The sequence below is a fragment of the Agaribacillus sp. DX54 genome, from assembly GCF_056858335.1.
On record NZ_JBXEQE010000002.1, the window covers coordinates 230,686 to 285,786 of the forward strand.

The following is a 55,101-nucleotide window of genomic DNA, read 5'->3' on the forward strand; positions in this document are numbered from 1 at the left end:
AAAATGGTACCGCGGCTTCTCCGGCCACTGCTTTAGCCAGCAAAGTCTTTCCTGTACCGGGAGGGCCTACCAGCAGCGCCCCTTTTGGTATCTTACCCCCTAACTTGGTGAATTTAGAAGGGGTTTTGAGGAACTCTACAATTTCTTTAACTTCTTCTTTGGCTTCATCCAATCCTGCAACATTGTCAAAGGTAATCTTCACCTTGTTTTCAGCATCAAACAATGCTGCCCTGGACTTACCGATATTAAATATTTGACCACCCGGACCGCCGGAACCGGTCATTCTTCTCATCAGAAACCAGAATCCAAACAATATTAGAAACAGTATACCCCAACTGGCAAAGAACTGCCAGAAGTCCTGCCGGTCTTCTATGGCATAGTTGATACGCTCTTCTTCAGGAAGCGTTGCCATAAATTCTTCCCATTTTTCATCGAATTTGTCAGGGGTGGTTATTTTAAAGTAATAATGAGGTCCTTCAGACAATGGAAAATAACTGTTGTTGTCCACTTCACGGTATCGCTCACTTTTAAGGGCTTCTTCCTTCAGTACAATTTCAACTTTATCCTGATTTTTGATGAGTACCACAGTCTTCACATCCCCCTGCTCCATCATCTTTTTAAAGTCGCTGAAGAATATCTTCTCCGCACTGTTTTTATTCAAATAGGTTATTCCAAAGATCAGAGCAATCAGGGTTACTATAATCCAAACCTGATAATTTTGCCTTTGAGGATTCTTAGGAATAATATTTTTCTTTTTTTGGTTATCCGCCATTACAACTTATTTCAGATCTATATTAACTAAATATCTAACGATTTACGACGCACATGGTTCGATGCCGCCCCTGGCTAAGGGGTTATATGATTGACTACCGCATCACCCCACAAATCTTCCAAACTATAAAACTCTCTAATCTCTTTTTTAAAAATATGGGCTACCACGTCTACAAAGTCTATCAAAATCCATTCCTTGTTTTGATACCCTTCTTTGTGCCATGGTTCTTGTTGAAGGTTTTTGTAAACAAGCTCTTCCACCGAATCGGAAATAGAATCAACTTGCGTATCTGAATTGCCCGTGCAGATCACGAAATAAGAAGCCACTGCATTTTTTACCCCATTTAAGTCCAAAACAACTACATTTTCTGCTTTTTTCTCTCTCATCCCCTCAACCACTATTTCGCATAACTTTGTTGAACTCATATAAATTTTTCTTTCTTCCTTCCCTTACTTATATTGCCCACAAATCTACTAAAAAATACTTGCATAAAATTCTAACTGACACATTATTTATTGGCAAAAGGGTAATTTATATGCCAAAATGTCATTCAACCAATGACATAGCTACCGAAACTGCTGAAAAAGATGACTGCCTGGACGGGACTTTGGTCATAACCGATCGGCAGACAAAAGGCAGAGGCCAGCGCGGCAATCAATGGGAGTCCGAACCCAATAAAAACCTTACTTTTTCGGTAATTCTCAAGCCGGGATTTCTAACACTCGATCACCAGTTTTTTCTCAATATTTTTACCTCCCTCGCATTGATTGACACGCTTGTGTCCTATGTCCATACCGGGCTTAAGATTAAGTGGCCTAACGACATTTATTATAAAAACATGAAATTGGGTGGCATTCTCATTGAAAATACCGTAAAAGGATCTTACCTGCATGCCACCGTGATTGGTGTGGGACTAAATATCAACCAGGTGGATTTTAACCATGAAAATGCCATCTCCCTGGCCGGTATTTGCGAACGCTTTTTTGATTTGCAGACATTGCTCGGTGAGCTGGTAATGAATATGGAAAAAAGGTATTTCCAGTTAAAAACAGAAAAATTCCAGGCCTTGCGAAGTGCGTATGTCGAGCGCCTCTTTTGGTACAATCAACTGAAGTGGTTTAAAACGGACAGGAAATTTCAAGCTAAGATTGTCGGGGTTGACGATCTTGGCAGGTTGCAATTGATGGAGAACTTTCGCATACACTCCTATGATTTGAAAGAGGTCACCTATCTGATTAACACAGACCAGGATCCGGGGGGGTATTCTTAAAATGAACCTTACCCCGGCTTCAGTGTTTAATAAGCTATACGATAAGCCATAAGTTTGAAGAATTCCCTGAATTAAATTAAATTTGCGAAAAAAGTAAAAAGAAATGATTGAAACCGATTTAAAGTATAAAGTAAAGGATATTTCCCTGGCCGAATGGGGTCGAAAAGAAATTGAACTGGCCGAAGCAGAAATGCCTGGGCTGATGTCTTTGAGGGAAGAATTTGGTAGCTCAAAGCCATTAAAAGGTGCTCGTATTGCCGGATGTCTGCATATGACCATTCAAACTGCGGTGCTGATTGAAACCCTGGTTGAACTGGGTGCGGAAGTGAGCTGGTCGTCCTGCAACATTTTCTCAACACAGGACCATGCGGCGGCAGCTATAGCCAAGGCCGGTATTCCGGTATATGCCTGGAAGGGTATGAACAATGAGGAATTCGACTGGTGTATTGAGCAAACGCTGTTCGCTTTTGAAGAGGGAAAACCTTTAAATATGATACTTGATGATGGCGGCGATCTTACCAACATGGTTTTGGACCAATATGGTGAACTGGTAAGCGGTATACAAGGTTTGTCAGAAGAGACTACTACCGGTGTGCACCGTCTTCAGCAAAGGGAAGAGCATGGACTGCTGCCACTACCGGCTATTAACGTGAATGATTCGGTTACAAAATCAAAATTCGATAATAAATACGGCTGTAAAGAGTCATTGGTAGATGCCATTAGACGGGCTACCGATGTGATGATGGCCGGCAAGGTCGCTGTGGTTGCAGGTTACGGTGATGTCGGAAAAGGCTCAGCAGCTTCTCTGAGAGGGGCAGGGGCCAGGGTCATTGTAACAGAGATAGACCCTATCTGTGCACTGCAGGCCGCCATGGATGGGTTTGAGGTTAAAAAAATGGACAATGCCGTTGAGGAAGTCGACATTGTTGTTACCGCTACAGGCAATAAGGATATTGTCGCAGGCAGACATTTCACAAAAATGAAAGATAAAACCATCGTTTGCAATATCGGTCATTTCGATAATGAAATCGATGTTAATTGGTTAAATGAAAATGCTGTGAAAGATGAAATCAAACCCCAGGTCGACAAATATACGTTGTCAAATGGGAATGACATTATTCTTTTGGCTGAAGGAAGGTTGGTAAACCTCGGTTGTGCTACCGGTCATCCCTCGTTTGTGATGTCGAATTCCTTTACCAATCAAACGCTGGCACAGATCGAACTTTGGGCTAACTCAGATAAATATGAAAATAAAGTTTATACCCTGCCTAAACACCTCGATGAAAAAGTAGCCAGACTTCACCTGGCCAAGATAGGCGTAGAACTGGATGAGATGACCCAGGAACAGGCTGATTATATTGGCGTCAAAAAAGAAGGGCCTTACAAACCCGAATATTACAGATACTAATTAGATTCGATTTATATGACAAAAGCCTCTGAATGAGGCTTTTTTTTGTAACTTAGCCTTGCTAATCATGTATTTTTTAAGATGTCACTCATTGAAAAAATAACCTATTTTGTGCTATTGGCAGTAATTGTAGTAGGTATCTATCTTGACTATAACAACCAGGAATTTTTGACTAATGCCTATGCAAAGGAGGACGGTATATTGGAAAACACCACCGCATTAATGCTATTTGCGGATGGGATATTGATGTTTTACAGGTTTCTGAAGCTAGGCAGAAAAAAAAACGGGTGGTTTAAACTCACTACCCTGGGTATTGCCCTCGCCTTTTTATTTGGTGCCGGTGAGGAAATCTCATGGGGACAAAGAATATTCAGTGTAGAGTCTTCGACCTTTTTCCTTGAAAATAATGTTCAGAGCGAAACTAATTTTCACAACCTGGAAGTAGGTGGTGTAAAACTTAACAAGCTCATATTCGGTCAAATACTGACTGCCTTCATACTAATATATCTGATTGTTTTTCCCATTCTTTATAAGAGATGGAATACCTTTAAACTATTGATAAATAAATTCGCCATTCCCCTTCCCCAGGTACATCATGCTGTGGCATATCTTACCTGTTTGGCTTTGCTGCTTTTTATGTCATCAGGAAAAAAATGGGAAATTCAGGAACTGGCATTAAGTTTAATCTTCTTTTTCATACTCTGGAAGCCCCGGAATAATATTTATGAGATAAAAAGGGAAATCAATTCATAGTTATTTAACCGGTGCTGCCAGGATTGAATTCCGAAATTATTGATTTTACATAATGATTAGATAAATATCTGTCTTGGAGAAGACAAACCGATTACTTTTTTGGATTTTCCAGGCCAAAAATGGAACGTTGTGAGGTAATTATCGTCCTGTAGGAAAAACCTAATTTAATTAAACCAATGTTGTCGCCTATTTCAGGTTTATATCCCGTAACAGGTAATTCCTAACTATCATTTAATTTTTGGATCATGGCAGATATGAGAATTCAAGATTATTCCAAAAAGCAAAAAGAAGAGGTTTTTGAGCAAGAATTTTTACCTCATATCAATTCAATGTATAATTTTGCCTACAGGCTTACCTTTGAGGAAGACGATGCCAAGGACCTGGTACAGGATACTTATTTGAAAGCTTTCAGGTTCATAGATTCCTTTGAAAGAGGAACTAATGCAAAAGCCTGGTTGTTTCGAATACTGAAAAACAGTTTTATCAATGACTTCAGAAAAAAGAGTAAGCAACCGGCAAAGGTCGATTACAACGAGGTGGAGTCTTATTATAATTCTGAGGATGTAGATGAAACCATTACTACCGATCTGAGAGTAGAAACGGTGCAACATATGATTGGTGATGAGGTAACCAATGCCTTAAACGCTCTGGATGTCGATTTTAGAACGGTGATTATCTTGTGTGATCTGGAAGGATTTACCTATGAGGAAATGGCCAAAATACTGAATATTCCTATTGGGACAGTGCGGTCCAGACTTCACAGAGCAAGAAATTTGCTGAAAGATCGGTTAAAGCTTTATGCCAATACGATGGGATATAAATAATTAAAATAGGTTAAGATATATGGTTAAATTTTCCGGAGCGTGGCTTAAGAGCAGGTTAAAGTTCTTAAAAAACATGCATTGCCCAGACCAGGCAAATTGTTTTAAGATTTTGCAACTAATGCTTGACAATGAAGCAGATGAAGCACAAAAAGCGCAATTTGAATGGCAAATAAAAAATTGCATGCCATGTTATAAAATGTATCGTTTGGATGCAGCCATAAAAGAAGTTCTGCAAACTAAAATTGAAGTGAAATCTGTACCTGACGATCTGGTAGATACTATTAAACTAAAAATTAAAAACGCTGTTTAATTTGCATGGCTAAAGGTAAGGTTATTATTTTTTCAGCCCCTTCAGGTTCAGGAAAAACCACCATCGTACAACATTTAGTAAAAAGGAACCCCTGCCTGGGTTTTTCTATTTCCGCATGTACCAGGGATAAAAGGGGAAGAACGGAGGAAAACGGAAAAGATTATTATTTTCTAAGTCCTGAGGAATTCAAAAATAAAATTGACAAAGATGAATTTGTCGAATGGGAAGAAGTGTATCCCGGAAATTTTTATGGCACACTTAAATCAGAGGTACAAAGAATCTGGGATGAGGGAAAACATGTTGTTTTCGATGTGGATGTAAAAGGCGGTATAAACCTGAAAAAGTATTTTAAAGAAAGGGCACTTGCGGTCTTTGTGAAAGTCCCCTCCCTGGAAATTCTTAAACACAGACTGAATGACAGAAAAACAGATTCGGAGAGTAGTATATCCCAAAGACTGTTTAAAGCCAAATTTGAGATGACCTTTGAAAGTGAATTTGACGTTACCTTATTAAATGAGGATCTCCGGGAATCCTGCGAAGAGGCACAAAGGCTCGTGATGAATTTTATTAATGAAAAATAATTTATTTATTTAGGGAACCTCAAAGGTTAACCGAACATGAAGATTGGACTTTTCTTTGGGTCTTTTAATCCCGTTCATACCGGCCATATGATCATTGCCAATATCATGGCCGAACACACTGACCTGCAGCAGGTTTGGTTTGTAGTATCTCCCCAAAACCCGCTCAAGAGCAGCAAGTCACTACTCCATGAGCATGATCGTTATGCTATGGTAGAGCAGGCCATCATCGATAATTACCGTTTGAGGGTCTCAGACATCGAATTCCGTATGCCCAGACCCAGTTATACCATCGATACTTTAGCCTATCTTACAGATAAATATCCTGATCATGATTTTAAGTTGATAATTGGTGAAGACAATCTAAAAAGCTTTCCAAGGTGGAAAAACCATCAGGTTATACTGGATGCGTATGGCCTGTATATTTATCCCCGGCCAGGATCAGTATCTTCCGAAATCAGTCATCACCCCAATGTTAAATGGGTGGAGGCCCCGCTATTGGATATCTCAGCTACTTTTATAAGACGTTGCCTGAAGGCTAATAAGTCGATCAAATACCTGGTGCCTGAGCCGGTGGAAGTATTTATTAAATCAAAAAAGCTGTTTGTCTGATTTTAAATGGTCATGATGTCTTCTTCTTTTTTGTTTAACAGCTCCTCTATTTTATGTGTATAGTTATCCGTTAGTTTTTGGACTTCACCCTCGGCTTTTTTAATGAGATCTTCGGAAGCGCCTTCCTTTTGCAGTTTTTTGAGGTGGTCGTTTGCATCTTTACGGGCGTTGCGGATGCTTATTTTACCGTTTTCAGCCTCGTTTCGGGCATGTTTTACCAGTATCTTCCTCCTGTCCTCAGTCAGAGGGGGTATGTTAATACGAATTAATTCACCATCATTTTGAGGATTCAGGCCCAGGTCACTGTTGATAATGGACCTTTCAATTTCCGGGATCATATTTTTTTCCCAGGGTTTGACAACAATGGTTCTGGCATCAGGCGTATTGATAGAAGCGACCTGACCGATAGGGGTCGATGCTCCGTAATAGTCTACCCTTAGGTCATCTAACATATTGGGCATCGCTTTACCTGCCCTTAACTTTTGAAGTTCAATCCTTGTATGATCGATAGACTTCTCCATTAATTCTTTGGCATGGTCTAAGTAAAATTGAATATCCTCTTCCATGATTGTAAAATTTTAATTAATTAAAGTTCCAGCCTCCCTTCCCTGAACTATATTTAATAAATTTCCATTTTTGTTCATGTCAAATACAATGATCGGCAACTTGTTTTCCTGACAAAGCGTAAAGGCAGTCATGTCCATGATGTTTAACCCCTTCTCATAAGCTTCCTGAAAGGTTAAGGTCGAGTATCTGATAGCGTCCGGATCTTTTTCAGGATCGGCCGAATATACACCATCTACTCTTGTCCCTTTTAACACCACATCTGCATTGATTTCAATGGCCCTTAAACTGGCTGCAGAGTCGGTAGTAAAATAAGGATTTCCTGTCCCGGCCCCGAATATTACAATCCGGCCCTTTTCCAGGTGTCTTACCGCCCTTCTCTTAATGAATGGCTCACACACCTGCTCCATGTTAATACCTGACATTAACCTGGTAAATAAGCCTGCTTTTTCCAAGGCACTTTGCAGCGCCATACCATTTATCACAGTTGCCAACATGCCCATATAATCACCCTGCACTCTGTCAATGCCTGATTCTTCGGCCTGTACACCCCTGAATATATTACCCCCTCCTATAACAATCGCAATTTCAATACCTAATTCTCTGGTGGCTTTGATTTCGTGTGTGTATTGTTCTAATCTTTTTGGGTCGATGCCGAATTGCTGGTTGCCCATCAATGCCTCGCCACTGAGTTTAAGTAATATGCGCTTGTACATTATCAAATTTTCTGTCCCGGCAAATATACTTGCTTTAATATAATATTAAAATAAAATACATCAACTGTTTCCAACGCTTAAAACTGAACAAGAAGGCTGTTCTTGTCAACACTTTCGCCAATGCCCACATTAATTTTTTTTACCACACCTTCTCCTGGTGATTTGATAATGTTTTCCATTTTCATGGCTTCGAGAATCATGATAGCCTCGCCTTTTTTGACCTCCTGACCTTCTTCAATATTAATGTTCAAAATTAAACCTGGCATTGGTGCCCTGATTTCCTGTAGTTGCCTGGAACTGTTTTTTGACATCCCCAATCGCTCCAGCAGTAAATCAAAACGGTCTTTTACCTTTAATTGGAATTTATGCCCATTGATTTTAAGTGATACCTGCTTACTTTCACTATCTATATGAACCACTTCGGCGGTATAGGATTGATTGTCTCTGATGATATGAAAATAGTGCTTCCTGATTTTTACAAGATCCCACTCAAATGGCTGATCATCTACCAATATTGAGTTATCTCCCGATTTAATGGTGAAAATTCCGTCACTTTTTTTAGATTCGGGGCTTTTAATAATGTTTACCTGGTACATACGGTTTATTTAAAAGCGTAAATATAGTTTAAATTGTGACAAATTATTTTAAACTTTAATAGGATTTACCGGATTGGTGATCTGGCTGATTAGGTCGAGTGACAATCCCGAATTATTATACATGTTGATGAAAAACCATTTTCTTTTACCATTGATCATTGCCACCGGGTTTGGAGCCTGTAAAAGCGTGGAGCATACGGCCGTAAATGATATGGAACCGGTGAAATCCACAGACACGGTGCAAGCTGAAGTTTTACCGGAAACAGACAGTACGGAAGAAATAATTTACAGTGATATAGTTACCTATCGTGGTTCAAATGATCGTTTACATGACCTGATCCATACAAAGCTGGAGGTGAAGCTTAATTGGGCCAGACAGGAACTGGAGGGCATTGCCACACTTGAATTGAAACCTTATTTCTATGAACAGGAAGCACTGACCCTGGATGCAAAAGGATTTGCGATAGACTCGATATTGCTCGTTGAAGGTACAGCTAAAAAGCCACTGAAATTTATGTATGACGGCCGGCAGATAACCATTGATCTGGAGCGCGCATATGAAGCAAAAGAGCACTTTTTTGTAGAGATCCATTACGTAGCCAGGCCAGAGGAAATCCCTGATGAGGGGTCAGCAGCCATTACATCTAATAAAGGTCTGTACTTTATCAATCCCACCGGAACGTTGAAAGGGAAACCGCAACAAGTCTGGACGCAGGGACAGACCGAGGCCAACTCTGTATGGTTTCCAACGATCGATTCCCCCAATGAAAAGACAACCCAGGAATTGTTCATCACGGTGGATAATAAATTTACGACCCTTTCAAACGGCAGCCTGATTTATTCGCTGATGAACGATGATGAAACCAGGACCGACTACTGGAAGTTAGATCAACCTCACGCACCTTATCTCGCCATGATTGCGGTAGGTGAGTTCAGTAAGGTTCAAGACCTCTGGCAGGTTCCCGGAGGGGAAGAGATTGAAGTGGATTATTATGTAGAAGATGAATACGCAGCGTATGCAAAGGACATATTTGGGAACACTCCTGAGATGCTGGATCATTTCAGCAAACTGTTGAATTATCCTTATCCATGGCCCAAATATGCCCAAATTGTGGTTAGGGATTTTGTGTCTGGTGCTATGGAAAATACCACTGCCTCTGTTTTTATGGAAGATTTGCAGGTAACTAATAAAGAATTGTTGGACTATCGTTGGGATGATATCATTGCCCATGAACTTTTTCACCATTGGTTTGGAAATCTGGTGACTTGTGAATCGTGGTCCAATTTACCACTGAATGAGGCCTTTGCCACCTATGGGGAATATTTGTGGTATGAGTACAAGTACGGTGAAGAAGAGGCAGATTATCATCGATGGGAGTCATTACAGACCTATCTGGAAGAAGCTAAGGAAAAGCAGGAGGAGCTGATAAGGTTTGCTTATGAAGACAAAGAAGATATGTTTGATCATCACTCCTATGACAAAGGCGGACTGGTTTTACATATGCTTAGAAATTATGTCGGAGACAAGGCCTTTTTCAAAGCATTGGAATTTTATCTGAAAGCACATGCCTTTGGAACTGCTGAAATTCACGATCTCAGAATGGCTTTTGAGAAAGTCACGGGAGAGGATTTAAACTGGTTTTTTAACCAATGGTTTTTGGCTTCCGGCCATCCGGTGCTGGAAGTGGCACATTATCAAAATGGCAATGTACTAACGGTGGAAGTAAAGCAAACGCAGGATCTATCCCCAACGCCTGTCTTCAACCTTCCCGTGGTGTTAGGTATCTGGGTTGATGAAGAAACGGCCTGGGAGTATCCTGTGGAAATAAATGCAAGCTTTGAGAAATTTGAATTTGAGATAGAGGATAGCGTACAACTGGTATTGTTCGATACAGAGCAACAGTTGCTGGCTGAGGTGGATCACCGGAAAGACATTAATGAATTGATATTCCAGTATTATAATGGAGGCAAATTGCTGGCCAGGTACAAGGCATTGGAAAAACTGGGTAAGATAGCTTTTGAAAACCGTGAAGACCATGATGTGATCAGTGATGTTTTTCTGAGCACCTTAAACGACCCTTTCCGGGGATTGCGGGAACTGGCTATAGATTTTTTTGATGCGTATGATGGAAAATATTTAAAGGATGTTGAAGAGCGGCTGATCAGTCTGGGGCAAAATGACCCAAAACCGCAAGTGCGGGCCAGTGCTATTACTACATTGGCTTCCATTAATGCCGATAAACACAAATTGGTGATTCAAAAAGCCCTGAATGATCCATCCTATACTGTTAAAGGTGCTGCAATACTGGGTTTTGCATTAACAGATGACCCTAATAAATCCAGAATTTTGACCAGTTACAAGGACTCGCTCAATACCCATATCATACTTGCCCTGGCCGACTATTTTATTACTGATTCATTGTACGGTCATAATGACTGGTTTCTTGAGCGCCTGAATGATTCCGAGACAGAGGATTTGTTTTATCTGGTGCAATACTATGGATTATTCATCAGTAAGGCCCCTGATTCTGTGGTTGAAAGGGGTATTCCGGTGTTAAAAGAGATCGCAAAAAATAATAAAAATGAATACATCCGCCTGGCAGCATTTCAATCTCTGAGTTTGCTTCCCGAGAGTGAGACTTTGACCGAAATTAAAGATGATATTAAGGCAGCGGAACAAAGTGAGGAGTTGCTAAATTTTTATCGGCAAATGGGTAATTAAAAACAAAATTTTTGTGGTTATTTGTAATAAATTCAGGTAAAAATAGCCAAGTGAAAAATATTGTATCTTTTTAAGGCAAAAGTTTGAATAAAATAAAAAAGCATATAATTTTGCACTTCCCAAAATAAAGAGGGTTTAAAGCCTGTACTTTTGAAAGGGAAAAGTTCTCAAATATTGCCTGGGGGGATACCAAAGCGGCCAACTGGGACGGACTGTAAATCCGTTGTCGTAAGACTTCGCAGGTTCGAATCCTGCTCCCCCCACATCTTTGGGGTAAATGGCCCGGGATAAAGGATAATATTTTGCTTGATGAAATGAATAAGCGGGAGTAGCTCAGTTGGTAGAGCGACAGCCTTCCAAGCTGTAGGTCGCGGGTTCGAGCCTCGTCTCCCGCTCTGCTAATGTAATAAGCCTTTGGCATCATTAGTAAAGTCCGGTAACCATCATTTGCTAACAACTGCCAGGAGTCAGGGTTAAGGCTCCGGACTCTTTCAGCCGATGTAGCTCAGGGGTAGAGTGCTTCCTTGGTAAGGAAGAGGTCACGGGTTCAAATCCCGTCATTGGCTCCATGCAAGCCTGCCGGATAGCAGCAGGGATATTATGATATTCTGCTATTGAAAATGTGTATGAACACATTGCCGGTGGACTGACAATGAAGTGGTAACACTTTAATATTTAGAATTAGAATTAAAATTTAACTAAACTTAGGATTTTCAAACATGGCTAAAGAAACCTTTGATCGTTCGAAACCACACGTTAATATTGGTACAATCGGTCACGTTGACCATGGTAAAACAACGTTGACTGCCGCTATTTCCAAGGTGTTGTCGGAAAAAGGTCTTGCCCAGGCAAGGGATTTCTCTTCAATTGACAATGCACCGGAGGAAAAAGAGAGAGGTATAACCATTAATACCTCGCACGTTGAGTATGAGACAGCTAACCGGCACTACGCTCACGTTGACTGCCCTGGTCACGCTGACTATGTCAAAAACATGGTGACTGGTGCTGCGCAAATGGATGGGGCGATTATTGTTGTTGCTGCCACTGACGGACCCATGCCTCAAACCAGGGAGCACATATTATTGTCACGCCAGGTAGGTGTTCCCGCTCTGGTAGTATTTATGAACAAAGTGGATTTGGTTGACGATCCGGAATTGCTGGAATTAGTGGAAATGGAAATCAGGGAATTGCTTTCTGCTTATGATTTTCCCGGTGATGATATTCCTGTTATTCAGGGCTCTGCCCTGGGTGCCTTGAACGGAGAAGCCCAGTGGGTTGAAAAGGTCGAGGAATTGATGGAGGCAGTCGATAATTATATTCCATTACCCGAGCGATTGGTAGATCTGGATTTCTTAATGCCTGTCGAGGATGTATTTTCGATTACCGGTCGTGGTACTGTGGCCACAGGCAGAATCGAAAGAGGGGTTATTAACTCCGGTGATCCTGTGGATATCCTTGGTATGGGAGCAGAAAACCTGAAGTCTACTGTTACAGGTGTTGAGATGTTCAGGAAAATCCTTGACAGGGGTGAAGCCGGCGACAACGTAGGATTGTTGTTGAGGGGTATTGAAAAAACAGAAATTAAAAGGGGCATGGTGATTTGCAAGCCTGGTTCCGTAACCCCTCACCACAAGTTCAAAGCAGAGGTCTATGTATTGTCAAAAGAAGAAGGGGGCCGACACACACCTTTCTTCAATAAATACAGACCCCAGTTCTATTTCAGAACAACTGACGTTACCGGAGAAATAAAATTACCGGAAAACGTTGAAATGGTAATGCCTGGTGACAATGTTTCTATCGAGGTGGAATTGATCAACAAAATTGCGATGGAAAAAGGATTAAGATTTGCTATCAGGGAAGGTGGCAGAACAGTAGGCTCCGGTCAGGTAACTGAGATCATCGAATAACACCATTGAGTTACATAAAAACACAATACGCGTTTCCGAAAAAAGTCTGAAACGCGTTTGTGTTATATCATAAAATGTAATACCTTTGCACACCCATTTGGGTGATGGGTATACGGGTGTAGCTCAATTGGTAGAGTAGCGGTCTCCAAAACCGTTGGTTGTGGGTTCGAGTCCTACCACCCGTGCAATTTGAAAAATCGTTATAGAACCAATGTCTAAATTATTATCATTTGTGAAAGACTCATATGTGGAAATGACCACCAAAGTTTCCTGGCCAAAATTTGGCGAACTTCAAAACAGTTCGATCCTGGTCTTGGTAGCTTCGGTCATATTTGCGTTGATTATTGCGGCCATGGACTATGTGTTTCAGAATGTATTAGAGTGGTTTTATGAGTCATTTTAATTATATAGACTAGTATCGAGCATGAGTGAGTTAAACTGGTATGTTGTGAGGGTGGTAAGTGGCCAGGAAAAAAAGGCCAAAACTTACCTTGAATCTGAAATAGCCAGGCAAAAACTGCAAGACTATGTTCCTCAGATATTGATACCCTCTGAAAAGGTTTATGAAATGAGAAACGGAAAAAAACGGGTAAGGGAAAGAAACTTTTTTCCGGGCTATATGATCATATCTGCAGACCTGACTCACGGTGAGGCTTCTCATATTATTACCAGTATCCCGGGGATTATTGGCTTCCTCGGATCAAACGATGCGGGTGGTGGTGCTTCAAAAGTGCCGGTACCCTTGCGCCAATCCGAAATAAACCGGATACTCGGCAAGGTAGATGAGGTAGAAGAATTCGACGAAAAACTTGATACACCATATATAGTAGGAGAATCTGTCAAAGTAATGGACGGTCCTTTCAGCGGATTTACCGGAACTGTTGAAGAGGTATTTGAAGAGCGAAAGAAACTGAATGTGATGGTCAAGATATTTGGCAGAAATACTCCGGTTGAATTGAATTATATGCAGGTAGAAAAACAAGAATAGCAAAATGGCTAAAGAAATAGACGGTTATCTGAAGTTACAAATCAGAGGTGGTGCGGCAAACCCTTCGCCTCCTGTGGGCCCTGCTCTCGGTAGTAAGGGGCTTAATATCATGGAGTTTTGCAAGCAGTTTAATGCGAGGACCCAGGAAAAGAAGGGGCAGTTATTGCCGGTATTAGTTACCATTTATAAAGATAAATCATTTGACTTTGTCGTAAAAACACCACCGGCTCCTGTGTTGTTGATGGAGGCTGCCAAACTTAAGAAAGGATCGGCAGAATCTAACCGGGTTAAGGTCGGTACGGTTACCTGGGATCAGATAAAACAAATTGCAGAAACTAAAATGCCGGATTTAAATGCGTTTAAACTGGAGTCAGCCATGAAAATGGTAGCAGGTACGGCAAGAAGTATGGGAATTAAAGTATCTGGCAGGGCGCCCTGGAACAATTAAAATTTTGAAGATGGCTAAGTTAACGAAAAAGCAAAAAGAGGTTGCCGCCAAATACGATGCGGCACAAGAATATTCCCTGGATGAGGCATCCAAATTGGTCAAGGATATAACTTTCACCAAGTTTGATGCCTCTGTCGATATTGACGTCCGTCTGGGTGTCGACCCCAGGAAAGCCGATCAAATGGTAAGGGGTGTGGTAGCTTTGCCTCATGGAACGGGTAAGGAAACCCGTGTTTTGGTGCTTTGCTCACCAGATAGGGAACAGGAAGCCAAAGATGCCGGTGCCGATCATGTTGGATTAGATGATTATATTAGTAAGATTGAAGGTGGGTGGACAGATGTGGATGTGATCATCACCATGCCCACGGTAATGGCCAAGGTCGGTAAACTGGGTAGGGTGTTGGGGCCACGTGGATTGATGCCTAACCCCAAATCAGGCACGGTGACCATGGAAGTTGGAAAAGCGGTAAAGGAAGTAAAATCAGGGAAAATTGATTTTAAAGTCGATAAATTCGGTATCATTCACGCCAGTATTGGAAAAGCTTCTTTCGACGCGCAAAAAATTGTAGATAATGCTACCGAAGTCATCCAGACCATTGCCAAGCTGAAGCCAGCTTCCGCAAAGGGTACTTATTTCAAAAGCATTAACCTTTCCAGTACCATGAGCCCTGGAGTAAAAGTTGACAAAAACACTATAGCGGGTATATAATCATGACTAAAGAAGAAAAAATAAATGTTGTTGCCGAGTTAACTGAAAAGCTCAAAGCCAACAATAATTTTTATTTAACTGACGCCTCCGGGTTTACCGTGGCTCAGGTAAATAATTTTAGAAGGTTGTGTTTCGAGAAAGGGATTGAATATAAGGTATATAAAAATACCATGATTAAAAAAGCCCTTGAAAGTCTTGACGCCGACTATTCGTCTTTGGATGAGGCGCTAAAGGGATTTTCCGGAGTTATCTTTTCTGAGGAAATAGCAAATTTGCCGGCTAAGGTTATTAAAGAATTTCGCAAAAAACAAGGCGGGGAAAAACCTGTCCTAAAGGCTGCTTCCATAGATACTGATGTTTTTATCGGTGAAGAACACCTCACTACTTTAAGTGACCTGAAATCCAAACAGGAACTTATCGGTGACGTGATAGCGCTGTTACAATCTCCGGCTAAAAATGTGATTTCTGCCCTGAAAAGCGGAGGAAACACTTTGGCCGGATTGGTAAAAACATTATCTGAAAAAGAAAATTAATTTCGAATTAAAATTTTGAACTACTTAAAATAATTATAAAAATGGCAGACGTTAAAGCACTAGGAGATCAGCTTGTTGAGCTAACAGTAAAAGAAGTTAACGAATTGGCTGAATATCTGAAAGAAACCCACGGTATAGAGCCCGCGGCAGCAGCGGCAGTGGCCGTAGCTGCACCTACTAGTGGCGAGGATGGCGCAGCAGCGGAGGAAAAATCAGAATTTGATGTGGTATTGAAATCACCGGGTGGCGCTAAACTGGCAGTGGTAAAACTGGTAAAAGAATTGACAGGACTGGGGCTTAAAGAGGCTAAAGAAATAGTTGACGCCTCACCCAAGGCTGTGAAGGAAGGTGTAGCAAAAGATGAGGCTGAAGCCCTTAAAAAGCAATTAGAAGAGGCAGGCGCTGAGGTAGAACTGAAGTAAAATTTTGAGCCATTCGATGCGTCTAAATGGCTAAGAAATAACAGGCCCCGATGTGTGTCGGGGTCTTTTCCTGTTTGTACGTGGTCATAACTCTTTCAGGCAAAATATCCGAAAAAGGTGACTTTCCTACTTACTACATAAGTTAATACATATTACAATTTTAAATCTATCAAGCTTTGGCTAAGATTAATCAAACCGAAAGAATCAACTTCGCACGAATCAAAACAGTCAGGGATTATCCGGATTTTCTCGATGTTCAATTAAAATCGTTTGTCGATTTTTTTCAATTGGACACACCTGCTCAAAAAAGAACCCAGGAAGGATTATTCAAGGTGTTTTCAGAAAACTTCCCCATCTCTGACTCGCGGGAAAATTTCATTCTTGAATTTGTAGATTATCTGGTCGATCCTCCAAAGTATTCTGTTGATGAATGCATTGACCGGGGCTTGACCTATTCGGTCCCGTTGAAGGCTAAGCTTAGGCTATCCTGCAACGATGAGGATAACGAAGATTTTGAAACCATAGAACAGGAAGTCTTCCTGGGTAATATACCCTATATGACAGAAAAGGGCTCCTTTATCATTAATGGAGCCGAAAGGGTCATCGTTTCCCAATTGCATAGGTCACCGGGTGTATTTTTTGCCCAAAGCAAACATACCAATGGTACCAAACTTTATTCAGCCAGAATCATCCCTTTTAAAGGTTCATGGATTGAATTTGCTACTGACGTCAACAATGTCATGTATTCTTACATCGACCGGAAGAAAAAATTTCCGGTAACCACCCTGTTAAGAGCCATTGGCTTCGGTTCCGATAAGGATATCCTGGATCTATTCGGGCTTTCAGAGGAGATTCCTGCCGATGAAAAGTCTATCAAAAAAGTTATTGGCCGGAAACTGGCCGCCAGGGTTTTAAGAACCTGGACGGAAGATTTTGTGGACGAGGATACCGGGGAGGTTGTGTCTATTGACAGAAACGAAGTGCTGTTGGAAAGGGATTCCGTGATTTCTGAGGATGATATTGATTTAATCATCGAATCAGGCAGCAAATCTGTTATTCTTCACAGAGAGGATGTAAATATTGCAGATTATGCCATCATTTACAATACTTTACAAAAAGACAACTCAAACTCTGAAAAAGAGGCAGTAGAGCAAATCTATCGCCAATTGAGAAATACTGAAGCCCCTGATGAGCAAACTGCCAGGGACATCATCCAAAGTCTTTTCTTTAGTGACAAAAGATATGACCTCGGTGAGGTTGGAAGATATAGAATAAACAAAAAACTTGGCCTTGAAATAGACTCTGAGATCAGGGTACTTACAACCGAGGACATTATTTCCATAGTTAAATACCTGATCGGACTTATTAACTCGAAGGCAGTAGTTGATGATATTGACCACCTGAGTAACAGAAGAGTCAGGACAGTTGGTGAGCAACTGTATGGACAGTTCGGAGTTGGCCTGGCCAGGATGGCAAGGACCATTAAAGAAAGAATGAATGTCAGGGATAATGAGGATTTTAAGCCGATTGATCTGATCAACGCACGGACACTGTCCTCCGTAATCAATTCATTCTTTGGTACTAACCAGCTTTCGCAGTTTATGGACCAGACTAATCCCCTGGCCGAGATTACGCATAAGAGAAGGATGTCAGCACTGGGGCCGGGAGGCTTGTCAAGGGAGCGGGCCGGTTTTGAGGTACGGGATGTCCATTACACCCACTATGGAAGGTTGTGTACGATTGAAACACCTGAAGGGCCTAACATTGGCCTGATTTCATCGCTGAGTGTTCACGCTAATGTAAATAACATGGGCTTCATTGAGACCCCCTACAGAAAAGTCAATGAAGGCAAAGTGGATATGACAGGAAATGTAGTATATCTTACTGCGGAAGAAGAAGATACCCACAACATAGCCCAGGCCAATGCCCCACTCGACGATGGTGGGAGCTTTGTCAACGACCGGGTAAAAGCAAGGTTTGAAGGCGATTTTCCAGTGGTTGAGCCCAAGGAGATCAGTTACATGGATGTGGCTCCAAACCAGATTGTGTCGGTGGCCGCTTCATTGATCCCATTCCTGGAACACGATGATGCCAACAGGGCCTTAATGGGATCGAACATGCAGCGTCAGGCAGTTCCCCTGCTAAGGCCGGAAGCTCCCATTGTAGGTACCGGCCTGGAAAAGAGGGTAGCTCTGGACTCCAGATCGATTATTGTGGCAGAGCAGGATGGGGAGGTTGAAGCGGTTGACGCTAAAAAGATTGTGCTGCGATACAATTTATCTGAAGACCATTTAATCACCAGCTTTGATGATGAACTGAAAACCTACGAGTTGGTTAAATTCAGAAGAACCAACCAGGATACGTGTGTAAACCTCAGACCCATTGTCTACAAAGGTGAAAAAATAGTCAAAGGCCAGCCACTTTGCGAAGGGTATGCTACCAAGGGGGGAGAACTCGCCTTGGGCAGGAACCTGAAGGTGGCTTTTATGCCGTGGCAGGGTTACAACTTTGAAGATGCCATTGTTATCTCTGAGAGTGTGGTTCGCAACGATATTTTCACCTCGATTCACATCGATGAATTTGAACTGGAAGTAAGGGACACCAAAAGAGGTGAGGAAGAGCTGACCTCGGAAATCCCCAACGTAAGCGAAGAGTCGGTTAAAAACCTGGACGAGAACGGCATTATTCGTATCGGGGCAGAAGTGAAAGAAGGAGATATCCTGATTGGAAAAATAACACCTAAAGGCGAAACCGATCCTACTCCCGAAGAAAAGCTTCTGAGAGCAATATTCGGTGATAAGGCTGGCGACGTAAAAGATGCTTCGTTGAAAGCACCGCCTTCATTGAAGGGTGTCGTGATTGATACAAAACTATTTTCCCGCCCTAAAAAGGACAAAGATTTAAGGGCCAAGGCGAAAAAGGAAGTCGAGCTGTTAAAGAACAAATACAGCAATGATCTTTTGGCGCTGAGATCCAAAATGATTGACAAGCTGTTAACGTTGCTGGATGGAAAAGTCTCTCAAGGCATTAAGCATAAGTTTGGTGATGAAATTATGAGCAAAGGTGTGAAATTTACCGCTGCGAATATTGAAACAAACCTTTTCCCGGAAAAGAATATTTACCGTGATGAAAGCAATTACAATGTGCAGGAGGAAGTAAACTTTATTTCAGACCTTATATTGGATAATTGGACCGATGATGAGAAAATAAATAGTTTAATTACCTATTTGGTAAGAAATTACAACAATAAGCGAAACGAAATCTCCGGAAAATTCAAAAGAGAGCGATTTACTTTGGAAGTAGGAGATGAGCTACCGGCGGGAATTGTGCAATTGGCCAAGGTTTATGTTGCCAAAAAGCGAAAGCTCAAAGTCGGTGATAAAATGGCCGGACGTCATGGTAATAAAGGCGTCGTAGCCAAGATTGTGAGAGAAGAGGACATGCCTTTCCTTGAGGATGGTACTCCGGTAGATATTGTTTTAAATCCCCTGGGCGTGCCGTCAAGGATGAATTTGGGACAGATTTATGAAACTGTTCTCGGCTGGGCAGGATTAAAGCTCGATAAAAAATATGCGACGCCTATTTTCGACGGTGCTGATATGGGAGATGTTTCCACCGAATTGAAACAGGCCAATCTTCCTGCCTATGGAAGGACCGAATTGTATGATGGCCTTACCGGAGATAAATTTGATCAACCGGTAACCGTTGGCGTGATTTATATGTTGAAACTGGGCCACCTTGTGGATGATAAGATGCATGCCAGATCTATTGGCCCATACTCACTGATCACGCAACAGCCTCTCGGTGGTAAAGCACAATTTGGCGGACAAAGGTTTGGTGAAATGGAGGTATGGGCACTTGAAGCATTTGGTGCCTCCCATGTATTGCAGGAAATCCTGACGGTAAAATCAGACGACGTGGTGGGCCGGGCCAAAGCCTACGAAGCTATCGTCAAAGGTGAAAACATGCCCCGCCCCAATATTCCTGAGTCATTCAATGTACTGGTTCATGAACTGAGGGGGCTGGCATTGGAAATTACCATGGATTAATTCTTAAACTAAATTGACCAAAAGGTCTTCTACCTATAAGACATAAACAGAATTATGGCATTTAGAAAAAATAAAAAATTCACCAGTGACTTTTCAAAGGTCACTATTAGCTTAGCCTCTCCCGAATCTATTCTGGAGAGTTCGCACGGAGAGGTCACCCAACCCGAGACTATTAACTACAGAACCTATAAACCGGAGATGGGAGGACTTTTTTGTGAGCGTATTTTCGGCCCGGTGAAGGATTGGGAGTGCCACTGCGGTAAATATAAAAGAATTAGATATAAAGGTATCATATGCGACAGGTGTGGGGTTGAGGTAACAGAAAAGAAGGTGAGAAGGGAGCGTATGGGTCATATTGAGCTGGTAGTTCCGGTGGCCCATATCTGGTATTTTAAGTCCTTACCCAATAAAATTGGCTATTTATTGGGTTTACCCACCAAGAAACTGGATCAGATTATTTATTATGAAAGATATGTGGTTATTCAGCCAGGTATTAAGGAAGAAGATGGGACCAACAAGATGGACTTCCTTACCGAGGATGAATACCTGGATATCCTCGATAAGCTGCCCAGGGAAAACCAAATGATGGATGATGACGACCCGAACAAGTTTATTGCCAAAATGGGAGCAGAGGCGCTTGAGATGCTATTGGCAAGACTGGACTTGGATGACCTGTCATACAGCCTGCGACATCAGGCAGCAACTGATACCTCGCAGCAAAGAAAGGCAGAAGCTTTGAAAAGACTGAAGGTAGTGGAAGCCTTCAGGGACTCGAGGTCGAGGATTGAAAACAGGCCGGAGTGGATGGTCATTAAGATGGTACCTGTTATTCCACCCGAACTACGGCCTTTGGTACCCTTGGATGGCGGCAGGTTTGCTACATCGGATTTAAATGATCTCTACCGAAGGGTAATCATAAGAAACAATCGTCTGAAAAGACTGATCGATATCAAGGCGCCCGAAGTAATATTGAGAAATGAAAAAAGGATGCTTCAGGAAGCCGTGGATTCACTATTCGACAATTCCAGAAAAGTGAATGCAGTAAGGTCTGATGGAAACAGGGCCTTGAAATCTTTGAGTGATATGCTCAAAGGAAAGCAGGGTAGATTCAGACAAAACCTGCTTGGAAAAAGGGTAGACTACTCCGGCCGGTCGGTTATCGTGGTAGGTCCCGAACTAAAGCTTCACGAATGTGGCTTACCCAAAGATATGGCTGCCGAGTTGTTCAAGCCTTTCATTATCAGAAAGCTGATTGAAAGAGGCATTGTAAAAACGGTGAAATCAGCCAAGAAGATTGTAGACAGAAAGGATCCTGTGGTTTGGGATATTCTGGAAAACGTCCTTAAAGGTCACCCTGTCTTACTGAACCGGGCCCCAACACTTCATAGGTTGGGCATTCAGGCCTTCCAGCCAAAGTTGATCGAGGGTAAGGCGATTCAATTGCACCCCCTTGTTTGTACAGCATTTAACGCTGACTTTGACGGTGACCAGATGGCCGTTCATGTACCTCTTGGCCACGAAGCTATTATGGAAGCCTCTACATTAATGCTTTCTTCCCATAATATCCTGAACCCTGCCAATGGGGCGCCTATCACCGTACCTTCACAGGACATGGTATTAGGTCTGTATTATGTAACAAAAGGCCGGAAGGGAACCAAGCAGCGTCCTGTACTCGGTGAGGACATGACATTCTATGGTTCTAAAGAGGTCATCATTGCTATTAATGAAGGAAGGCTTTCCAAAAACGCTTACATCAAAGTAAGGGCGAATGTGAGAAATGAAAGTGACGAGTTAGAAGCCAAAATTATAGAAACGGTGGCAGGCCGTGTCATATTTAATCAGTATATACCTGATGAGGTAGGTTTTGTGAATGAATTGCTTACCAAGAAAAAACTCCAGCAAATTATTTCGTTGGTCTATAAAATTGCCGGTAACTCAAGGACCGCGCAATTCCTGGATGATATCAAGGAACTCGGATTTCAATCCGCGTATAAAGGTGGATTGTCAATGGGCTTGAACGATGTATCTGTTCCCGAAGCCAAAGATAGCCTCGTGGCCCAGGCCAAAGAAGAAGTGGACAGTGTATGGAGTAACTACCTGATGGGGTTGATTACTGACAATGAAAGGTATAACCAGGTCATCGATATCTGGACCAGGATCAATTCACAACTGACCAATACCCTGATGAAGCAACTGGAAGAAGATGATCAGGGATTTAACTCGATTTATATGATGATGCACTCAGGAGCGAGAGGTTCCCGGGAGCAGATCCGTCAGTTAGGTGGTATGAGAGGATTGATGGCCAAGCCGCAGAAAAACCTGACCGGTTCGGTAGGCGCTATTATCGAAAACCCAATCCTTTCGAACTTTAAAGAAGGTCTCGATGTAATTGAGTACTTCATCTCCACGCACGGTGCAAGAAAAGGTTTGGCAGATACTGCCTTGAAAACGGCCGATGCAGGATACCTGACCAGAAGGTTGGTGGATGTTGCCCAGGATAATGTGGTGAACGAAGCTGACTGCGGAACTTTAAGAGGGTTGGTGGTTTCTGCGTTAAAAGACAATGAAGATATTGTGGAGCCTTTGTCAGAGAGAATTTTAGGAAGGGTTTCCGTGCATGACATCTATGATCCGATTTCAGAGGAGTTGATAGTGACCAGTGGAGTAGAAATCACTGAAGATATTGCGAGGAAAATCGAAGCGACCAGTATTGAAGAGGTAGAGATAAGATCGGTGCTGACCTGCGAAACAAAACAAGGGGTTTGTGCCAAATGTTACGGCAGGAACCTAGCGACCGGGTACATGGCCCAGATGGGTGAGGCAGTTGGCGTAATTGCAGCTCAAAGTATTGGTGAACCCGGAACACAGTTGACCCTTAGGACATTCCACGTGGGAGGTACCGCCTCAAACATCGCAGTTGAGGCAACTATTAAATCCAAATTTGCCGGTACAGTCAGATTTGACGGTTTAAGGTCTGTATCTACCATCGGTAGTGAAGGCGAGAAAATGGAGGTCGTGATGGGCCGGTCCGGTGAAATTCAAATTTTTGACCCGAAAACCAAGAAGGTGTTGATCAGCAACCACGTTCCTTACGGAGCCTTCCTGAAAGTCAAAGACGGTGAAAAGGTTGAAAAAGGTCAGGAATTATGTTTCTGGGATCCTTACAACGCTGTCATACTTTCTGAGTTTGACGGCGAAATCCAGTATGAAGCCATTATTGAGGGTATTACTTTCAGGGAGGAATCGGATGAACAGACCGGCCACCGCGAAAAGGTAATCACCGACTCCAAAGATAAAACCAAGAACCCGGCGATTAAGGTAGTTTCCAAAACAAATGAAAAGAACTACAACATTCCGGTTGGCGCCCACCTTGCGGTAAACGAAGGAGACAAAATCAAAGCCGGGCAACCATTGGTTAAAATCCCGAGAACCATGGGTAAATCGAGGGATATCACAGGAGGACTTCCAAGGGTGACAGAACTGTTTGAAGCCCGTAACCCCTCTAACCCCGCTGTAGTTAGTGAAATTGATGGAGTGGTAAGTTATGGTGGAATTAAGAGAGGTAACCGGGAAATATTCATCGAATCCAAAGACGGCATTAAGAAGCGTTACCTTGTGCCTTTATCAAAACACATACTTGTTCAGGACAATGACTTCGTGAAGGCCGGATATGCACTTTCGGACGGGGCGATTACCCCGGCAGATATACTGTCGATCAAGGGGCCTACAGCGGTTCAGGAATATCTGGTGAATGAAATTCAGGAAGTTTACAGGCTTCAGGGTGTGAAAATTAACGACAAACACATTGAAGTAATCGTACGCCAGATGATGCAAAAGGTCATAATCCTTGACGCCGGGGATACCAACTTCTTGCCCAATCAGGTGGTGGATAAATTCTTGTTCCGTGAAGAAAATGATATGATGCTGGACAAAAAGGTAGTGGTTGACAGTGGCGACTCAGAGGTTCTTAAACCCGGCCAGATTATTACTTCGAGAAGATTACGGGATGAAAATTCAAGCCTTAGAAGAAAGGACCTTAAAGTGGTACAGGTCAGAGAAGCCGAACCGGCTGTTTCACGGCCAACGCTGCAGGGAATTACCCAGGCTTCATTAGGTACCGAAAGCTTTATCTCGGCGGCTTCTTTCCAGGAAACTACCAAGGTATTGAGTGAGGCGGCTATAAGAGGAAAAACTGACAAACTTCTCGGATTGAAAGAAAATGTTATTGTAGGACACTTAATTCCTGCCGGTACAGGCTTACGCCGATATAATAACTTCATTGTCGGTTCTAAAAAGGAATATGAGACTTTGGTGGCGTCTAAAGAGGAATTTAGCCAAAAACAAGAATTACAGGCTGATAACTGATTAGATTATGGATGACACAAAAAGCAAGCCTAAAGAGTCGAATAAAGGAAATCAGATCAATATCGAACTTTCGGAAGATATTGCCGAAGGTGTGTATGCTAACCTGGCCATGATCGCACATTCCAACAGTGAATTTGTTATTGATTTCATCCGGTTGATGCCAGGAGTACCCAAGGCTAAAGTAAAGTCCAGGGTTGTGATTACGCCTGAACATGCCAAAAGATTATTACTGGCACTTCAGGATAACATCAAGAAATATGAAGATACGTTTGGTCCCATTAAGAAGACCGAGGAAACCCCAAAGTTTCCTATCAACTTTGGAGGAACTATAGGCGAAGCTTAACGGTGCAACCAATTATCATAGAAATCAAAAGGTTTAAATCGAAAGGTTTAAACCTTTTGATTTAAGCAAAGGGAAAATAAAACCAAATAAGGCTTGTTTAATTTTTGGGTTTTATTACCTTTGCAGTCCGAAAAATCGAAGGAGCATCATAATAAAAGTGAAATAAATGCCAACTATAGCACAATTAGTCAGAAAGGGCAGAAAATCTTTGACCTCCAAGTCAAAATCACCCGCATTGGACTCATGCCCTCAGCGGAGAGGGGTTTGTACCAGGGTGTATACAACTACCCCTAAGAAACCCAACTCGGCCATGAGAAAGGTGGCAAGAGTTAGATTAACCAACGGAAAAGAGGTGAACGCCTATATTCCCGGTGAGGGCCATAACCTTCAGGAACACTCTATTGTCCTGATAAGGGGAGGCAGGGTAAAAGATTTACCAGGTGTCAGGTACCATATTATCCGCGGTGCTTTGGATACGGCAGGTGTGAACGGAAGACTTCAGAGAAGATCGAAATACGGTGCTAAAAGACCGAAAAAGTAATTTAATAGGACAGATAAAATGAGAAAAGCTAAACCAAAGAAGAGATACATTCTTCCCGACCCTAAGTTCAACGATATTTTGGTTACTAAATTCGTTAACTATTTAATGAAAGACGGTAAAAAAAGTACGGCTTACTCAATCTTTTATGATGCGGTGCAAATAGTTGAGGAAAGAACCAAAGAAAACGGTTTGGAGACGTGGAAAAAGGCTTTGAATAACATTTACCCTTCCGTAGAGGTAAAGAGCAGAAGAGTGGGAGGAGCGACTTTTCAGGTACCGATGGAAGTGAGACCGGAAAGAAAGACAGCTTTGGGAATTAAGTGGATGATCCAGTATGCCCGGAGCAGAGGAGAAAAGACAATGGTTGAGAGATTGGCAGGAGAAATTATTTCTGCTTCCAAAGGAGAAGGTGCATCAGTCAAGAAAAAAGATGATACACATAGAATGGCAGATGCCAACAAGGCGTTTTCACATTTTAGATTCTAACTGGAACAATGGCTAAAAACGATTTAAAACATTTAAGAAATATCGGCATCATGGCGCACATCGATGCCGGAAAAACCACGACTACCGAAAGAATATTATATTACACCGGTTTAAGTCACAAAATTGGTGAAGTCCATGACGGTGCTGCCACAATGGACTGGATGGAACAGGAGCAAGAAAGGGGTATCACTATTACCTCAGCAGCTACCACCACTTTCTGGAACTATCCCACTACCCAGGGGCAATTGACAGACGGTACCGAAGAATACAAAGTGAATATCATCGACACACCCGGTCACGTGGATTTTACCGTGGAGGTAGAAAGATCACTCAGGGTACTGGACGGAGCAGTTGCTTTGTTTTGCGCAGTTTCAGGGGTTGAGCCACAATCTGAAACAGTTTGGAGGCAAGCAGATAAATATAAGGTTCCCAGAATTTGTTTTGTCAACAAAATGGACCGGGCCGGGGCTGACTTTTTCAATGTAGTGAATGAGATCAAGGAAAAGCTGGGTGCCAATCCGGTGCCATTACAAATCCCGATCGGGGCAGAAGAGAAATTTGAAGGGGTAGTCGATCTGATTAGTAACGAGGCTATCATCTGGAACGAGGAAGACAAAGGAATGACTTATAAAGTGGTCGATATTCCGGACGATTTGAAAGATACTGTTGAAGAATGGAGGCAAAAGCTGGTTGAAAGCGTTGCTGAATATGATGATGCGCTTTTAGAAAAGTTCTTCGAAGATGCAGATTCCATCACCGAGGAGGAAATGATGAATGCCATCAGAATGGCAGTAATCGATATGTCATTTTCACCCGTTTTATGTGGATCAGCCTTTAAAAACAAGGGAGTACAGGCCCTGCTTGATGCAGTGTGTGCCTATTTGCCTTCACCATTGGATCTCCCGCCTGTAAAAGGGATCAATCCTGATGGCGATAAAGAAGAAGAAAGAAAACCGGAGACAAGCGAGCCTTTTTCTGCCCTTGCCTTTAAGATCGCCACGGATCCCTTTGTGGGCAGACTGGCTTTCATGAGAGTGTATTCAGGAAGTCTCGATGCAGGGTCTTATGTGTACAACATGAGGACAAGCAAAAGGGAGCGAATTTCCCGTTTGATGCAGATGCACTCGAATAAGCAAAATCCTATCAGTAAAGTAGAGGCCGGTGATATTTGTGCGGGTGTGGGATTTAAAGATATCAAAACAGGTGATACCCTGGTAAATGAGAAGAATAAAATCGTCCTCGAGTCTATGTCTTTTCCTGAGCCGGTTATCGGTTATGCCATTGAACCTAAAGCACAGGCTGACGTCGATAAATTGGGAGTCGCCATATCGAAACTGGTAGAGGAGGACCCTACCTTGAGGGTAGAAACCAATCATGAGACAGGTCAGACTGTTTTGCGGGGTATGGGGGAACTGCACCTTGAAATCATCATTGACAGGTTGAAAAGGGAATTCAAAGTTGAGATCAACCAGGGAGCTCCCCAGGTTGCTTACAAAGAGTCCATTACAACCAATGTAGAACACAGGGAGGTTTATAAAAAACAAACCGGTGGTAGAGGTAAATTCGCCGATATAGTTTTCGAGTTAGGGCCCAAGGAAATGGGTGAAAACGGGGAAACCAAATCGGGACTGGAATTCGAAAACGCTATTGTCGGAGGTAAAATACCAAAAGAATTTATCCCCGCCGTTGAAAAGGGGTTTAAGGATGCTATGAAAAACGGGCCTTTGGCAGGTTATCCTATCGATGCCATGAAGGTAAGACTTTACGATGGTTCTTTCCATGATGTCGACTCTGATTCTTTATCTTTTGAGTTGGCGGGAAGAATTGGCTTTAAGGAAGCTGCCAAAAAGGCATCGCCCAAGCTACTGGAACCCATCATGGCAGTTGAAGTGGTAACACCTGAAGAGTATACAGGACCTGTTACCGGTGACCTGAATAAAAGAAGAGGCATCATGAAAGGAATGGATACAAAGGGTGGTGCCCAGGTTATCAAAGCAGATGTACCATTGTCCGAATTATTTGGCTATGTTACTGATTTACGAACCATCAGTTCGGGAAGGGCCACGGCGTCACTGACTTTTTCACACTACGATCCTGTACCTGGACACCTTGCAGATGCCATTATCGCAAATGTCAAAGGAGAGGCTGTAAAGTAACTTAATTATGAACCAGAAAATTAGAATAAAGCTTAAGTCCTACGATCACAACTTGGTAGACAAATCGTCTGAAAAGATTGTGCGAGCGGTGAAAACTACAGGAGCGGTTGTTAGCGGTCCTATTCCGTTGCCAACAGTGAAAGAAAAGTTTACGGTGCTGAGATCGCCCCATGTAAATAAAAAATCAAGAGAGCAATTTCAACTTTGCACATACAAGCGTTTGGTAGATATTTATTCCAATAGTACTAAAACTGTTGACGCTTTAATGAAGCTTGAACTGCCAAGCGGGGTGGATGTAGAGATCAAAGTTTAGTATACAAAGATTAAACCTGAAAAGAACCAATAATGACATTTTATTGGTTCTTTTTTTATTTTGTGATAGCCCTAAAAATTAGTGACATCTTGTTTGGTCACTGGCAATATTTTACTATCTTTGCAATCCTTTGCGGAAAGGCTGCAAAATTTTGAATTTTATTACAAGAGAAATAATTCAAATTACAATAAAGGAATGTCTGGAATAATTGGAAAAAAGATTGGAATGACTAGCGTTTTCGGTGCCGATGGACGAAATGTCGCATGCACAGTAGTGGAAGCTGGTCCTTGTGTCGTGACACAAGTAAAAGACGAGGACAAAGATGGTTACAGGGCCGTGCAGTTGGGGTATGGGGAGAAGAAGGAAAAACGGACTACGAAGGCGTTAAAAGGACATTTTGATAAGGCCAAAACCTCACCTAAGCGGGTACTGGCCGAATTCAGGGAATTTAGAGGAGAATTTGAAGGTGAAGTTGAGTTGGGGCAGGAAATAACCATAGATCAGATTTTTAAGGAGGGTGACTTTGTTGACGTGGTAGGTACTTCCAAAGGAAAAGGATTTCAAGGCGTAGTAAAGCGACATAATTTTAGAGGTGTCGGTGATGCCACACACGGTCAGCACAACCGTGAAAGGGCACCCGGTTCGATCGGAGGGGCTTCTTATCCGGCCAGGGTTTTCAAAGGAATGAGAATGGCCGGCAGAACCGGAGGCAATCGGGTTAAGCTGTTAAACCTGCGCGTCATGAAAATAATTCCTGCTCAAAATCTGATTCTGGTAAGTGGTTCTGTTCCGGGAGCAAATAATTCAACCGTAATTTTAGAGAAATAACAACATGGAGTTATCGGTAATAAAACATAGTGGTGAAGATACAGGCAGAAAGGTAAATCTGTCTGATACCGTTTTTGCTATCGAGCCAAACGACCACGCGATTTATCTTGATGTGAAACGATACCTGGCGAATCAAAGACAGGGAACCCATAAATCTAAAGAAAGATCTGAAATTTCGGGATCGACCAGAAAGATTAAAAGGCAAAAAGGTACAGGTACTGCCAGGGCAGGCAGTATCAAATCGCCCGTTTTCAGAGGTGGTGGAAGGGTATTTGGCCCCAGACCCAGGAACTATGGAATCAAGCTTAATAAAAAGCTGAAAGTGTTGGCAAGAAAATCAGCGCTGGGCTATAAAGCAAAAGATAACTGTATTTCGGTTTTAGAAGCTTTCACTTTTGAGGCGCCAAAGACCAAGGAATACCTCAAAATGCTTGAGGCATTATCGATGACCGATAAAAAGACGCTACTGGTTTTACCCGAAGCCAATAAAAATATTGCTTTTTCAGGTCGAAACCTGAAGAAAACCAAGGTTACTACAGCAGATCAATTAAATACTTACGATGTATTACATGCCGATAACCTGTTGTTGATTGAGGGCTCTATAGAAAAAATTGAAAATATATTGAGTTAATAACCATGAGTATTTTATTTAAGCCACTTGTCACTGAAAAGATTTCTACGCTGAATGAAAAGGGTAAATATGGTTTTTTGGTGGACAGGAAAGCCAACAAAATCGAAATTAAAAAGGCAGTGGAAAAAATGTACGGCGTCACTGTTGAAAGTGTGAATACCATGAATTACCAGGGAAAAAGAAAATCCCGGTACACCAGATCAGGCGTAATTTCAGGCAGAAAACCGTCTTTCAAGAAGGCAATCGTTTCGGTAGCTGAAGGTGAAGTAATCGATTTTTACAGTGGCGTTTAAATAAGCAATAAAAATGGCAGTTAAAAAATTAAGACCTGTAACTCCGGGCCAAAGATTCAGAGTTGCCCCTGGCTTCGACCAGATCACCAAGTCGACTCCTGAGAAGTCTTTGGTCAAAGGCACTATTAAATCAGGTGGTAGAAACAACCAGGGCAGGATGACCATGCGCTATATGGGAGGAGGTCATAAAAAGAAATTCAGGCTGATCGATTTTAAAAGAGATAAGTTCGATATCCCCGGAAAAGTTAAGAGTATTGAATATGATCCTATAAGGACAGCCAGAATTGCTTTAATCAGCTATGTAGATGGTGAAAAAAGATACATCATTGCCCCTAATGGTCTGGAAGTTGGCCAAACGGTAATATCTGGCGAAAATGTGGCGCCTGAAGTGGGAAACACACTTCCGCTGGCAAAAATTCCGCTGGGTACCATTATACATAATATTGAGTTAAATCCCGGTAAAGGAGCTGCTCTTGTAAGAAGTGCCGGGTCTTATGCACAGTTACTTGCCAGGGAGGGCAAATATGCGACCATTAAATTACCTAGTGGTGAAATGAGGATGGTGTTGGTTACATGTCTTGCGACGGTAGGTACTGTATCCAACAGCGACCATATGCTGGTAAGGCTCGGAAAAGCCGGAAGGAAGAGATGGCTGGGTAGAAGGCCCAGGGTAAGAGGTGTTGTAATGAATCCTGTAGATCACCCTATGGGTGGTGGTGAAGGAAGGGCTTCCGGAGGTCACCCCAGGTCAAGAAACGGATTGCTGGCCAAAGGTAAAAAAACCAGGTCACCTAAAAAGTATTCGAACAAGTTAATTATAAGCAAACGTAAGTAATGGCAAGATCAGTAAAGAAAGGTCCTTACATAGATTTCAGGCTGGAGAAAAAAGTAGATACGCTCAATGAGTCCGGAAAGAAATCGGTCATTAAAACATGGTCCAGAAGGTCTATGATTTCGCCGGATTTTGTTGGCCACACCTTTGCAGTGCATAATGGAAATAAGTTTATCCCTGTTTTTATTACCGAAAACATGGTGGGCCACAAGCTGGGGGAATTTGCCCCAACCAGAAATTTCAGAGGCCATATTTCTAAAAAGGACAAAGGCAAAAGATAATTACAAATGGAAGCTATCGCTAAACTAAGGAATGTACCTACTTCACCCCGCAAGATGAGAGTAATTGCTGATATGATCAGGGGAAAAAAGGTGAGTAGTGCATTAAGCATATTAAAATACGAACCCAAGCACGGCGCAGCTAAACTTGAAAAGCTGTTATTGTCTGCTATTTCCAATTGGGAGGCAAAAAATGAAGATCAAAGGCTGGAGGAAGCAGATCTTTACATTAAAAGTATAACTGTGGATAGTGGAAAGATCCTGAAAAGATTAAGACCCGCACCTCAGGGAAGGGCTCACCGGATAAGAAAACGATCCAATCATGTAACGATGGTCATAGATAGTCTGAATGAACCGGAAATTGCAGTTGAAGTTGAAGAGAGTGATGATACTAAATCTGATAATAAAGAATAGATAATGGGACAAAAAGTAAACCCTATTGGTTTAAGGTTAGGAATTATTCGAGGCTGGGATTCTAACTGGTATGGTGGCAAGACCTTTCCCGATAAATTGGTGGAAGATCATAAAATCAGACAATACGTCTATGCCAGAATCCCTAAGGGTGGCATTTCAAAAATTATTATCGAAAGGACACTTAAAAGGATCACCCTGACCATTCATACAGCACGTCCGGGCGTAGTTATTGGAAAAGGCGGTGCGGAGGTTGATAAAATTAAAGAGGAACTCAAAAAACTGACCGGCAAGGATGTGCAAATCAACATTTTTGAGATCAAACGGCCTGAACTGGACGCCAAGCTCGTCGGTGAGTCGATCGCCCAGCAGCTAAAAGCCAGAATTTCTTACAGAAGGGCCATGAAGCAAGCTATAGCTTCCACGATCCGGGTTGGTGCGCAGGGAATAAAAATTAAGGTTTCCGGTAGACTGGGAGGCGCTGAAATGGCGAGGTCGGAGCAATACAAGGAGGGGCGTATACCACTCCATACATTGCGCGCCGATATCGATTATGCTGTATCCGAAGCCGACACTGTATATGGTAAAATAGGCATTAAGGTTTGGATATTTAAGGGTGAAATATTTGGCAAAAGAGATCTTTCGCCCAACATAGGTATGACAGGAGGTAGTTCCTCCGGCGACCGAAGAAAAAGAGGTGACGGTGGCGGCAGAGGCGGCAGGAGAAAAAGAAGATAATCATTTTGGATGACTAAAAGCGGGATATAGTCCTGGCTGTAGAAGAAACATTATAGAAAAATGTTACAACCTAAAAGAACTAAATTCAGGAAAAAGCAAAAAGGCAGGGTCAAAGGACTTGCCCAAAGAGGACATACCTTGGCTTTTGGTACTTTTGGAATTAAATCTTTGGAACCGGCATGGATTACCAGCCGGCAAATCGAAGCTGCCCGTATTGCTGTAACGCGGCACATGAAAAGGCAGGGACAAGTATGGATCCGTATTTTTCCTGATAAACCTGTAACAAAAAAGCCTGCCGAGGTGAGAATGGGTAAAGGTAAAGGTGCCCCTGAATATTGGGTGGCGGTAGTGAAGCCCGGAACTATCATGTTTGAAGTAACCGGTGTAGCTACCGAGGAAGCCAAAGAGGGGCTGCGACTGGCAGCACAAAAGTTACCGGTCAAAACCAAGTTTGTGGTACGCAAGGATTACATTGAAAATTAATCGTAAAGATGAAAAATCCGGAGATAAAAGCATTAAGTATTGAAAATCTAAATGAGCGTATTGCTACTGAGCAGGAAAACTATCAGAAACTGAAGTTTGCCCATGCAATTTCGCCCATTGAAAATCCAATGAAAATCAGGGAGACCAGAAGACTAATTGCCAGGTTGAAAACTGAGTTAATGTCCAAACAACAAGAAAATCTTAAAGTTGATGGAAACTAGAAACCTTAGAAAAGAAAGAGTAGGAAAGGTTGTTAGCAACAAAATGAATAAAGGCATTACCGTTGCTGTCCAAAGAAAAGTGAAACACCCTATTTACGGTAAGTTTATTGGAAAGACAACCAAATTCATGGCTCATGACGAAAAGAATGAGTGCGGAGTTGGAGATATGGTTAAAATCATGGAAACACGTCCCCTGAGCAAAAATAAACGGTGGAGATTAGTTGAAATTATTGAAAGAGCTGAATAATCATGATACAACAAGAATCCAGATTGAGTGTGGCCGATAACAGCGGGGCAAAAGAAGTTTTATGTATCCGTGTTTTGGGTGGTACGCGAAAAAGATATGCTTCCATTGGAGATACTATTATGGTGACTGTTAAAAGTGCTCTGTCTTCCAGTAGTCTTAAAAAGGGAACAATTTCAAAAGCAGTAGTTGTAAGGACCAAAAAAGAAGTGCGGAGAAAAGATGGTTCCTATATCAGGTTTGAAGATAATGCGGCCGTTTTGCTAAATCCTAATAATGAACCCAGAGGAACGAGGATTTTTGGCCCTGTCGCCAGGGAATTGCGCGAAAAGCAATTCATGAAAATTGTTTCATTGGCCCCTGAAGTGTTATAGAAATGAAAAGGAAAAAGAATAAGCAGCCAAAGTTGCATGTCAGAAAAGGTGATACTGTCAAGATTATCGCAGGAAATGACAAAGGCAAAAGTGGTAAAATATTAGAGGTAATTACTAGTAAAAACCGGGCCATAGTAGAAGGTGCCAATATTGTGGTCAAACACGTGAAACCTTCTGCCGACAACCCTAATGGCGGCATTGAACGAACCGAGGCTTCCATCCATTTGAGCAATCTGATGTTGATTGACGGGGCTACCGGCGAACCGACAAGGATTGGAAGAAAGCTAAACGAAGCAGGTAAGTTGCAGAGATATTCTAAGAAAACAGGAGAATTTATCAAAAATGGCTAATCCACGACTTAAAGCTAAATACAATAAGGAGATCATACCGGCATTGAAAGAGAAGTTTCAGTACAAGTCTGTTATGCAGGTACCCAAACTGGAGAAGATCAGCATTAACAAAGGCATCGGTGCGGCAGTGGCTGACAAGAAACTGGTTGATGCTGGTATTGAAGAACTGGGTATTATCACAGGCCAAAAGGCAGTTCCCACCATTGCTAAAAACTCGGTTTCAAATTTTAAGTTGAGAGAAGGAATGCCCATTGGGGCCAGGGTTACCCTCAGAGGTGATAAAATGTTTGAATTCCTTGACAGGCTCATGTCAGTAGCTTTACCCAGGGTGCGTGATTTCAGAGGGATCAGTGACAAAGGATTCGATGGAAGGGGTAATTATACACTTGGCGTAAAAGAGCAAATAATATTTCCTGAAATAAGTATAGATAAGGTTACACGTATTTCAGGAATGAATATCACATTTGTTACCTCAGCAAACACTGATGAGGAAAGTTATGAATTGTTAAAGGCATTTGGTTTGCCTTTCTCAAATAGAAAATAGTTAGTATGGCAAGAAAATCTGTAATAGCAAGAGAAAGAAAAAGAGAAAAGCTGGTTGCAAAATATGCAAAGAAAAGGGCAGCATTAAAAGCTGCGGGAGACTATGAAGGCCTGGATAAGTTACCCAGGAATGCATCTCCGGTAAGGCTGCATAATAGATGCCGCCTGACAGGCCGTCCCAAGGGATACATGAGAAAGTTCGGGATCTCGCGGGTAACATTCAGGGAAATGGCATCAGAGGGCAAAATTCCAGGCATAACTAAATCAAGCTGGTAAAATTTGTTTTCTATTTTTTTTGTCAAAAAAGTTCTGTAATTTTGCAGGCCTCTTTTCAGGCAAGTAAAGAATATTATAATAATGAATACCGATCCGATATCAGACTATTTAACAAGGTTAAGAAACGCCATAAAGGCGAATCATAGAATCGTTGAGATTCCGGCCTCCAATATAAAGAAGGAAATAACGAAGGTTCTTTACGACAAAGGGTATATTCAGAATTACAAATTTGATGATGCTGCCTCGGTGCAGGGAACCATCAAAATTGCATTAAAGTATGATCCTAACACCAAAACACCCGCAATTTTTAATCTGGAAAGGGCCAGTAAGCCAGGATTAAGAAAATACGCCAAGGCGGATTCGTTGCCAAGGGTGCTAAATGGCATGGGTGTTGCGATTCTCTCTACTTCCAAAGGCGTAATCACCGATAAAGAGGCAAGGGAACAACATGTTGGCGGAGAAGTGTTGTGTTACGTATATTAACAGAGTAAAAGAAATGTCACGAATAGGAAAAAAACCGATAACAATAACAGAGGGGATAGCCATTGAGGTAAGCCCTGAGAACCTTGTTACCGTAAAAGGACCCAAGGGTGAGTTATCATTATCGGTTGACCCTGATATAAAGGTAAGTATCACTGACAGCCAACTGTCTTTAGAGAGGCCCACTGAACAGAAAAGACACAAGTCACTGCACGGGTTGTACCGGTCACTGATTAATAATATGGTTGTAGGTGTCTCTGAAGGGTATAAAAAGGAATTAGAGTTGGTAGGTGTAGGTTACAAAGCCTCCGCCCAGGGTAATGTATTGGAATTAAGTCTGGGCTACTCTCACAGCATATTTTTCATGGTGCCCGAGGAGATAAAAGTTAGTGCACAGACTGCGAAAGGAAAAAGTCCGGTGGTCACTTTGGAAGGTATTGACAAAGAATTAATTGGTGAGGTGGCAGCCAAATTAAGATCCCTGAGGAAAGTTGAACCCTACAAAGGAAAGGGTATAAGGTTTGTTGGTGAGCAAATTAGAAGAAAAGCGGGTAAAACTGCAGCTAAATAATACGTAGATGGCTATATCAAAATATCAACGAAGGTTAAGAATAAGAAGAAGCATCCGCAAAAAAATCAGCGGTGAGGCAGATAACCCGCGTTTGTCTGTGTACAAAAGCAATACTGCCATTTATGCGCAACTTATTGACGATACAAAAGGACATACCCTGGTTCATGCTTCATCTGTAGAGTTATCTGAGGACAAGAAAAAAAATATAAACATTGATGACTCCAAAAAAGTAGGTCTTAGTTTAGCCGAAAGGGCCAAAGCCGGTGGTATTGAAAAAGTTGTATTCGATAGAAGTGGTTACCGATATCATGGAAAAGTAAAAGCTTTGGCGGAAGGTGCCAGGGAAGGGGGGCTTAAATTTTAAATTATTATGTCTCAAACAAACATACGATCTGTAAAAGCTAGTGAAATAGACCTCAAGGAAAGAGTAGTAGCTATTAAAAGGGTGGCCAAGGTAGTTAAAGGTGGTAGAAGATTTAGCTTTTCTGCCATTGTGGTGGTTGGTGATTTGAATGGCGTCATTGGGTATGGTCTGGGAAAAGCTAATGAGGTAACCAACGCTATTACCAAAGGCATTGATGATGCAAAGAAAAACCTGGTGAAAGTACCTGTATTGCATGGAACGGTTCCTCACCAGGAAATTGGAAAATATGGAGGAGGTTTGGTATTGATCAAACCAGCGGCTCCGGGAACCGGTGTAATTGCGGGTGGTGCCATGCGCGCTGTGTTGGAAAGTGCCGGAATAAAAGATGTACTGGCAAAATCAAAAGGTTCTTCTAACCCCCATAACGTGGTGAAAGCTACCTTTGATGCTTTGACCAGGATGCGTGATGCCTACACAGTGGCGCAGCACAGGGGAGTAGCATTGACTAAAGTTTTTAACGGATAAAGGAAATGGCAAAGGTAAGAATCACCCAGGTACGAAGTGTAATTAACAGACCCAAGAAGCAGAAACTAACGATACAAGCATTGGGTTTGGGAAAAATTAACAGAAGTGTGGAGGTCGAGAAAACGCCACAAATCGCCGGAATGATTAATAAAGTAAACCATTTGGTTTCGGTAACGGAATTATAAAAAGATGAAATTAAATACTTTAAAACCAGCAACTGGTTCTGTTAAAAAGCGAAAAAGAGTTGGCCGGGGCCAGGGCTCAGGTAGGGGGGGAACCTCGACAAGAGGACATAAAGGTGCTAAATCCAGATCAGGTTATAGCCAGAAGGCCGGATTTGAAGGAGGACAAATGCCATTACAACGGCGTGTTCCTAAATTTGGATTTAAAAACCCAAACCGTGTTGAATACAAACCTATCAATCTGGATGCCATCCAGCAACTGGTCGATAAATTTAATACTGCTGCCATTGATGTGGATTTCCTCCGGGAACACGGGATGGCAGGAAAAAAGGATTTGGTTAAAATCCTTGGCAGGGGAGAATTGAAAGCAAAAGTTGATATAACTGTTCACGCTTTTTCTGCATCTGCGGTGTCGGCCATTGAAAAGGCTGGCGGAAAAGCAACAACCCTTTAATACATGAAGCGATTTATAACCACCATAAAGAATATATTTGCCATTGAGGAGCTAAGGGTAAGAATAATCAATACCCTGGGATTTCTTTTGATTTTCCGATTAGGATCCTACGTGGTATTACCTGGTGTGGACTCCAGCCAGTTGGAAGATGCTCAGGGTATTTTTGGCTTACTCGATGTTTTCTTAGGTGGTGCTTTTAGCAGGGCTTCAATTTTTGCTTTGGGTATAATGCCCTATATCTCTGCTTCGATTGTACTGCAGCTACTGACTGTAGCCGTGCCCTACTTTCAAAAAATGCAAAAAGAGGGCGAGTCAGGTAGGAAGAAAATAACCCAAATCACTCGTGTACTTACTATTGCCATTACACTGGCCCAGGGTACCGGTTATCTGGCTGCTACCATTCAGCCAGAGGCTATCATGATTGATCCTGCTTTGTTTAGAATATCAGCAATGATTATCCTTACGGCAGGGACCATATTCTGTATGTGGCTGGGAGAAAAAATCACAGATAAGGGGATAGGTAATGGAATTTCCATGCTGATTATGATCGGTATTATTGCAGGACTGCCCGGTGAACTTTTGTTTGAAGCCTCTTCGAAAGGAATGAGCGGAGCCCTGTTGTTTATTATCGAAATTCTTGCTTTGTATTTTGTGGTTATGGGTGTGGTGATGCTGACACAGGCCACCAGAAGGGTTCCGGTACAATATGCCAAGCAGGTAGTTGGAAAGAAAGTTTATGGTGGGCAAAGGCAGTATATCCCGCTCAAGGTAAATTCCTCCGGTGTAATGCCTATCATCTTTGCCCAGTCACTCATGTTTTTACCGGCTATGATTGCCAGCATCTGGTCAGATACCAGTGACCTCGCCATTTACATAGGAAATACATTCAGTAATATATTATCATGGCAATATAATTTGGTTTTTGCCATCATGATAATTCTGTTTACATTCTTTTATACGGCAATTACGGTCAACCCTAACCAGATTGCAGATGACATGAAACGAAATGGTGGATTCATTCCAGGTATAAAACCCGGAAAGCAGACATCGGAATTCATAGATAATATTTTGTCCAAAATTACATTGCCGGGTTCTTTTTTCCTGGCAATCGTAGCCATCCTGCCGACCTTTGCTACTTTAGCCGGTGTAAGCCAGGGATTTTCACAGTTTTATGGCGGAACTTCCCTCCTGATTATGGTAGGTGTAATTTTGGATACGCTACAGCAGATTGAAAGTTACTTATTAATGAGACATTATGAAGGAATGATGAAGTCGGGTAAGATAAAGGGAAGGTCTCAAAATGCTGCCGTAGCATAATTGTAATGGTCCATTATAAAACGGATAGTGAGATTGATACAATCAGGGAAGGTGCTGTAATATTGGGAAAGACACATGGTGAAGTTGCCAGGTTGATTAAGCCTGGCATTAAAACCATAGAACTTGATCGAATCGCTGAAGAGTTTATCCGGGATCATGGAGGAAAACCTTCCTTTAAAGGTTACAACGGTTTTCCCTACACCCTCTGTATTTCTGTGAACGAAAACGTTGTTCATGGATTTCCAGGGGATTATCAGTTAGTTGAAGGCGACATACTTTCGATAGACTGTGGCGTTTTTTATAAAGGCTTTCATAGTGATTCAGCATATACCTATCCGGTGGGTAAGGTAAGTGGAGGGGTAAATGATTTGCTGAAGGTGACTAAAGAGTCACTGTACATAGGCATTGAGGCATCCAGGTGTGGCCAAAGGATTGGAGACGTAGGTTTTGCTATCCAAAATCATGTCGAATCACATGGTTACTCAGTGGTTAGAGAGTTGGTAGGGCATGGCGTTGGCAAGAATCTGCACGAGTCCCCTGAAGTGCCAAATTTTGGAAAAAGAGGGAAAGGTATGAAACTTAAAAGTGGATTAGTGATAGCCATTGAACCCATGGTGAATATAGGGAAAAGAAATGTCGTGCAGGAGGCAGATGGTTGGACAATCAGGACAAAAGACCGTTTACCATCGGCACATTATGAGCATACAATTGCGATTTTCAATGACAGAACCGAAATTTTAACAACGCATCAATATATAGAAGAGGTTTACAGTTTTTAATATGGCAAAACAGGCATCTATCGAACAAGACGGAACAATCGTTGAGGCATTATCGAATGCGATGTTTCGTGTGGAATTAGAAAACGGGCATAGAGTAATTGCTCATATTTCTGGAAAAATGAGGATGCACTATATTAAGATATTGCCGGGTGATAAGGTAAAACTTGAAATGTCACCCTACGATTTAACTAAAGGAAGAATAGTATACCGATATAAATAATAGTCATGAAGGTTAAAGCATCCGTAAAAAAGCGAAGCAATGACTGTAAAGTCATCAGAAGAAAAGGAAAAGTTTATGTCATTAACAAAAAGAATCCCCGTTTTAAGCAGAGACAGGGGTAATTTTGTCACTTTATTTCACAATTACGAGCATATAATTACTATAGATATCAAATAATATGGCTAGAATTTCAGGAGTAGATATTCCAGGCAACAAAAGAGGGGAAATAGCCCTTACCTACATCTTTGGTATTGGCCGGAGCTCCGCCCGGAAGATCCTTACCAAAGCAGGTATCGACTACGATAAAAAGGTGGATGATTGGTCTGATGAAGAGTCCAATAAGGTAAGATCGATTATATCTGAGGAAGAATTCAAGGTGGAAGGGGTACTTAAATCGGAAGTGCAATTGAGTATCAAGCGGTTGTTGGACATTGGCTGTTACAGGGGACTTAGGCACAGAAAGGGACTTCCTGTAAGAGGCCAAAAAACCAAAAACAACGCCCGTACAAGAAAAGGTAAGAGGAAAACGGTTGCGAACAAAAAGAAGGCTACTAAATAGAACTTTAATGTTCCGGTATTAAAAGTGAACCATCTCCGGGTACATTTTAATTTGGAACGCACAGTAAATAATAAATACAAATGGCTCAAAAGCGTAAAGATAAGAGTAAAAAAAGGGTTGTGGTGGTTGAACCAATCGGTCAGGCGCATATAAAGGCGACTTTTAACAACATCATTATCTCAATGACCAATGCCTCGGGACAGGTGATCTCCTGGGCGTCGGCCGGAAAGATGGGCTTTAAAGGTTCCAAGAAAAACACACCCTATGCGGCACAAATGGCAGCATCTAATTGTGCCCAGGCAGCTTATGATCTTGGATTGAGAAAAGTCGAAGTATTTGTGAAAGGGCCGGGAGCCGGCAGGGAATCGGCCATCAGGACTATCCAGAATACCGGCATTGAGGTGACCGCAATTAAAGATGTTACCCCGCTGCCTCACAATGGATGTCGCCCCCCTAAAAGAAGAAGAGTTTAGATAACAAAACTAATGTCTGGCATCGACAGGCATTATCCTTAAAACGATAGTATAAAATGGCAAGATACACAGGTCCGAAGGCAAAGATAGCCAGAAGATTTAATGATCCGATTTTTGGTCCTAGTAAGGCCGTTCAAAAGAAAAGTTATCCTCCCGGCCAGCACGGTAAGGGAAGAAGAAGAAAACAATCGGAATACGCGCTACAATTAAGTGCTAAGCAAAAAGCTAAGTATACCTATGGTGTTTTGGAAAAACAATTTGCCAATTTGTTTGACAAAGCCAGTAGAAAAGAAGGTATTACCGGCGTTGTTTTATTACAATTGCTGGAATCCAGATTGGATAATACTGTTTTTAGATTGGGCATTGCCCCCACCAGAAGAGCAGCCAGACAATTGGTGCTGCACAAGCATATATTGGTTAATGGCCATGTAGTGAATATAGCTTCTTATTCCTTAAAACCCGGCGACATTGTGGGTGTCAGAGAAAAATCCAAATCCCTGGAGGTTATTTCAGATAGCCTGGCTGGAAGGGCGAACCGCCGGTTCTCCTGGTTGGAATGGGATGGCAGTGCGATGGCCGGAAAGTTTGTAAGCTTGCCTGAAAGGGAGGATATTCCGGAGAACATCCAGGAACAACTTATCGTTGAACTTTACTCGAAATAGGAATCTCGAATTTAACTAAATCAAAATAGTTGGGAATTGTGAATTGCTTGCAATACTCAATACATATAAAAAATTTAAATAGGAAATAAATATGTCTATACTAGCATTTCAGATGCCCGAAAAGGTTGTAATGGAAAAGGCTGATGATTTTCATGGTCTTTTTACCTTTAAACCCCTCGAGAGAGGATACGGGGTTACCATTGGCAATGCGTTGAGAAGGATTTTACTTTCTTCATTGGAAGGATATGCCATTACCGGAATAAAGATCCCAGGTGTATTGCACGAATTTTCTACCATTGAGGGCGTGGTGGAGGATGTGTCGGAGATTATCCTGAACTTGAAAATGGTTAGATTCAGAAAGGTATCCGAGGTAGTGGACAGCAAAATCTCTATTTCCATTAAAAATAAGCAGGAATTGACCGCCGGTGACATTTCTGAATTTACCTCTTCTTTTGAAATCCTTAATCCTGAGCTGGTCATTTGTTCGTTGGATGAAGCCACTGAACTGGAATTGGAACTGGTGGTAGAAAAGGGCAGAGGATATTTGCCTGCCGAAGAAAATAAACCCTCGGAGCAGGTCTTCGGTTTCATCCCGGTAGATGCCATTTTTACACCTATCAAAAATGTGAAATATAGTGTTGAAAACACCAGGGTGGAACAGAAAACAGACTACGAAAAATTAATTATTGATATAGAAACAGACGGATCGATTCATCCTGAAAACGCCTTAAAAGGCGCTGCCAATATTCTGATACAGCACTTCATGCTGTTCTCAGACCAGAATATGATTCTTGAAACTGCCGACATGGGTGAGCCTGACGCAGTGGATGAAGAAATGCTGCATATGAGAAAGTTGCTGAAGACCCCTCTCAACGATCTGGATCTCTCAGTAAGGGCTTACAACTGTTTAAAAGCCGCTGATGTCAGAACCCTCGGTGATCTGGCGCAACTGGAGATTTCTGATATGATGAAATTCAGAAACTTTGGTAAAAAGTCACTGGCAGAACTGGAACAGTTGATCGCAGAAAAGAATCTAACCTTCGGAATGGATCTGTCGAAGTATAAACTTGAGGAGGACTAGACAATGAGACATGGGAAAAAGATTAATCACCTGGGAAGGACGGCTTCGCACCGGAAAGCGATGTTGTCAAATATGGCTTCCTCGCTGATACTAAATAAACGAATTTCCACGACTGTGGCTAAGGCTAAAGCATTGAGGAAGTATGTTGAACCCCTTATGACAAAGGCTAAAGATGATACTACCCATTCAAGGCGTATAGTGTTTTCATATCTTAACAACAAAGAGTCGGTGAAAATACTGTTTGATGAAGTAGCAGAAAAAATAGCTGCCAGGCCAGGGGGATATACCAGAATCATAAAAACCGGAACAAGGTTAGGTGACAATGCCGAGATGTGCATCATGGAACTGGTAGACTATAATGAATTACTGCTGAAAGAGGCAAAACCAGCCAAATCCAAAAGAAGAAGCAGAAGAGGTGGAAAATCTAAAAAGGCCGCTGCAGAAGCAACTACTGCACCTGCGGCTGTTGAAACTGCCGAAGATGTGGTGGAGGAAGTAGCCGGTGACCAGGTCGAAACAGCAGGTCAGGAAGTCGTTGATCAGGAACCGGCGGAGACCAAAGCCGGAGCAGTTGCTGAAGCCGCAGAAGATACTACGGTAGAAGAGGTAGTTGAAGAAACTCCTGAAGCGTCTGATAACCAGGGGTCCACGGCGGCAGAAGAAAACGTGGTTGAGGCGGAAAGTGGAGAAGCCTCCGACACGGAAGACACAAACGATACTGCCAGGGCTGACGCCGGGGAGGCGGTTGAAAGCCCGGAAGTGGCTGAAACTTCCCGGGAAGCGTCACCTGAACAATCGCCTTCTGCAGAAAGTAAGGATGAAGCAAAGGACGACGAAGGAGGAAATGAGGATACCACCGAAGACGACAAAGAAAAGTAATTGAGAAATTTACAAAAAATAGGAAAAGGGATTAGACATTTGTTTAATCCCTTTTTTTATTGTTGAAAATATTTAAAATTTGCAGAGCAATAAATAACCTTCAAACGTTTACATGTGTCCTAATGAAATATCATAAAAAAAATCCTGCCAAAATATTATTGCAAGACGGAACAATTTTCCACGGGGTTTCAATCGGAAAGAAAGGAACTGCAGGAGGGGAAATATGTTTTAATACCGGCATGACCGGGTACCAGGAAATTTATACCGACCCTTCTTATTTTGGACAAATCATTGTCAATACCCATTCGCATATCGGTAACTACGGGACCTTGGAAAGGGAGCAAGAATCCGATACTCCTAAAATTAATGGGGTGATTATCAACAGCTTTTCTGACGACTTCAGCAGAATACAGGCTGATTCCTCTCTGCAGACATACCTGGAAGAGGCTGGTATTGTCGGTGTTGCAGAGGTGGATACACGTAAAATTGTCCGTCATATCAGGGATAAAGGTGCCATGAATGTGATTATTTCATCAGAAATAGAAGATGAAGGTGATTTGCAAAAAGCCCTGGATAAAGTTCCTCTGATGGAGGGTTTGGAACTGGCCTCTCAGGTAAGTACCAAAGACGCTTATACAGTGGGGGATGAGTCCGGGATCAAAATTGCAGCACTTGACCTCGGTATCAAAAGCAATATTTTGAACAGCCTTGTTGAAAGAGGGTGTCATGTGAAAGTCTTTCCCGCCCGCACTTCCTTTGAGGAAATATCCACTTGGGGAGCAGATGGCTATTTTATATCCAATGGTCCTGGTGATCCTGCTGCCATGGATTATGCTATCACTACTGTGGCTGCCCTACTGGAAGAAGATCAGCCGCTTTTCGGTATTTGCCTGGGGCATCAGATTATAGCCCTTGCCTGTGGGGTTTCTACCTACAAAATGCATCATGGCCATAGAGGTATTAACCATCCGGTCAAAAACCTGGAAACAGGCAGAGGAGAGATAACCTCTCAAAACCATGGCTTTGGGGTGAGCGAAGAATCCATCAAAGATTCGGACAAAATTACTGTAACACATATGAATCTTAACGATCACACGATAGAAGGCATTAGAATAAAAGGAAAAAAGGCATTTTCGGTACAATACCACCCCGAGTCATCGCCTGGCCCTCATGATTCCCGTTACCTTTTTGACGAATTTATCAATCTTATAAAAAATAACTAACCAATTTACAATGAGTTTAATCGAAAGCGTTTATGCAAGACAAATCCTTGACTCGCGAGGAAACCCTACAGTAGAAGTTGATGTTGTCACAATGAATAAGGTTATCGGTAGGGCAGCGGTGCCTTCGGGTGCGTCTACCGGGATTCATGAGGCAGTAGAATTGAGAGATGCTGACAAAGCGGTTTTTATGGGAAAAGGGGTATTAAAGGCTGTGGAGCATGTCAACACCATCATTGCGGAAGCATTATTGGGATATTCTGTGTTCGAGCAAAACCTGATTGACAAAATCATGATTGATTTAGATGGTACAGAAAACAAGTCAAAGTTAGGGGCCAATGCCATCCTGGGGGTATCCCTGGCAGCAGCCAAAGCCGCTGCTCAGGAGTCAGGTCAATCGTTGTTTAGATATGTAGGAGGTGTCAATGCAAATACTTTGCCCGTGCCCATGATAAACATTCTAAACGGCGGCAGCCATGCTGATAATTCTATCGACTTCCAGGAGTTTATGATTATGCCGACCAAAGCAGAGACATTCTCTGAGGCGATGCGTATGGGAACAGAGGTATTTCATCATCTGAAAGCGGTTTTGAAAAGTAAAGGAATGTCTACCAATGTTGGGGATGAAGGTGGGTTTGCCCCCAATTTGGGCTCTAATGTAGAAGCGGTTGAGGTGGTGCTACAAGCCATTGAACAGGCGGGTTACAGGCCCGGTGAGGACATTTTCCTCGCCTTAGATGCTGCCAGCTCTGAATTCTATGAAAAGGAAGATGGAATTTACCATCTGAAATGGTCCACCGGAGACAAACTGACCAGTGTCGAAATGGTAGACTTTTGGAAAGATTGGGTTGATAAATATCCGATTGTGTCTATAGAAGATGGTATGGATGAGGATGATTGGGATGGATGGAAGGCGCTTACAGAAAAAACCGGCGATAAGGTGCAGTTGGTGGGTGATGACCTTTTTGTCACTAATGTGAAAAGATTAAAAGATGGCATTGATAATAACATTGCGAATGCTATCTTAATCAAGCTCAATCAAATAGGTACGCTTACCGAAACCATTAATGCTGTGAATATGGCTTCCCGAAATAAATACAAAAGTGTCATATCGCACCGTTCAGGAGAAACTGAGGATACCACTATTGCCGATCTTGCCGTAGCACTGAATACCGGTCAGATTAAAACCGGGTCTGCCTCCCGCTCAGACAGAATGGCCAAATACAACCAATTGCTGAGAATCGAGGAAGAATTAGGGGAAACAGCTTACTTTCCGGGGCAAAACTTTTAAGTGGCACCCGGAAGAGGTAAACAACATTCTTTTTGATTATACCGTTAATTATTTAAAGTTGCTTTAAACATTTGGCACCATGTTGGACAGACTTCCCGGATTGCTCAAAAATTTTTACTTTTTGACTGGTATTTTGTTTTTGATTTTTATGTTCTTTATTTCAGATAGTAATCTGATAAGACAGTACCGATTAACCAAAAAGTTACGAACGCTGGAGCATGAAAAATCGTACTATACAGTTAAGATTAAGGAGGTAGAAAAAGACCGGTCTGAGCTGATGAGTGATGAGGCTTTGCTGGAAAAATTTGCCCGCGAAAAGTATCTGATGAAAAAAAAGAATGAGGATATTTATGTTATTGTGGAAGAGTAACAACCGGTGCACTATAAAGTTTCAGGCTCTGGAGTAGATACTCAGAGCTTTTTTATTTTTAAGGGTAAACCTCAATTGGATTGTATAATTAAAACAATAGGTAATGGGTGTTAAGAAAATCGGCATTAAATGGTGAAAAAGATAATCCTCACAGTATTAACAGCAATTGTTTCCTTTCAGGTGTACAGTCAAAAAGAATTTGATCCGATGGAAAGCTCTTCATTCTTTGACCGTGTATATGTTGGTGGCAATTTTTCATTAGAGTTTGGTGATTTCACTTTCGTGGATGTTTCGCCACTGGCTGGATATATGATTACCAATATGTTTTCCGCGGGGGTAGGTGTTACCTATCGCTACATCAGCTTCAGGGATTTTGATTTCGATACCAGTATTTATGGAGGCAGGGTATTTGCCCGCCACAACCTGGGCCAACAGTTTTTTCTGTATACCGAATATGAGAATTTAAGAAATGAACTGTTTTTTGCAGATGGCAGTGTGAGGGAATGGGTGCCGGGTTTTTTTGTAGGGGGAGGGCTTTTTCAGTCAATTGGCGGTGGACGAATGGGATTTGTTGCTACAGCATTATATAATTTTGCTTACGATCAAATAAGATCACCCTATAACAGCCCCTGGGTGTTTAGAGTGGGATTTACCTTATAAAAGAATAACCGAAACCGGCCTAATCGGCTAATCAGGCGATAGGTCCAAGCCGAATTTTTCTCCCAGTGTCCGGAGATCATTCACCACTGCCGGTAACAGGCTGATTCCTTCCTTTCTTCTGATTTCTTCCGAAATTCTCTCAGGATCCCCGGGGATGTACACACGTTCCCGGTCATTCACTGCCTTGGCTCCCCGGAATCTTTGAATCCAGTTATCCATGTGTTTTTTAAATTCATCAGCCGGCCTGAAAGCATCGATTCGCATGGCTCCTACAAAATGGCCTATGCCCTCACCTACAGGATCGTCGGCAACCGGGAGGAAACTTACAAAGGGAGGTACCCAGGGGCCATAATTCGCACCACTTAGTATGGCTGAGAAGATATCTACAATGGAACCCAGGCAGTATCCTTTATGGCTGCCATGCTCCCTGTCTCCACCCAGAGGTAATAAGGCTCCGCCCTGTTTCAGCTCACCCGGGTTGGTTGAGGGTAGTCCCTCCAAAGTTTGAACCCAGCCTAACGGGGCACTTTCCTGTTTACGTTGTAGTATTTCAAGCTTGCCATTAGCAGCGGTAGTCGTAGCAAAATCTGCGACAAAAGCAGGCTCTTTTTGCGCAGGAATGGCTACGGCAATGGGATTGGTACCCAAAAGTTTTTCTGTTGAGAACGTAGGGGCGACCAGCGGACTGGCATTTGTCATAGCCATACCGATCATATCGTATTGCAGTGCCATCATGGCATGGTAACCGGCAATCCCAAAGTGATTCGAATTTTTAATTGCTACCCATCCGGTGCCAACTTTATTGGCCTTTTGTATGGCTATCTCCATGGCTTTAGGGGCGACCACCAGGCCCAATCCCCGGTCACCATCTACCACCGCGGTACTTGGCGTTTCGTGAATTACCCTGATCTGAGGTTGGCTATTGATCCTGGCATTTTCCCACAATCTTACATAACCGGTCAACCTGGCTACCCCATGGGAGTCAACCCCCCTCATGTCGGCAGCCAGTAAAACCTCACTCGCCAGTTCAGCATGGCTGGCGTCGCATGCCATAGCTAAAAAAATATTTTTGGTAAATCCCTTTAAAGCGTCAAAAGAAAATTTAATCATAAGGCAATTATAAATGGCAAAAATAAAATAATATTCATTAATAACTCTTTTCCGGGGAGGGATATCATCAATGGTTGTTCAAACTATCCAGAATATTAAAAAGTACCCCCTCTTTCAATGAATAGGATGAAACCCTTATTTTATTCAGGTTGCAGTTTTGGGTGACAAAATCCACCAGAATCGAGGCCACGACAATCATATCCACACGCATTTCAATCATACCGGGAATAGCCATTCGCTCTTCTTTATTCTTACTGATGATGTCATTGTAGATTTCGTGAAAACTTTCCACAGACAAAGGCAGTTCGGTTTGTTCGTCTGTTTTTTTTATGCCGGCTTTGATCCGGTAGATATCGCTGAAAGTGTCAAATGAACCTGAAGCACCAACCAAGACTACGGGTTTAAACTTTATACATGCCCGGATCAGGCTCGAGAGGCGATCGATTAGAAACAGGTTTAAGTTTTCGATTTCCTCTTGAAGGATGGGGTCATGATAATGAAACAGATCCAGTAGTCTTTGTGCGCCGATTTCAAAACTTCCTTTCCAGAAAATACTGTTTTCATTACACAAAATAAACTCTACACTTCCACCCCCTATATCCATAATCAGGGAAGTTGTCCCGCCCAGTTTTACGGCCTTTTTTACAGCCCTGTAAATGTAACTGGCTTCCAAATCCCCTGAAATAATGGTGACTTCAATGCCTGTTTGCTGCCTGATTTTTTCAACGAGATCCCTACCGTTTTTTGCACTTCTGATAGCGCTGGTGGCCGTAGCGAATGTTTCGTCAACATGGTATTCATCTATGGTTTTTTTGAAACGCACCAGGGCATCCAGGGCCCTTTGCTGGGCCGAATCAGTAATGATCCCGTCATTAATTCCTCCCCTTCCTATTTTTACCGATAATTTTTCAGTGTGTAATACCTTCATGCCGTTGTCTGTAATTTCGGCTACAAGAATGTGAAAAGTATTAGTACCTAAATCAATAACGGCTATTTTTTTTGTCATTCTCGCATAAACTTTGCGCAAGATAATATATATTGTTAATCCCGGACATAATAATCATTTAAATATTCATTTAATTTCAGGAGGATTTTAAAAAGCGGATGCTTTTAAATTTATGATCTGCCTGCCTATATTTGAGTAACCGGAATTTATCTATATTGGACTGTAATTAGTTAATCGAGCATGAAACCACAAAACAACGTGAAAGCTAACCATCAAAGCTTAACCAAAAAGGAAAAAGTTGATTTATTAAAGACAAAAAAAGCGGAGGCTTTGTTGGGAGGAGGCCAGAAAAGGATAGATTCTCAACATAAAAAGGGGAAATTAACTGCCAGAGAAAGGATTCACCTGTTACTAGACCAGGACTCATTTGAGGAAATTGGCATGTTGGTTAAACACCGGGCTACCGATTTTGGCTTAGACAAAGAACATTACCTGGGTGATGGCGTGGTCACAGGTTATGGCACTATCGCAGGACGTCCTGTATATGTTTTTTCCCAGGATTTCACAGTTTTTGGAGGCTCACTATCCGAAACCCATGCCGAAAAGATTGTCAAAATCATGGATCTTGCCATGAAGAACGGTGTGCCAGTGATCGGTTTGAATGATTCAGGAGGGGCGAGAATCCAGGAAGGGGTCGTATCGCTGGCAGGTTATGCAGATATTTTTTATCGTAATACCCTGGCTTCGGGGGTTGTTCCCCAGATTTCGGCTATTATGGGCCCGTGTGCCGGTGGAGCGGTGTATTCACCTGCCATTACGGATTTCATTCTCATGGTAGAAAATACTTCCTATATGTTTGTAACAGGTCCCAATGTGGTAAAAACCGTGACTCAGGAAGACGTTACGGCAGAGGAGTTGGGCGGAGCCACCACGCACAGTACCAAGAGTGGAGTCACCCATTTTGCCTGCAGTAATGAAGTTGAGTGTCTCGATAACATCAAAAAGCTTCTAAGCTATATACCGCAAAACTGTGAGGATGATCCGCCATCAGTACATTATGAGTCCTCAGGTGATGAAAAAAGGCCGGTGTTGAATGATATCGTACCACAAAATCCCAACCAGCCTTACGACATGCGTACCGTTATCGAAGGCATTGTCGACGAAGATACTTTTTTGGAGGTACACAAAAATTTTGCTGAAAATATTGTCGTGGGGTTTGCCAGGCTTGGCGGCCGCAGTATTGGTATTGTAGGAAATCAGCCTGCCTCCCTGGCGGGTGTCCTTGATATTCAGGCCAGTACTAAAGCAGCTAGATTCGTGCGTTTTTGCGACTCATTTAACGTACCCCTGCTGGTACTGGAAGATGTGCCCGGGTTTTTACCAGGCACAGACCAGGAATGGAATGCCATTATCACCAACGGAGCCAAACTTCTGTATGCCTTTTGCGAGGCCACTGTGCCAAGGGTGACGGTTATTACCAGAAAAGCTTATGGCGGTGCTTATGACGTGATGAACTCAAAACACATCGGTGCGGATATGAATTACGCATGGCCTACTTCTGAGATAGCAGTTATGGGTGCTAAAGGGGCCTCTGAGATCATTTTCAAGAGGGAAATAGCCGCTGCCGATGACCCTCAGGAAAAGTTGCAGGAAAAAATTAATGCGTACACTGAAAAATTCGCCAACCCCTACCGTGCCGCAAACCGGGGTTACATCGATGAAGTAATCTTACCCGAAAATACCAGAAAGAAGTTAATATCGGCCTTTAAGATTTTGGAAAATAAAGTGGATCAATTACCCAGAAAAAAACATGGCAACATCCCTTTGTAAGTTTTAAAGGTGAAAAAATTTGAAAATGGATAAAAAAAGTCAGAAGTTTTTAGAATTATACTTAAATAACGCCTCCCCTACAGGTTTTGAAACATCAGGACAACAAATATGGCTGGACTATCTGAAGCCATTTACTGACGAATATTTTACAGACACTTATGGGACGGCCGTAGCAGTTATTAATCCGAAAGCCGATTACAAAGTGGTCATTGAAGCGCATGCAGATGAGATTTCGTGGTTCGTCAATTATATCACCGACGAGGGCTACATCTATGTAGTAAGGAATGGCGGATCGGATCATCAGATAGCCCCTTCGAAACGGGTCAATATTCACACTGAAAAGGGCGTTGTCAAAGGGGTTTTCGGTTGGCCGGCCATTCATGTCCGGGACAGGGCAAAGGAAGAGGCGCCCACGATGAAAAACATTTTCATTGATTGCGGCTGTAATAGCAAGGAAGAGGTAGAAAAACTGGGCGTACATGTTGGTTGTGTGATTACATTTGATGATGAACTGATGGAACTTAATCGCAGGTACTATACCGGCAGGGCCCTGGACAATCGTATCGGTGGCTTCATGATTGCTGAGGTTGCCAGAAAAATTCAAGAAAAAAAGGTGAGCCTCCCTTTCGGACTATATATAGTCAATGCCGTACAGGAAGAAATTGGCTTAAGAGGCGCCCAAATGATAGCAGAACGTATCAAACCCGATGTGGCCATTGTTACCGATGTATGTCATGATACCACTTCCCCAATGTATAACAAAAAAACCAGTGGTTTTCAAAAAGCCGGTAAAGGCCCGGTACTCACTTACGGTCCTGCTGTACAAAATAACCTGTTGAACATGATTATCGAGGTAGCGGAAAAAAAGAAAATCCCATTTCAACGTGCTTCTGCCAGCCGCTCGACCGGAACAGATACCGATGCCTTTGCCTATTCGCACATGGGGGTGGCATCTGCTCTGATTTCGCTACCTTTGAAATACATGCATACCACCGTCGAAACAGCACACAAAGATGATGTTGCCCACGTGATCAATTTAATGTTTGAGTTTTTAAAACAATTAAAATCAGGGCACGATTTCCGGTATATTAAGTAGCAGCATATATTATACGGCAGGTTTATTCGCTATTCAACAGTTTGAATACATAAAACTCCATCAGCTCCTCCAATTCATCCATACTGCCATTTTTCAGGTGGATATCTGTGAGGCTGGGCAGGTGTTGCGCATAATAAAAATGATCATTACCCATTTCCAATAGATTACTGGCCAGTGCTTTGGGATAGGGGAAATCCGGGTTGATCTCCAACAGGATATCGGCGATTTTTTTATTAAGCGCTTTCAGTGTTCGAAAATATCCCTGTTTGTTTTCCTCATCTACCTGTTTTATATGATAGGCTTTTGGCCCTTCCACGACCACAATGCGATGAAGTGCATCCCGGTCTATATATTCTGCGGGGGTGCTCAATCGCACGGTATCTACTATCGTTTTAATAACGATCCTGATCTTATGCTCCGGATCCACCACGTTCATAGAGTTAAAATCTATCCTGAATCGCATCCATTCCCAATACCAGGATAGCAGGTATACCAGAAAAAGGTGTTTGTTTTCAAAATAGCGATAGATTGTGGCCTCAGTCGACCCCATTCTTGCTGCCAGTTTTTTGAAGGTGAAAGACTCCAACCCAATTTCATCGAGTAATGAAATACCATCTTTAATGGCTTTTTTGCCTAGCTTTGATTCCTGTGGATCTTTAAGGAATAAATTTTCGTTAATTTTTATCTGTACCGAGATAGACATGAATATCAACTGCTTTCAAACCTACAAAGATGCAAAAATAATAGTATTATAAAAACATTTGGTAGTAATTTTTGCTTAAACAATAGTAACACTATATATTTGTTTTTTAACCACCCATATAAGATGGTTTCGATAACGCAGCTTCATATCCGTTCAATCACTTCTGCGGGAAGGCTTCTTGTTATTGCTCTGAGTTTAGCCAGTATGTTTTTGGTTTATGACTGCAACTGGTTGGTTGAAAACCATGAAAAATTCGCCTTTTTGATTGATTTTGAGAAAAATGAGCATGAAAATGAGGAACTGGAAGTTGAAATCGACAAATACGTGAAAGACCAGCGTAACATCGTTGATAAGCAACCTGTACTAAAGAAAAGGCCAATCACCCTACACCTGAATATACCGGTATCTTTGTATCCGGATGTTACTACACCACCGCCTAAGGAAGCTATTCGCCTGTTTTTTTGTTAATTACCTTGCGTTGGTGCCATTAGACTTGAACCATTCCGTACCTAAATAACTTATAAGTATTAGTTTGATTGTAACAGGAAAGATTTCATTCCGTTTACAATCAACAAGCTTCTAAAGCAAAAACCTAATAACATGGAGTCACCTAAAAGGCTAAAAGCCGGAGTATTACCCAATCTGAAATACGATTTTCCTGCTAGTATTGTGGTTTTTCTGGTAGCTGTTCCCTTATGTCTGGGAATAGCGCTTGCATCCGGCGCACCACTTTTTTCAGGAATTATTGCAGGAATTGTCGGAGGTATCGTTGTAGGTGTCTTCAGTGGATCACAATTGGGAGTCAGTGGACCAGCAGCAGGTTTGGCCGTAATCGTGTTGACGACCATAGAAGACCTCGGTGGTTTTGATATATTTTTACTGTCGGTCATGCTGGCGGGAGTGATTCAAATTTTGTTAGGTATCGCCAAAGCAGGAATTATTGGCTATTATTTTCCTTCATCGGTGATCAAAGGGATGCTTTCAGGCATTGGTATTATTATAATCCTTAAACAAATCCCGCACGCGTTTGGATATGACAAGGATTTTGAAGGTGATGTGTTTTTCAAACAACCTGACGGGCACAATACAATATCCGAACTTTACTATATGTTAGCGTTTATCAGCCCGGGAGCTATCATTATCGCCGTTATATCCATGGCGATTCTCATACTCTGGGAACAGTCCTTTATCAAAAAGTGGCGCATTTTTCAGATTGTCCAGGGGCCCCTGATGGTGGTTATCACCGGTATACTTTTAAATCTGACTTTTCTTTCCATGCCGCAGTTTTCATTGAATCAGGATCAGGTGGTCAATATCCCTGTGTCAGAAAATATCATTGGCTTTTTGGGACAGTTTTCCTTTCCGGATTTCAGCCAGGTTACCAATCCCCAAATTTATATGGCTGCTCTCGTTATTGCGGTGGTTGCGAGTCTTGAAACGTTGCTTTGTCTGGAGGCAACCGATAAGTTAGACCCTTTTAAGCGTGTGGCGCCGGCTAATCGCGAGTTAAAAGCCCAGGGAATCGGCAACTTAGTTTCAGGCCTGATCGGGGGACTGCCGATCACCCAGGTTATTGTACGAAGCTCCACCAATATTCAATCAGGAGGCCGCACCAAGGCTTCCGCCATTTTTCATGGGATTATTATGCTGGGTTGTGCCATTTCTATCCCATATGTCCTGAACCTGATTCCCCTGGCCAGTTTGGCGGCTATCCTGTTCATGGTGGGTTACAAACTTGCCAAGCCGTCACTTTTCAAACAAATGTATAAACTGGGGTGGAACCATTTCTTGCCTTTTATTGTCACCATTTTAGGGATTGTCTTCACTGATCTTTTATTTGGTATTGGATTAGGTATGGTAGTAGCTATCTTTAATATCTTGAGAAATAATTACAAAAAGCCTTATTTTTTCTATTCTGAAAATTACAAAGAAGGTGAGCCAATCCGGTTCGTGTTGGCCCAGGAAGTCACCTTTTTAAATAAAGCCGCCATTTTGCAGACCCTGAATCACGTACCTGAAAATTCTGAAGTGATCATTGACGCCTCCAAATCGGTAAATATCGATCAGGATGTCATTGAAATTATCGAAGATTTCGGAAGAAGCGCCACCTACAAGAATATTAAAGTGGAACTCATCCATATCAAAGAAAGCGACATGGCCAAAGACCCATTCAAAGAGTTTGAACGTACCATCCTAAACCGCCCTGAAAACAAAAAGCAACTAGTAAACTAAAAGCCCCCATACCCCCCTATCACCCCCTCCATCCAATACCCCCACCCCAATATCCCCATCTCAATACCCCACCCCAACCCTCTATTGTCAATTATCAATTGTCCATTGTCAATTACCAATCCATAACCCCCTGATTTCCTGCCACTTTTACCCCACCCCTTACGCAAAATAGTGCAGAATTATTCTACAACTTGTAAATTTTCTCCGCAC

At 42.3% G+C, this 55,101-nt stretch carries 67 protein-coding genes, 4 tRNA genes and 1 pseudogene (1 of these 72 only partly in view); 63 read left to right on the forward strand and 9 right to left on the reverse strand.

Going from position 1 to position 55,101, the window contains the following annotated elements:
- Together ftsH and rsfS are read right to left on the reverse strand one after the other, a co-directional pair.
- On the reverse strand, positions 1 to 772 hold the 5' end (the start) of the coding sequence (gene ftsH / locus AC04NP_RS03540) for an ATP-dependent zinc metalloprotease FtsH (protein ID WP_482858037.1). Its footprint begins 1,328 nt before the window's first position; 772 of the gene's 2,100 nt are visible here — the first part of the coding sequence; the start codon lies at positions 770 to 772; the stop codon falls past the left edge of the window.
- Between the two features lie 74 nt (positions 773 to 846).
- A complete protein-coding gene (gene rsfS, locus AC04NP_RS03545; protein WP_482858039.1) occupies positions 847 to 1,197 on the reverse strand; it encodes a ribosome silencing factor in 351 nt (116 codons plus the stop codon).
- 110 nt (positions 1,198 to 1,307) lie between these two features.
- Between rsfS and AC04NP_RS03550 the strand changes: the two genes are divergently transcribed.
- The 7 genes from AC04NP_RS03550 (at position 1,308) to nadD (ending at position 6,527) form a co-directional block, all read left to right on the forward strand.
- Positions 1,308 to 2,042 (forward strand): biotin--[acetyl-CoA-carboxylase] ligase, encoded by a 735-nt coding sequence (locus AC04NP_RS03550; protein WP_482858041.1) that lies wholly within the window; start codon positions 1,308 to 1,310, stop codon positions 2,040 to 2,042.
- 103 nt (positions 2,043 to 2,145) lie between these two features.
- A complete protein-coding gene (gene ahcY, locus AC04NP_RS03555; RefSeq protein WP_482858042.1) occupies positions 2,146 to 3,450 on the forward strand; it encodes an adenosylhomocysteinase in 1,305 nt (434 codons plus the stop codon).
- An 81-nt stretch (positions 3,451 to 3,531) separates the two neighbouring features.
- Positions 3,532 to 4,203 carry a hypothetical protein gene (locus AC04NP_RS03560; protein ID WP_482858045.1) on the forward strand — a complete coding sequence of 224 codons (672 nt, stop codon included), beginning with the start codon at positions 3,532 to 3,534 and terminating at the stop codon, positions 4,201 to 4,203.
- Positions 4,204 to 4,448: 245 nt separating this feature from the next.
- Positions 4,449 to 5,027 carry a sigma-70 family RNA polymerase sigma factor gene (locus AC04NP_RS03565; protein WP_482858046.1) on the forward strand — a complete coding sequence of 193 codons (579 nt, stop codon included), beginning with the start codon at positions 4,449 to 4,451 and terminating at the stop codon, positions 5,025 to 5,027.
- Between the two features lie 19 nt (positions 5,028 to 5,046).
- Positions 5,047 to 5,337 carry an anti-sigma factor gene (locus tag AC04NP_RS03570; protein WP_482858048.1) on the forward strand — a complete coding sequence of 97 codons (291 nt, stop codon included), beginning with the start codon at positions 5,047 to 5,049 and terminating at the stop codon, positions 5,335 to 5,337.
- A gap of 5 nt (positions 5,338 to 5,342) precedes the next feature.
- Positions 5,343 to 5,918 (forward strand): guanylate kinase, encoded by a 576-nt coding sequence (gene gmk, locus AC04NP_RS03575; RefSeq protein WP_482858049.1) that lies wholly within the window; start codon positions 5,343 to 5,345, stop codon positions 5,916 to 5,918.
- A gap of 36 nt (positions 5,919 to 5,954) precedes the next feature.
- Complete coding sequence (gene nadD, locus AC04NP_RS03580; protein WP_482858051.1) at positions 5,955 to 6,527, forward strand: nicotinate (nicotinamide) nucleotide adenylyltransferase; 573 nt, start codon at positions 5,955 to 5,957, stop codon at positions 6,525 to 6,527.
- 2 nt (positions 6,528 to 6,529) lie between these two features.
- Here the strand turns inward: nadD and frr are convergent, their stop codons facing one another.
- The 3 genes from frr to AC04NP_RS03595 all read right to left on the reverse strand — a co-directional run bounded on the left by frr (position 6,530) and on the right by AC04NP_RS03595 (position 8,403).
- Positions 6,530 to 7,093 (reverse strand): ribosome recycling factor, encoded by a 564-nt coding sequence (gene frr / locus AC04NP_RS03585; RefSeq protein WP_482858053.1) that lies wholly within the window; start codon positions 7,091 to 7,093, stop codon positions 6,530 to 6,532.
- A gap of 12 nt (positions 7,094 to 7,105) precedes the next feature.
- Positions 7,106 to 7,810, reverse strand: a complete 705-nt coding sequence (gene pyrH, locus AC04NP_RS03590; RefSeq protein ID WP_482858295.1) for a UMP kinase — start codon at positions 7,808 to 7,810, stop codon at positions 7,106 to 7,108.
- Between the two features lie 74 nt (positions 7,811 to 7,884).
- A complete protein-coding gene (locus AC04NP_RS03595) occupies positions 7,885 to 8,403 on the reverse strand; it encodes an acyl-CoA carboxylase biotin carboxyl carrier protein subunit (RefSeq protein ID WP_482858055.1) in 519 nt (172 codons plus the stop codon).
- A gap of 127 nt (positions 8,404 to 8,530) precedes the next feature.
- Here AC04NP_RS03595 and AC04NP_RS03600 point away from each other — a divergent pair, with 127 nt between their 5' ends.
- The 52 genes and pseudogenes from AC04NP_RS03600 (at position 8,531) to AC04NP_RS03855 (ending at position 46,974) form a co-directional block, all read left to right on the forward strand.
- Entirely contained in the window at positions 8,531 to 11,125 is a 2,595-nt protein-coding gene (locus AC04NP_RS03600; RefSeq protein ID WP_482858057.1) for a M1 family aminopeptidase, read from the forward strand.
- 180 nt (positions 11,126 to 11,305) lie between these two features.
- A tRNA-Tyr gene (locus AC04NP_RS03605) sits at positions 11,306 to 11,388 on the forward strand.
- Between the two features lie 59 nt (positions 11,389 to 11,447).
- A tRNA-Gly gene (locus tag AC04NP_RS03610) sits at positions 11,448 to 11,520 on the forward strand.
- Positions 11,521 to 11,619: 99 nt separating this feature from the next.
- A tRNA-Thr gene (locus AC04NP_RS03615) sits at positions 11,620 to 11,694 on the forward strand.
- Between the two features lie 150 nt (positions 11,695 to 11,844).
- Complete coding sequence (gene tuf, locus AC04NP_RS03620; RefSeq protein ID WP_482858059.1) at positions 11,845 to 13,032, forward strand: elongation factor Tu; 1,188 nt, start codon at positions 11,845 to 11,847, stop codon at positions 13,030 to 13,032.
- A 112-nt stretch (positions 13,033 to 13,144) separates the two neighbouring features.
- A tRNA-Trp gene (locus AC04NP_RS03625) sits at positions 13,145 to 13,217 on the forward strand.
- Between the two features lie 26 nt (positions 13,218 to 13,243).
- On the forward strand, positions 13,244 to 13,435 hold the full coding sequence (gene secE / locus AC04NP_RS03630; protein WP_482858060.1) for a preprotein translocase subunit SecE: 192 nt from the start codon (positions 13,244 to 13,246) through the stop codon (positions 13,433 to 13,435).
- Between the two features lie 21 nt (positions 13,436 to 13,456).
- Complete coding sequence (nusG, locus tag AC04NP_RS03635; protein ID WP_482858062.1) at positions 13,457 to 14,020, forward strand: transcription termination/antitermination protein NusG; 564 nt, start codon at positions 13,457 to 13,459, stop codon at positions 14,018 to 14,020.
- Between the two features lie 4 nt (positions 14,021 to 14,024).
- Positions 14,025 to 14,468: a 50S ribosomal protein L11 gene (gene rplK / locus AC04NP_RS03640; RefSeq protein WP_482858065.1), complete on the forward strand. Its 444-nt coding sequence runs from the start codon at positions 14,025 to 14,027 to the stop codon at positions 14,466 to 14,468.
- Positions 14,469 to 14,478: 10 nt separating this feature from the next.
- Positions 14,479 to 15,177 (forward strand): 50S ribosomal protein L1, encoded by a 699-nt coding sequence (gene rplA, locus AC04NP_RS03645; protein ID WP_482858067.1) that lies wholly within the window; start codon positions 14,479 to 14,481, stop codon positions 15,175 to 15,177.
- A 2-nt stretch (positions 15,178 to 15,179) separates the two neighbouring features.
- Entirely contained in the window at positions 15,180 to 15,710 is a 531-nt protein-coding gene (rplJ, locus tag AC04NP_RS03650; protein WP_482858070.1) for a 50S ribosomal protein L10, read from the forward strand.
- A 41-nt stretch (positions 15,711 to 15,751) separates the two neighbouring features.
- Entirely contained in the window at positions 15,752 to 16,132 is a 381-nt protein-coding gene (gene rplL, locus AC04NP_RS03655; RefSeq protein WP_482858072.1) for a 50S ribosomal protein L7/L12, read from the forward strand.
- A 176-nt stretch (positions 16,133 to 16,308) separates the two neighbouring features.
- A complete protein-coding gene (rpoB, locus tag AC04NP_RS03660; protein WP_482858073.1) occupies positions 16,309 to 20,181 on the forward strand; it encodes a DNA-directed RNA polymerase subunit beta in 3,873 nt (1,290 codons plus the stop codon).
- A gap of 54 nt (positions 20,182 to 20,235) precedes the next feature.
- Positions 20,236 to 24,546 carry a DNA-directed RNA polymerase subunit beta' gene (gene rpoC, locus AC04NP_RS03665; protein WP_482858075.1) on the forward strand — a complete coding sequence of 1,437 codons (4,311 nt, stop codon included), beginning with the start codon at positions 20,236 to 20,238 and terminating at the stop codon, positions 24,544 to 24,546.
- Positions 24,547 to 24,553: 7 nt separating this feature from the next.
- A complete protein-coding gene (locus AC04NP_RS03670; protein WP_482858076.1) occupies positions 24,554 to 24,889 on the forward strand; it encodes a DUF3467 domain-containing protein in 336 nt (111 codons plus the stop codon).
- A 166-nt stretch (positions 24,890 to 25,055) separates the two neighbouring features.
- Positions 25,056 to 25,430, forward strand: a complete 375-nt coding sequence (gene rpsL, locus AC04NP_RS03675; RefSeq protein WP_346757678.1) for a 30S ribosomal protein S12 — start codon at positions 25,056 to 25,058, stop codon at positions 25,428 to 25,430.
- Between the two features lie 18 nt (positions 25,431 to 25,448).
- The gene (gene rpsG, locus AC04NP_RS03680; RefSeq protein ID WP_482858078.1) at positions 25,449 to 25,916 is read left to right on the forward strand and encodes a 30S ribosomal protein S7; all 468 of its coding nucleotides are present in this window, start codon (positions 25,449 to 25,451) and stop codon (positions 25,914 to 25,916) included.
- An 8-nt stretch (positions 25,917 to 25,924) separates the two neighbouring features.
- Positions 25,925 to 28,072 carry an elongation factor G gene (gene fusA, locus AC04NP_RS03685; protein WP_482858080.1) on the forward strand — a complete coding sequence of 716 codons (2,148 nt, stop codon included), beginning with the start codon at positions 25,925 to 25,927 and terminating at the stop codon, positions 28,070 to 28,072.
- 7 nt (positions 28,073 to 28,079) lie between these two features.
- Complete coding sequence (rpsJ, locus tag AC04NP_RS03690) at positions 28,080 to 28,385, forward strand: 30S ribosomal protein S10 (protein WP_143399871.1); 306 nt, start codon at positions 28,080 to 28,082, stop codon at positions 28,383 to 28,385.
- Between the two features lie 195 nt (positions 28,386 to 28,580).
- The gene (gene rplC / locus AC04NP_RS03695; protein ID WP_482858082.1) at positions 28,581 to 29,213 is read left to right on the forward strand and encodes a 50S ribosomal protein L3; all 633 of its coding nucleotides are present in this window, start codon (positions 28,581 to 28,583) and stop codon (positions 29,211 to 29,213) included.
- 4 nt (positions 29,214 to 29,217) lie between these two features.
- Positions 29,218 to 29,844: a 50S ribosomal protein L4 gene (gene rplD, locus AC04NP_RS03700; RefSeq protein ID WP_482858084.1), complete on the forward strand. Its 627-nt coding sequence runs from the start codon at positions 29,218 to 29,220 to the stop codon at positions 29,842 to 29,844.
- A 5-nt stretch (positions 29,845 to 29,849) separates the two neighbouring features.
- Positions 29,850 to 30,137, forward strand: coding sequence for a 50S ribosomal protein L23 (gene rplW, locus AC04NP_RS03705; RefSeq protein WP_482858085.1), 288 nt, complete (start codon positions 29,850 to 29,852; stop codon positions 30,135 to 30,137).
- Between the two features lie 13 nt (positions 30,138 to 30,150).
- On the forward strand, positions 30,151 to 30,972 hold the full coding sequence (rplB, locus tag AC04NP_RS03710; RefSeq protein WP_482858086.1) for a 50S ribosomal protein L2: 822 nt from the start codon (positions 30,151 to 30,153) through the stop codon (positions 30,970 to 30,972).
- Positions 30,972 to 31,250, forward strand: coding sequence for a 30S ribosomal protein S19 (rpsS, locus tag AC04NP_RS03715; protein ID WP_482858087.1), 279 nt, complete (start codon positions 30,972 to 30,974; stop codon positions 31,248 to 31,250). Before rplB ends, rpsS begins: the two co-directional genes overlap by 1 nt.
- Positions 31,251 to 31,256: 6 nt before the next feature.
- A complete protein-coding gene (gene rplV / locus AC04NP_RS03720; protein WP_482858089.1) occupies positions 31,257 to 31,661 on the forward strand; it encodes a 50S ribosomal protein L22 in 405 nt (134 codons plus the stop codon).
- Between the two features lie 3 nt (positions 31,662 to 31,664).
- Positions 31,665 to 32,396: a 30S ribosomal protein S3 gene (gene rpsC / locus AC04NP_RS03725; RefSeq protein ID WP_482858091.1), complete on the forward strand. Its 732-nt coding sequence runs from the start codon at positions 31,665 to 31,667 to the stop codon at positions 32,394 to 32,396.
- A 60-nt stretch (positions 32,397 to 32,456) separates the two neighbouring features.
- On the forward strand, positions 32,457 to 32,879 hold the full coding sequence (rplP, locus tag AC04NP_RS03730; RefSeq protein ID WP_482858093.1) for a 50S ribosomal protein L16: 423 nt from the start codon (positions 32,457 to 32,459) through the stop codon (positions 32,877 to 32,879).
- A gap of 8 nt (positions 32,880 to 32,887) precedes the next feature.
- Positions 32,888 to 33,100: a 50S ribosomal protein L29 gene (gene rpmC, locus AC04NP_RS03735; protein ID WP_482858095.1), complete on the forward strand. Its 213-nt coding sequence runs from the start codon at positions 32,888 to 32,890 to the stop codon at positions 33,098 to 33,100.
- The gene (gene rpsQ / locus AC04NP_RS03740) at positions 33,090 to 33,347 is read left to right on the forward strand and encodes a 30S ribosomal protein S17 (RefSeq protein WP_482858096.1); all 258 of its coding nucleotides are present in this window, start codon (positions 33,090 to 33,092) and stop codon (positions 33,345 to 33,347) included. The genes rpmC and rpsQ overlap by 11 nt, the downstream gene beginning before the upstream one ends.
- A 2-nt stretch (positions 33,348 to 33,349) precedes the next feature.
- On the forward strand, positions 33,350 to 33,718 hold the full coding sequence (rplN, locus tag AC04NP_RS03745; RefSeq protein ID WP_482858097.1) for a 50S ribosomal protein L14: 369 nt from the start codon (positions 33,350 to 33,352) through the stop codon (positions 33,716 to 33,718).
- A 2-nt stretch (positions 33,719 to 33,720) separates the two neighbouring features.
- On the forward strand, positions 33,721 to 34,068 hold the full coding sequence (gene rplX, locus AC04NP_RS03750) for a 50S ribosomal protein L24 (protein WP_482858098.1): 348 nt from the start codon (positions 33,721 to 33,723) through the stop codon (positions 34,066 to 34,068).
- Positions 34,061 to 34,612, forward strand: a complete 552-nt coding sequence (rplE, locus tag AC04NP_RS03755) for a 50S ribosomal protein L5 (RefSeq protein ID WP_482858099.1) — start codon at positions 34,061 to 34,063, stop codon at positions 34,610 to 34,612. The genes rplX and rplE overlap by 8 nt, the downstream gene beginning before the upstream one ends.
- Before the next feature lie 5 nt (positions 34,613 to 34,617).
- On the forward strand, positions 34,618 to 34,887 hold the full coding sequence (gene rpsN / locus AC04NP_RS03760; RefSeq protein WP_482858100.1) for a 30S ribosomal protein S14: 270 nt from the start codon (positions 34,618 to 34,620) through the stop codon (positions 34,885 to 34,887).
- Between the two features lie 81 nt (positions 34,888 to 34,968).
- Positions 34,969 to 35,370, forward strand: a complete 402-nt coding sequence (rpsH, locus tag AC04NP_RS03765) for a 30S ribosomal protein S8 (protein WP_482858101.1) — start codon at positions 34,969 to 34,971, stop codon at positions 35,368 to 35,370.
- Positions 35,371 to 35,383: 13 nt separating this feature from the next.
- On the forward strand, positions 35,384 to 35,938 hold the full coding sequence (gene rplF / locus AC04NP_RS03770) for a 50S ribosomal protein L6 (RefSeq protein ID WP_482858103.1): 555 nt from the start codon (positions 35,384 to 35,386) through the stop codon (positions 35,936 to 35,938).
- A 7-nt stretch (positions 35,939 to 35,945) separates the two neighbouring features.
- Positions 35,946 to 36,302, forward strand: coding sequence for a 50S ribosomal protein L18 (gene rplR / locus AC04NP_RS03775; RefSeq protein ID WP_482858105.1), 357 nt, complete (start codon positions 35,946 to 35,948; stop codon positions 36,300 to 36,302).
- A gap of 6 nt (positions 36,303 to 36,308) precedes the next feature.
- Positions 36,309 to 36,827 carry a 30S ribosomal protein S5 gene (rpsE, locus tag AC04NP_RS03780; RefSeq protein ID WP_482858107.1) on the forward strand — a complete coding sequence of 173 codons (519 nt, stop codon included), beginning with the start codon at positions 36,309 to 36,311 and terminating at the stop codon, positions 36,825 to 36,827.
- 5 nt (positions 36,828 to 36,832) lie between these two features.
- Positions 36,833 to 37,012: a 50S ribosomal protein L30 gene (gene rpmD / locus AC04NP_RS03785; protein WP_482858109.1), complete on the forward strand. Its 180-nt coding sequence runs from the start codon at positions 36,833 to 36,835 to the stop codon at positions 37,010 to 37,012.
- 4 nt (positions 37,013 to 37,016) lie between these two features.
- Positions 37,017 to 37,463 carry a 50S ribosomal protein L15 gene (gene rplO, locus AC04NP_RS03790; RefSeq protein WP_482858111.1) on the forward strand — a complete coding sequence of 149 codons (447 nt, stop codon included), beginning with the start codon at positions 37,017 to 37,019 and terminating at the stop codon, positions 37,461 to 37,463.
- A gap of 3 nt (positions 37,464 to 37,466) precedes the next feature.
- Positions 37,467 to 38,780, forward strand: a complete 1,314-nt coding sequence (gene secY / locus AC04NP_RS03795; protein WP_482858113.1) for a preprotein translocase subunit SecY — start codon at positions 37,467 to 37,469, stop codon at positions 38,778 to 38,780.
- A 5-nt stretch (positions 38,781 to 38,785) separates the two neighbouring features.
- Positions 38,786 to 39,559 (forward strand): type I methionyl aminopeptidase, encoded by a 774-nt coding sequence (gene map / locus AC04NP_RS03800; RefSeq protein ID WP_482858114.1) that lies wholly within the window; start codon positions 38,786 to 38,788, stop codon positions 39,557 to 39,559.
- A gap of 1 nt (position 39,560) precedes the next feature.
- Positions 39,561 to 39,779, forward strand: coding sequence for a translation initiation factor IF-1 (gene infA, locus AC04NP_RS03805; protein WP_482858116.1), 219 nt, complete (start codon positions 39,561 to 39,563; stop codon positions 39,777 to 39,779).
- A 5-nt stretch (positions 39,780 to 39,784) separates the two neighbouring features.
- Positions 39,785 to 39,901, forward strand: coding sequence for a type B 50S ribosomal protein L36 (gene ykgO / locus AC04NP_RS03810; protein ID WP_482858118.1), 117 nt, complete (start codon positions 39,785 to 39,787; stop codon positions 39,899 to 39,901).
- Positions 39,902 to 39,957: 56 nt separating this feature from the next.
- Complete coding sequence (gene rpsM / locus AC04NP_RS03815; RefSeq protein WP_482858120.1) at positions 39,958 to 40,338, forward strand: 30S ribosomal protein S13; 381 nt, start codon at positions 39,958 to 39,960, stop codon at positions 40,336 to 40,338.
- Between the two features lie 80 nt (positions 40,339 to 40,418).
- On the forward strand, positions 40,419 to 40,811 hold the full coding sequence (gene rpsK, locus AC04NP_RS03820) for a 30S ribosomal protein S11 (RefSeq protein ID WP_482858122.1): 393 nt from the start codon (positions 40,419 to 40,421) through the stop codon (positions 40,809 to 40,811).
- 56 nt (positions 40,812 to 40,867) lie between these two features.
- On the forward strand, positions 40,868 to 41,473 hold the full coding sequence (gene rpsD / locus AC04NP_RS03825) for a 30S ribosomal protein S4 (protein WP_482858123.1): 606 nt from the start codon (positions 40,868 to 40,870) through the stop codon (positions 41,471 to 41,473).
- A 91-nt stretch (positions 41,474 to 41,564) separates the two neighbouring features.
- Positions 41,565 to 42,554 (forward strand): DNA-directed RNA polymerase subunit alpha, encoded by a 990-nt coding sequence (locus AC04NP_RS03830; protein ID WP_482858125.1) that lies wholly within the window; start codon positions 41,565 to 41,567, stop codon positions 42,552 to 42,554.
- A 3-nt stretch (positions 42,555 to 42,557) separates the two neighbouring features.
- Positions 42,558 to 43,055, forward strand: a pseudogene (rplQ, locus tag AC04NP_RS03835) (50S ribosomal protein L17); the annotation flags it as partial.
- A gap of 500 nt (positions 43,056 to 43,555) precedes the next feature.
- On the forward strand, positions 43,556 to 44,656 hold the full coding sequence (gene carA / locus AC04NP_RS03840; protein ID WP_482858126.1) for a glutamine-hydrolyzing carbamoyl-phosphate synthase small subunit: 1,101 nt from the start codon (positions 43,556 to 43,558) through the stop codon (positions 44,654 to 44,656).
- Between the two features lie 10 nt (positions 44,657 to 44,666).
- Entirely contained in the window at positions 44,667 to 45,944 is a 1,278-nt protein-coding gene (gene eno, locus AC04NP_RS03845) for a phosphopyruvate hydratase (protein WP_482858127.1), read from the forward strand.
- 79 nt (positions 45,945 to 46,023) lie between these two features.
- On the forward strand, positions 46,024 to 46,314 hold the full coding sequence (locus tag AC04NP_RS03850) for an FtsB family cell division protein (protein ID WP_482858128.1): 291 nt from the start codon (positions 46,024 to 46,026) through the stop codon (positions 46,312 to 46,314).
- Positions 46,315 to 46,443: 129 nt separating this feature from the next.
- Positions 46,444 to 46,974, forward strand: a complete 531-nt coding sequence (locus AC04NP_RS03855; protein ID WP_482858130.1) for a hypothetical protein — start codon at positions 46,444 to 46,446, stop codon at positions 46,972 to 46,974.
- A gap of 27 nt (positions 46,975 to 47,001) precedes the next feature.
- Here AC04NP_RS03855 and AC04NP_RS03860 read toward each other — a convergent pair whose 3' ends face one another.
- Both AC04NP_RS03860 and AC04NP_RS03865 read right to left on the reverse strand, forming a co-directional pair.
- Positions 47,002 to 48,084, reverse strand: a complete 1,083-nt coding sequence (locus tag AC04NP_RS03860) for an Ldh family oxidoreductase (RefSeq protein ID WP_482858131.1) — start codon at positions 48,082 to 48,084, stop codon at positions 47,002 to 47,004.
- A 67-nt stretch (positions 48,085 to 48,151) separates the two neighbouring features.
- Positions 48,152 to 49,090, reverse strand: coding sequence for a Ppx/GppA phosphatase family protein (locus tag AC04NP_RS03865; RefSeq protein ID WP_482858132.1), 939 nt, complete (start codon positions 49,088 to 49,090; stop codon positions 48,152 to 48,154).
- Positions 49,091 to 49,270: 180 nt separating this feature from the next.
- On the opposite strand from AC04NP_RS03865, the gene AC04NP_RS03870 reads away from it, so the two are divergent.
- Together AC04NP_RS03870 and AC04NP_RS03875 are read left to right on the forward strand one after the other, a co-directional pair.
- A complete protein-coding gene (locus AC04NP_RS03870) occupies positions 49,271 to 50,860 on the forward strand; it encodes an acyl-CoA carboxylase subunit beta (protein WP_482858134.1) in 1,590 nt (529 codons plus the stop codon).
- 25 nt (positions 50,861 to 50,885) lie between these two features.
- Complete coding sequence (locus AC04NP_RS03875) at positions 50,886 to 51,956, forward strand: M42 family metallopeptidase (RefSeq protein WP_482858135.1); 1,071 nt, start codon at positions 50,886 to 50,888, stop codon at positions 51,954 to 51,956.
- 22 nt (positions 51,957 to 51,978) lie between these two features.
- On the opposite strand, the gene AC04NP_RS03880 is transcribed toward AC04NP_RS03875, so the two are convergent.
- The gene (locus AC04NP_RS03880; protein ID WP_482858136.1) at positions 51,979 to 52,659 is read right to left on the reverse strand and encodes a TetR/AcrR family transcriptional regulator; all 681 of its coding nucleotides are present in this window, start codon (positions 52,657 to 52,659) and stop codon (positions 51,979 to 51,981) included.
- 123 nt (positions 52,660 to 52,782) lie between these two features.
- Here AC04NP_RS03880 and AC04NP_RS03885 point away from each other — a divergent pair, with 123 nt between their 5' ends.
- A complete protein-coding gene (locus AC04NP_RS03885; RefSeq protein ID WP_482858137.1) occupies positions 52,783 to 53,127 on the forward strand; it encodes a hypothetical protein in 345 nt (114 codons plus the stop codon).
- 132 nt (positions 53,128 to 53,259) lie between these two features.
- A complete protein-coding gene (locus AC04NP_RS03890) occupies positions 53,260 to 54,891 on the forward strand; it encodes a SulP family inorganic anion transporter (protein ID WP_482858139.1) in 1,632 nt (543 codons plus the stop codon).
- On the opposite strand, the gene AC04NP_RS03895 is transcribed toward AC04NP_RS03890, so the two are convergent.
- Positions 54,888 to 55,058, reverse strand: a complete 171-nt coding sequence (locus tag AC04NP_RS03895) for a hypothetical protein (RefSeq protein ID WP_482858140.1) — start codon at positions 55,056 to 55,058, stop codon at positions 54,888 to 54,890. The genes AC04NP_RS03890 and AC04NP_RS03895 overlap by 4 nt on opposite strands.
- Positions 55,059 to 55,101 lie beyond the last annotated feature (43 nt).

Coding starts and splice junctions, on each gene's coding strand:
- rsfS (WP_482858039.1), bottom strand. CDS start 1,197: ATGAGTTCAACAAAGTTATGCGAAATAGTGGTTGAGGGGATGAGAGAG.
- AC04NP_RS03550 (WP_482858041.1), top strand. CDS start 1,308: ATGCCAAAATGTCATTCAACCAATGACATAGCTACCGAAACTGCTGAA.
- ahcY (WP_482858042.1), top strand. CDS start 2,146: ATGATTGAAACCGATTTAAAGTATAAAGTAAAGGATATTTCCCTGGCC.
- AC04NP_RS03560 (WP_482858045.1), top strand. CDS start 3,532: ATGTCACTCATTGAAAAAATAACCTATTTTGTGCTATTGGCAGTAATT.
- AC04NP_RS03565 (WP_482858046.1), top strand. CDS start 4,449: ATGGCAGATATGAGAATTCAAGATTATTCCAAAAAGCAAAAAGAAGAG.
- AC04NP_RS03570 (WP_482858048.1), top strand. CDS start 5,047: ATGGTTAAATTTTCCGGAGCGTGGCTTAAGAGCAGGTTAAAGTTCTTA.
- gmk (WP_482858049.1), top strand. CDS start 5,343: ATGGCTAAAGGTAAGGTTATTATTTTTTCAGCCCCTTCAGGTTCAGGA.
- nadD (WP_482858051.1), top strand. CDS start 5,955: ATGAAGATTGGACTTTTCTTTGGGTCTTTTAATCCCGTTCATACCGGC.
- frr (WP_482858053.1), bottom strand. CDS start 7,093: ATGGAAGAGGATATTCAATTTTACTTAGACCATGCCAAAGAATTAATG.
- AC04NP_RS03595 (WP_482858055.1), bottom strand. CDS start 8,403: ATGTACCAGGTAAACATTATTAAAAGCCCCGAATCTAAAAAAAGTGAC.
- AC04NP_RS03600 (WP_482858057.1), top strand. CDS start 8,531: ATGAAAAACCATTTTCTTTTACCATTGATCATTGCCACCGGGTTTGGA.
- tuf (WP_482858059.1), top strand. CDS start 11,845: ATGGCTAAAGAAACCTTTGATCGTTCGAAACCACACGTTAATATTGGT.
- secE (WP_482858060.1), top strand. CDS start 13,244: ATGTCTAAATTATTATCATTTGTGAAAGACTCATATGTGGAAATGACC.
- nusG (WP_482858062.1), top strand. CDS start 13,457: ATGAGTGAGTTAAACTGGTATGTTGTGAGGGTGGTAAGTGGCCAGGAA.
- rplK (WP_482858065.1), top strand. CDS start 14,025: ATGGCTAAAGAAATAGACGGTTATCTGAAGTTACAAATCAGAGGTGGT.
- rplA (WP_482858067.1), top strand. CDS start 14,479: ATGGCTAAGTTAACGAAAAAGCAAAAAGAGGTTGCCGCCAAATACGAT.
- rplJ (WP_482858070.1), top strand. CDS start 15,180: ATGACTAAAGAAGAAAAAATAAATGTTGTTGCCGAGTTAACTGAAAAG.
- rplL (WP_482858072.1), top strand. CDS start 15,752: ATGGCAGACGTTAAAGCACTAGGAGATCAGCTTGTTGAGCTAACAGTA.
- rpoC (WP_482858075.1), top strand. CDS start 20,236: ATGGCATTTAGAAAAAATAAAAAATTCACCAGTGACTTTTCAAAGGTC.
- AC04NP_RS03670 (WP_482858076.1), top strand. CDS start 24,554: ATGGATGACACAAAAAGCAAGCCTAAAGAGTCGAATAAAGGAAATCAG.
- rpsL (WP_346757678.1), top strand. CDS start 25,056: ATGCCAACTATAGCACAATTAGTCAGAAAGGGCAGAAAATCTTTGACC.
- rpsG (WP_482858078.1), top strand. CDS start 25,449: ATGAGAAAAGCTAAACCAAAGAAGAGATACATTCTTCCCGACCCTAAG.
- fusA (WP_482858080.1), top strand. CDS start 25,925: ATGGCTAAAAACGATTTAAAACATTTAAGAAATATCGGCATCATGGCG.
- rpsJ (WP_143399871.1), top strand. CDS start 28,080: ATGAACCAGAAAATTAGAATAAAGCTTAAGTCCTACGATCACAACTTG.
- rplC (WP_482858082.1), top strand. CDS start 28,581: ATGTCTGGAATAATTGGAAAAAAGATTGGAATGACTAGCGTTTTCGGT.
- rplD (WP_482858084.1), top strand. CDS start 29,218: ATGGAGTTATCGGTAATAAAACATAGTGGTGAAGATACAGGCAGAAAG.
- rplW (WP_482858085.1), top strand. CDS start 29,850: ATGAGTATTTTATTTAAGCCACTTGTCACTGAAAAGATTTCTACGCTG.
- rplB (WP_482858086.1), top strand. CDS start 30,151: ATGGCAGTTAAAAAATTAAGACCTGTAACTCCGGGCCAAAGATTCAGA.
- rpsS (WP_482858087.1), top strand. CDS start 30,972: ATGGCAAGATCAGTAAAGAAAGGTCCTTACATAGATTTCAGGCTGGAG.
- rplV (WP_482858089.1), top strand. CDS start 31,257: ATGGAAGCTATCGCTAAACTAAGGAATGTACCTACTTCACCCCGCAAG.
- rpsC (WP_482858091.1), top strand. CDS start 31,665: ATGGGACAAAAAGTAAACCCTATTGGTTTAAGGTTAGGAATTATTCGA.
- rplP (WP_482858093.1), top strand. CDS start 32,457: ATGTTACAACCTAAAAGAACTAAATTCAGGAAAAAGCAAAAAGGCAGG.
- rpmC (WP_482858095.1), top strand. CDS start 32,888: ATGAAAAATCCGGAGATAAAAGCATTAAGTATTGAAAATCTAAATGAG.
- rpsQ (WP_482858096.1), top strand. CDS start 33,090: ATGGAAACTAGAAACCTTAGAAAAGAAAGAGTAGGAAAGGTTGTTAGC.
- rplN (WP_482858097.1), top strand. CDS start 33,350: ATGATACAACAAGAATCCAGATTGAGTGTGGCCGATAACAGCGGGGCA.
- rplX (WP_482858098.1), top strand. CDS start 33,721: ATGAAAAGGAAAAAGAATAAGCAGCCAAAGTTGCATGTCAGAAAAGGT.
- rplE (WP_482858099.1), top strand. CDS start 34,061: ATGGCTAATCCACGACTTAAAGCTAAATACAATAAGGAGATCATACCG.
- rpsN (WP_482858100.1), top strand. CDS start 34,618: ATGGCAAGAAAATCTGTAATAGCAAGAGAAAGAAAAAGAGAAAAGCTG.
- rpsH (WP_482858101.1), top strand. CDS start 34,969: ATGAATACCGATCCGATATCAGACTATTTAACAAGGTTAAGAAACGCC.
- rplF (WP_482858103.1), top strand. CDS start 35,384: ATGTCACGAATAGGAAAAAAACCGATAACAATAACAGAGGGGATAGCC.
- rplR (WP_482858105.1), top strand. CDS start 35,946: ATGGCTATATCAAAATATCAACGAAGGTTAAGAATAAGAAGAAGCATC.
- rpsE (WP_482858107.1), top strand. CDS start 36,309: ATGTCTCAAACAAACATACGATCTGTAAAAGCTAGTGAAATAGACCTC.
- rpmD (WP_482858109.1), top strand. CDS start 36,833: ATGGCAAAGGTAAGAATCACCCAGGTACGAAGTGTAATTAACAGACCC.
- rplO (WP_482858111.1), top strand. CDS start 37,017: ATGAAATTAAATACTTTAAAACCAGCAACTGGTTCTGTTAAAAAGCGA.
- secY (WP_482858113.1), top strand. CDS start 37,467: ATGAAGCGATTTATAACCACCATAAAGAATATATTTGCCATTGAGGAG.
- map (WP_482858114.1), top strand. CDS start 38,786: ATGGTCCATTATAAAACGGATAGTGAGATTGATACAATCAGGGAAGGT.
- infA (WP_482858116.1), top strand. CDS start 39,561: ATGGCAAAACAGGCATCTATCGAACAAGACGGAACAATCGTTGAGGCA.
- ykgO (WP_482858118.1), top strand. CDS start 39,785: ATGAAGGTTAAAGCATCCGTAAAAAAGCGAAGCAATGACTGTAAAGTC.
- rpsM (WP_482858120.1), top strand. CDS start 39,958: ATGGCTAGAATTTCAGGAGTAGATATTCCAGGCAACAAAAGAGGGGAA.
- rpsK (WP_482858122.1), top strand. CDS start 40,419: ATGGCTCAAAAGCGTAAAGATAAGAGTAAAAAAAGGGTTGTGGTGGTT.
- rpsD (WP_482858123.1), top strand. CDS start 40,868: ATGGCAAGATACACAGGTCCGAAGGCAAAGATAGCCAGAAGATTTAAT.
- AC04NP_RS03830 (WP_482858125.1), top strand. CDS start 41,565: ATGTCTATACTAGCATTTCAGATGCCCGAAAAGGTTGTAATGGAAAAG.
- carA (WP_482858126.1), top strand. CDS start 43,556: ATGAAATATCATAAAAAAAATCCTGCCAAAATATTATTGCAAGACGGA.
- eno (WP_482858127.1), top strand. CDS start 44,667: ATGAGTTTAATCGAAAGCGTTTATGCAAGACAAATCCTTGACTCGCGA.
- AC04NP_RS03850 (WP_482858128.1), top strand. CDS start 46,024: ATGTTGGACAGACTTCCCGGATTGCTCAAAAATTTTTACTTTTTGACT.
- AC04NP_RS03855 (WP_482858130.1), top strand. CDS start 46,444: ATGGTGAAAAAGATAATCCTCACAGTATTAACAGCAATTGTTTCCTTT.
- AC04NP_RS03860 (WP_482858131.1), bottom strand. CDS start 48,084: ATGATTAAATTTTCTTTTGACGCTTTAAAGGGATTTACCAAAAATATT.
- AC04NP_RS03865 (WP_482858132.1), bottom strand. CDS start 49,090: ATGACAAAAAAAATAGCCGTTATTGATTTAGGTACTAATACTTTTCAC.
- AC04NP_RS03870 (WP_482858134.1), top strand. CDS start 49,271: ATGAAACCACAAAACAACGTGAAAGCTAACCATCAAAGCTTAACCAAA.
- AC04NP_RS03875 (WP_482858135.1), top strand. CDS start 50,886: ATGGATAAAAAAAGTCAGAAGTTTTTAGAATTATACTTAAATAACGCC.
- AC04NP_RS03880 (WP_482858136.1), bottom strand. CDS start 52,659: ATGTCTATCTCGGTACAGATAAAAATTAACGAAAATTTATTCCTTAAA.
- AC04NP_RS03885 (WP_482858137.1), top strand. CDS start 52,783: ATGGTTTCGATAACGCAGCTTCATATCCGTTCAATCACTTCTGCGGGA.
- AC04NP_RS03890 (WP_482858139.1), top strand. CDS start 53,260: ATGGAGTCACCTAAAAGGCTAAAAGCCGGAGTATTACCCAATCTGAAA.